Source organism: Escherichia sp. MAL-1 (assembly GCF_052948035.1).
Map to the genome: position 1 here is coordinate 2354020 of NZ_CM129609.1, position 54295 is coordinate 2408314.

General features: G+C 49.1%; 61 protein-coding genes and 5 pseudogenes (2 of these 66 running past the window's edge). 37 read left to right on the plus strand and 29 right to left on the minus strand.

All coding sequences use genetic code 11. The features are described 5' to 3' along the window. The 3 genes in view from uidA to uidC are tightly spaced (at most 38 nt apart) and all read left to right on the plus strand, a layout consistent with a single transcriptional unit that may run on beyond the window. Nucleotides 1–83, plus strand: partial view of a beta-glucuronidase gene (uidA, locus tag ACU8XX_RS11605; RefSeq protein WP_000945881.1) — the 3' end only. Its footprint begins 1729 nt before the window's first position; only the last 83 of its 1812 coding nucleotides appear in the window; the start codon falls outside the window, past its left edge; it ends in the stop codon at nt 81–83. After that, nucleotides 80–1453 (plus strand): glucuronide transporter, encoded by a 1374-nt coding sequence (uidB, locus tag ACU8XX_RS11610; RefSeq protein WP_112034076.1) that lies wholly within the window; start codon nt 80–82, stop codon nt 1451–1453. Before uidA ends, uidB begins: the two co-directional genes overlap by 4 nt. A 38-nt stretch (nt 1454–1491) precedes the next feature. Further along, nucleotides 1492–2757 carry a glucuronide uptake porin UidC gene (gene uidC / locus ACU8XX_RS11615; RefSeq protein ID WP_001227036.1) on the plus strand — a complete coding sequence of 422 codons (1266 nt, stop codon included), beginning with the start codon at nt 1492–1494 and terminating at the stop codon, nt 2755–2757. A 225-nt stretch (nt 2758–2982) separates the two neighbouring features. Here uidC and ACU8XX_RS11620 read toward each other — a convergent pair whose 3' ends face one another. After that, nucleotides 2983–4491, minus strand: a complete 1509-nt coding sequence (locus tag ACU8XX_RS11620) for a YdgA family protein (RefSeq protein WP_001043339.1) — start codon at nt 4489–4491, stop codon at nt 2983–2985. 100 nt (nt 4492–4591) lie between these two features. Then, nucleotides 4592–5767, minus strand: coding sequence for a mannose-6-phosphate isomerase (manA, locus tag ACU8XX_RS11625; RefSeq protein WP_001170664.1), 1176 nt, complete (start codon nt 5765–5767; stop codon nt 4592–4594). Between the two features lie 198 nt (nt 5768–5965). Here manA and fumB point away from each other — a divergent pair, with 198 nt between their 5' ends. Both fumB and fumC read left to right on the plus strand, forming a co-directional pair. Then, nucleotides 5966–7612, plus strand: a complete 1647-nt coding sequence (fumB, locus tag ACU8XX_RS11630) for a class I fumarate hydratase (protein WP_000066639.1) — start codon at nt 5966–5968, stop codon at nt 7610–7612. A gap of 142 nt (nt 7613–7754) precedes the next feature. Continuing rightward, a complete protein-coding gene (fumC, locus tag ACU8XX_RS11635) occupies nt 7755–9158 on the plus strand; it encodes a class II fumarate hydratase (RefSeq protein WP_001099085.1) in 1404 nt (467 codons plus the stop codon). Here fumC and tus read toward each other — a convergent pair. The 3 genes from tus to rstA all read right to left on the minus strand — a co-directional run bounded on the left by tus (nt 9155) and on the right by rstA (nt 12184). Next, entirely contained in the window at nt 9155–10084 is a 930-nt protein-coding gene (gene tus / locus ACU8XX_RS11640) for a DNA replication terminus site-binding protein (protein ID WP_001295399.1), read from the minus strand. The genes fumC and tus overlap by 4 nt on opposite strands. 75 nt (nt 10085–10159) lie before the next feature. Further along, nucleotides 10160–11461, minus strand: coding sequence for a two-component system sensor histidine kinase RstB (gene rstB, locus ACU8XX_RS11645; protein ID WP_112034077.1), 1302 nt, complete (start codon nt 11459–11461; stop codon nt 10160–10162). 3 nt (nt 11462–11464) lie between these two features. Further along, complete coding sequence (gene rstA, locus ACU8XX_RS11650; RefSeq protein ID WP_001092508.1) at nt 11465–12184, minus strand: two-component system response regulator RstA; 720 nt, start codon at nt 12182–12184, stop codon at nt 11465–11467. 128 nt (nt 12185–12312) lie between these two features. On the opposite strand from rstA, the gene ACU8XX_RS11655 reads away from it, so the two are divergent. Further along, nucleotides 12313–12648 carry a GlpM family protein gene (locus tag ACU8XX_RS11655; protein ID WP_000524868.1) on the plus strand — a complete coding sequence of 112 codons (336 nt, stop codon included), beginning with the start codon at nt 12313–12315 and terminating at the stop codon, nt 12646–12648. On the opposite strand, the gene folM is transcribed toward ACU8XX_RS11655, so the two are convergent. From folM to ydgH, 3 genes are all read right to left on the minus strand, one after another. Beyond that, complete coding sequence (gene folM, locus ACU8XX_RS11660) at nt 12645–13367, minus strand: dihydromonapterin reductase (RefSeq protein WP_000520804.1); 723 nt, start codon at nt 13365–13367, stop codon at nt 12645–12647. The genes ACU8XX_RS11655 and folM overlap by 4 nt on opposite strands. 36 nt (nt 13368–13403) lie before the next feature. Beyond that, complete coding sequence (locus ACU8XX_RS11665) at nt 13404–14786, minus strand: amino acid permease (RefSeq protein ID WP_016242155.1); 1383 nt, start codon at nt 14784–14786, stop codon at nt 13404–13406. A gap of 185 nt (nt 14787–14971) precedes the next feature. Continuing rightward, the gene (gene ydgH, locus ACU8XX_RS11670) at nt 14972–15916 is read right to left on the minus strand and encodes a DUF1471 family protein YdgH (RefSeq protein WP_000769322.1); all 945 of its coding nucleotides are present in this window, start codon (nt 15914–15916) and stop codon (nt 14972–14974) included. A 523-nt stretch (nt 15917–16439) separates the two neighbouring features. Here ydgH and pntA point away from each other — a divergent pair. After that, complete coding sequence (pntA, locus tag ACU8XX_RS11675) at nt 16440–17972, plus strand: Re/Si-specific NAD(P)(+) transhydrogenase subunit alpha (protein WP_001300486.1); 1533 nt, start codon at nt 16440–16442, stop codon at nt 17970–17972. A gap of 10 nt (nt 17973–17982) precedes the next feature. Then, the gene (gene pntB / locus ACU8XX_RS11680; RefSeq protein ID WP_000014036.1) at nt 17983–19371 is read left to right on the plus strand and encodes a Re/Si-specific NAD(P)(+) transhydrogenase subunit beta; all 1389 of its coding nucleotides are present in this window, start codon (nt 17983–17985) and stop codon (nt 19369–19371) included. Nucleotides 19372–19395: 24 nt separating this feature from the next. Here pntB and tqsA read toward each other — a convergent pair whose 3' ends face one another. Beyond that, nucleotides 19396–20430 (minus strand): AI-2 transporter TqsA, encoded by a 1035-nt coding sequence (gene tqsA / locus ACU8XX_RS11685; protein WP_001118241.1) that lies wholly within the window; start codon nt 20428–20430, stop codon nt 19396–19398. Between the two features lie 134 nt (nt 20431–20564). Here tqsA and ACU8XX_RS11690 point away from each other — a divergent pair, with 134 nt between their 5' ends. The 3 genes from ACU8XX_RS11690 (at nt 20565) to mdtI (ending at nt 21523) form a co-directional block, all read left to right on the plus strand. Continuing rightward, the gene (locus tag ACU8XX_RS11690; RefSeq protein ID WP_001303517.1) at nt 20565–20735 is read left to right on the plus strand and encodes a protein YdgV; all 171 of its coding nucleotides are present in this window, start codon (nt 20565–20567) and stop codon (nt 20733–20735) included. 106 nt (nt 20736–20841) lie between these two features. Beyond that, nucleotides 20842–21207: a multidrug/spermidine efflux SMR transporter subunit MdtJ gene (gene mdtJ, locus ACU8XX_RS11695; RefSeq protein ID WP_000276149.1), complete on the plus strand. Its 366-nt coding sequence runs from the start codon at nt 20842–20844 to the stop codon at nt 21205–21207. Then, complete coding sequence (gene mdtI / locus ACU8XX_RS11700) at nt 21194–21523, plus strand: multidrug/spermidine efflux SMR transporter subunit MdtI (RefSeq protein ID WP_000046661.1); 330 nt, start codon at nt 21194–21196, stop codon at nt 21521–21523. The genes mdtJ and mdtI overlap by 14 nt, the downstream gene beginning before the upstream one ends. Nucleotides 21524–21561: 38 nt before the next feature. On the opposite strand, the gene ACU8XX_RS11705 is transcribed toward mdtI, so the two are convergent. The 3 genes from ACU8XX_RS11705 to asr form a co-directional block, all read right to left on the minus strand. Next, the gene (locus tag ACU8XX_RS11705) at nt 21562–22383 is read right to left on the minus strand and encodes a trypsin-like serine peptidase (protein ID WP_001260865.1); all 822 of its coding nucleotides are present in this window, start codon (nt 22381–22383) and stop codon (nt 21562–21564) included. 99 nt (nt 22384–22482) lie between these two features. Next, the gene (locus ACU8XX_RS11710; RefSeq protein ID WP_000233090.1) at nt 22483–22566 is read right to left on the minus strand and encodes a small membrane protein YdgU; all 84 of its coding nucleotides are present in this window, start codon (nt 22564–22566) and stop codon (nt 22483–22485) included. Between the two features lie 92 nt (nt 22567–22658). Further along, entirely contained in the window at nt 22659–22967 is a 309-nt protein-coding gene (gene asr, locus ACU8XX_RS11715) for an acid resistance repetitive basic protein Asr (RefSeq protein WP_001340364.1), read from the minus strand. A gap of 270 nt (nt 22968–23237) precedes the next feature. Here asr and ACU8XX_RS11720 point away from each other — a divergent pair, with 270 nt between their 5' ends. Beyond that, nucleotides 23238–23342, plus strand: a complete 105-nt coding sequence (locus ACU8XX_RS11720) for a KPN_01571 family protein (protein WP_001351109.1) — start codon at nt 23238–23240, stop codon at nt 23340–23342. A 48-nt stretch (nt 23343–23390) separates the two neighbouring features. Here the strand turns inward: ACU8XX_RS11720 and ACU8XX_RS11725 are convergent, their stop codons facing one another. After that, on the minus strand, nt 23391–24644 hold the full coding sequence (locus ACU8XX_RS11725) for an MFS transporter (protein WP_240765506.1): 1254 nt from the start codon (nt 24642–24644) through the stop codon (nt 23391–23393). Nucleotides 24645–24750: 106 nt separating this feature from the next. Between ACU8XX_RS11725 and ACU8XX_RS11730 the strand changes: the two genes are divergently transcribed. The 3 genes from ACU8XX_RS11730 to bioD all read left to right on the plus strand — a co-directional run bounded on the left by ACU8XX_RS11730 (nt 24751) and on the right by bioD (nt 27819). Next, nucleotides 24751–25644, plus strand: coding sequence for a LysR family transcriptional regulator (locus ACU8XX_RS11730; protein ID WP_001019525.1), 894 nt, complete (start codon nt 24751–24753; stop codon nt 25642–25644). Between the two features lie 134 nt (nt 25645–25778). Then, complete coding sequence (gene mlc, locus ACU8XX_RS11735) at nt 25779–26999, plus strand: sugar metabolism global transcriptional regulator Mlc (protein WP_000225262.1); 1221 nt, start codon at nt 25779–25781, stop codon at nt 26997–26999. Nucleotides 27000–27123: 124 nt separating this feature from the next. Further along, nucleotides 27124–27819 (plus strand): dethiobiotin synthase, encoded by a 696-nt coding sequence (gene bioD, locus ACU8XX_RS11740; protein WP_000919231.1) that lies wholly within the window; start codon nt 27124–27126, stop codon nt 27817–27819. On the opposite strand, the gene clcB is transcribed toward bioD, so the two are convergent. The 7 genes from clcB to ACU8XX_RS11775 form a co-directional block, all read right to left on the minus strand. Beyond that, nucleotides 27772–29064 (minus strand): voltage-gated ClC-type chloride channel ClcB, encoded by a 1293-nt coding sequence (gene clcB, locus ACU8XX_RS11745; protein ID WP_001315626.1) that lies wholly within the window; start codon nt 29062–29064, stop codon nt 27772–27774. The two genes, bioD and clcB, sit on opposite strands and share 48 nt — an antisense overlap. 158 nt (nt 29065–29222) lie before the next feature. Then, on the minus strand, nt 29223–29837 hold the full coding sequence (gene dmsD, locus ACU8XX_RS11750) for a Tat proofreading chaperone DmsD (protein ID WP_000148710.1): 615 nt from the start codon (nt 29835–29837) through the stop codon (nt 29223–29225). A 42-nt stretch (nt 29838–29879) separates the two neighbouring features. Beyond that, complete coding sequence (gene ynfH, locus ACU8XX_RS11755) at nt 29880–30734, minus strand: selenate reductase membrane anchor subunit YnfH (protein WP_000526503.1); 855 nt, start codon at nt 30732–30734, stop codon at nt 29880–29882. A gap of 1 nt (nt 30735) precedes the next feature. Next, nucleotides 30736–31353 (minus strand): DMSO reductase like molybdoenzyme iron-sulfur subunit YnfG, encoded by a 618-nt coding sequence (gene ynfG / locus ACU8XX_RS11760; protein WP_000213028.1) that lies wholly within the window; start codon nt 31351–31353, stop codon nt 30736–30738. A gap of 10 nt (nt 31354–31363) precedes the next feature. After that, nucleotides 31364–33787, minus strand: a complete 2424-nt coding sequence (gene ynfF, locus ACU8XX_RS11765) for a selenate/tellurate reductase subunit YnfF (RefSeq protein ID WP_072217321.1) — start codon at nt 33785–33787, stop codon at nt 31364–31366. Between the two features lie 60 nt (nt 33788–33847). Beyond that, the gene (ynfE, locus tag ACU8XX_RS11770; RefSeq protein WP_016242148.1) at nt 33848–36274 is read right to left on the minus strand and encodes a selenate/tellurate reductase subunit YnfE; all 2427 of its coding nucleotides are present in this window, start codon (nt 36272–36274) and stop codon (nt 33848–33850) included. A 198-nt stretch (nt 36275–36472) separates the two neighbouring features. After that, nucleotides 36473–36778: a DUF1161 domain-containing protein gene (locus tag ACU8XX_RS11775; RefSeq protein ID WP_001300836.1), complete on the minus strand. Its 306-nt coding sequence runs from the start codon at nt 36776–36778 to the stop codon at nt 36473–36475. A gap of 107 nt (nt 36779–36885) precedes the next feature. Here ACU8XX_RS11775 and ACU8XX_RS11780 point away from each other — a divergent pair, with 107 nt between their 5' ends. Further along, nucleotides 36886–37596 carry a YnfC family lipoprotein gene (locus ACU8XX_RS11780; RefSeq protein ID WP_001321287.1) on the plus strand — a complete coding sequence of 237 codons (711 nt, stop codon included), beginning with the start codon at nt 36886–36888 and terminating at the stop codon, nt 37594–37596. Between the two features lie 2 nt (nt 37597–37598). Here ACU8XX_RS11780 and speG read toward each other — a convergent pair whose 3' ends face one another. Together speG and ACU8XX_RS11790 are read right to left on the minus strand one after the other, a co-directional pair. Then, complete coding sequence (speG, locus tag ACU8XX_RS11785) at nt 37599–38159, minus strand: spermidine N1-acetyltransferase (protein ID WP_001138581.1); 561 nt, start codon at nt 38157–38159, stop codon at nt 37599–37601. A 34-nt stretch (nt 38160–38193) separates the two neighbouring features. Beyond that, nucleotides 38194–38535, minus strand: coding sequence for a DUF1283 family protein (locus ACU8XX_RS11790; RefSeq protein WP_000705211.1), 342 nt, complete (start codon nt 38533–38535; stop codon nt 38194–38196). Between the two features lie 134 nt (nt 38536–38669). Between ACU8XX_RS11790 and ACU8XX_RS11795 the strand changes: the two genes are divergently transcribed. From ACU8XX_RS11795 to ACU8XX_RS11805, 3 genes and pseudogenes are all read left to right on the plus strand, one after another. Further along, a complete protein-coding gene (locus ACU8XX_RS11795; RefSeq protein ID WP_000598292.1) occupies nt 38670–38996 on the plus strand; it encodes a YnfA family protein in 327 nt (108 codons plus the stop codon). Between the two features lie 205 nt (nt 38997–39201). Then, entirely contained in the window at nt 39202–40416 is a 1215-nt protein-coding gene (rspA, locus tag ACU8XX_RS11800; RefSeq protein ID WP_001295394.1) for a starvation-sensing protein RspA, read from the plus strand. An 11-nt stretch (nt 40417–40427) separates the two neighbouring features. Then, a pseudogene (locus ACU8XX_RS11805) lies at nt 40428–40967 on the plus strand (alcohol dehydrogenase catalytic domain-containing protein); the annotation flags it as partial. On the opposite strand, the gene ACU8XX_RS11810 reads toward ACU8XX_RS11805, so the two are convergent. Beyond that, nucleotides 40938–41635 (minus strand): IS1-like element IS1A family transposase gene (locus ACU8XX_RS11810; protein WP_103215986.1). Its coding sequence is split into 2 segments (ribosomal slippage): nt 40938–41386 and nt 41386–41635, totalling 699 coding nucleotides; the frame shifts between segments, so codons are not numbered across the junction. The pseudogene ACU8XX_RS11805 and the gene ACU8XX_RS11810 sit on opposite strands and share 30 nt — an antisense overlap. 380 nt (nt 41636–42015) lie before the next feature. On the opposite strand from ACU8XX_RS11810, the pseudogene ACU8XX_RS11815 reads away from it, so the two are divergent. The 4 genes and pseudogenes from ACU8XX_RS11815 to ACU8XX_RS11830 all read left to right on the plus strand — a co-directional run bounded on the left by ACU8XX_RS11815 (nt 42016) and on the right by ACU8XX_RS11830 (nt 44413). After that, nucleotides 42016–42437, plus strand: a pseudogene (locus ACU8XX_RS11815) (hypothetical protein). Between the two features lie 634 nt (nt 42438–43071). Next, nucleotides 43072–43443, plus strand: coding sequence for a helix-turn-helix domain-containing protein (locus ACU8XX_RS11820; RefSeq protein ID WP_001406656.1), 372 nt, complete (start codon nt 43072–43074; stop codon nt 43441–43443). Nucleotides 43444–43480: 37 nt separating this feature from the next. Next, a pseudogene (locus ACU8XX_RS11825) lies at nt 43481–44143 on the plus strand (IS1202-like element ISEsa1 family transposase); the annotation flags it as partial. A gap of 120 nt (nt 44144–44263) precedes the next feature. Beyond that, on the plus strand, nt 44264–44413 hold the full coding sequence (locus tag ACU8XX_RS11830; RefSeq protein ID WP_011443592.1) for a protein YdfW: 150 nt from the start codon (nt 44264–44266) through the stop codon (nt 44411–44413). Nucleotides 44414–44849: 436 nt separating this feature from the next. Here ACU8XX_RS11830 and ACU8XX_RS11835 read toward each other — a convergent pair. Continuing rightward, a pseudogene (locus ACU8XX_RS11835) lies at nt 44850–45062 on the minus strand (FlxA-like family protein); the annotation flags it as partial. A gap of 63 nt (nt 45063–45125) precedes the next feature. On the opposite strand from ACU8XX_RS11835, the gene ACU8XX_RS11840 reads away from it, so the two are divergent. Beyond that, nucleotides 45126–46288, plus strand: a protein-coding gene (locus tag ACU8XX_RS11840; protein ID WP_085947771.1) for an IS3-like element IS3 family transposase whose coding sequence is annotated in 2 segments (ribosomal slippage) — nt 45126–45387 and nt 45387–46288 — 1164 coding nt in all. Because the reading frame shifts where the segments join, the coding sequence is not laid out codon by codon here. Between the two features lie 2 nt (nt 46289–46290). On the opposite strand, the pseudogene ACU8XX_RS11845 reads toward ACU8XX_RS11840, so the two are convergent. Together ACU8XX_RS11845 and ydfV are read right to left on the minus strand one after the other, a co-directional pair. Further along, nucleotides 46291–46443, minus strand: a pseudogene (locus ACU8XX_RS11845) (FlxA-like family protein); the annotation flags it as partial. 202 nt (nt 46444–46645) lie between these two features. Continuing rightward, entirely contained in the window at nt 46646–46951 is a 306-nt protein-coding gene (gene ydfV, locus ACU8XX_RS11850; RefSeq protein ID WP_001326990.1) for a protein YdfV, read from the minus strand. 24 nt (nt 46952–46975) lie between these two features. On the opposite strand from ydfV, the gene relB reads away from it, so the two are divergent. The 7 genes from relB (at nt 46976) to ACU8XX_RS11885 (ending at nt 50359) form a co-directional block, all read left to right on the plus strand. Next, nucleotides 46976–47215 carry a type II toxin-antitoxin system antitoxin RelB gene (gene relB / locus ACU8XX_RS11855; protein ID WP_000534858.1) on the plus strand — a complete coding sequence of 80 codons (240 nt, stop codon included), beginning with the start codon at nt 46976–46978 and terminating at the stop codon, nt 47213–47215. Next, entirely contained in the window at nt 47215–47502 is a 288-nt protein-coding gene (gene relE, locus ACU8XX_RS11860) for a type II toxin-antitoxin system mRNA interferase RelE (RefSeq protein ID WP_000323025.1), read from the plus strand. The genes relB and relE overlap by 1 nt, the downstream gene beginning before the upstream one ends. Before the next feature lie 71 nt (nt 47503–47573). Then, entirely contained in the window at nt 47574–47729 is a 156-nt protein-coding gene (gene hokD / locus ACU8XX_RS11865) for a type I toxin-antitoxin system toxin HokD (RefSeq protein WP_000813254.1), read from the plus strand. Nucleotides 47730–47945: 216 nt separating this feature from the next. Continuing rightward, nucleotides 47946–48197 (plus strand): protein Rem, encoded by a 252-nt coding sequence (rem, locus tag ACU8XX_RS11870; protein ID WP_000980994.1) that lies wholly within the window; start codon nt 47946–47948, stop codon nt 48195–48197. A gap of 66 nt (nt 48198–48263) precedes the next feature. After that, nucleotides 48264–48542 carry a hypothetical protein gene (locus tag ACU8XX_RS11875; protein WP_012304870.1) on the plus strand — a complete coding sequence of 93 codons (279 nt, stop codon included), beginning with the start codon at nt 48264–48266 and terminating at the stop codon, nt 48540–48542. A 1-nt stretch (nt 48543) separates the two neighbouring features. Further along, on the plus strand, nt 48544–49593 hold the full coding sequence (locus tag ACU8XX_RS11880) for a DUF968 domain-containing protein (RefSeq protein WP_001265198.1): 1050 nt from the start codon (nt 48544–48546) through the stop codon (nt 49591–49593). Between the two features lie 13 nt (nt 49594–49606). After that, nucleotides 49607–50359, plus strand: coding sequence for an antitermination protein Q (locus ACU8XX_RS11885; RefSeq protein ID WP_001047135.1), 753 nt, complete (start codon nt 49607–49609; stop codon nt 50357–50359). Between the two features lie 277 nt (nt 50360–50636). On the opposite strand, the gene ACU8XX_RS11890 is transcribed toward ACU8XX_RS11885, so the two are convergent. Further along, nucleotides 50637–50726, minus strand: a complete 90-nt coding sequence (locus tag ACU8XX_RS11890) for a hypothetical protein (RefSeq protein WP_120795389.1) — start codon at nt 50724–50726, stop codon at nt 50637–50639. A 54-nt stretch (nt 50727–50780) separates the two neighbouring features. Continuing rightward, nucleotides 50781–50993: a cold shock-like protein CspF gene (gene cspF, locus ACU8XX_RS11895; protein WP_000087756.1), complete on the minus strand. Its 213-nt coding sequence runs from the start codon at nt 50991–50993 to the stop codon at nt 50781–50783. A 300-nt stretch (nt 50994–51293) separates the two neighbouring features. Between cspF and cspB the strand changes: the two genes are divergently transcribed. Next, a complete protein-coding gene (gene cspB / locus ACU8XX_RS11900) occupies nt 51294–51509 on the plus strand; it encodes a cold shock-like protein CspB (protein WP_000066484.1) in 216 nt (71 codons plus the stop codon). Between the two features lie 363 nt (nt 51510–51872). Here the strand turns inward: cspB and ynfU are convergent, their stop codons facing one another. Then, entirely contained in the window at nt 51873–52043 is a 171-nt protein-coding gene (gene ynfU, locus ACU8XX_RS11905) for a YnfU family zinc-binding protein (protein WP_213044735.1), read from the minus strand. Between the two features lie 219 nt (nt 52044–52262). Here ynfU and essD point away from each other — a divergent pair, with 219 nt between their 5' ends. From essD to cspI, 5 genes are all read left to right on the plus strand, one after another. After that, entirely contained in the window at nt 52263–52478 is a 216-nt protein-coding gene (gene essD, locus ACU8XX_RS11910) for a phage lysis protein EssD (protein WP_000839590.1), read from the plus strand. A 4-nt stretch (nt 52479–52482) separates the two neighbouring features. After that, entirely contained in the window at nt 52483–52794 is a 312-nt protein-coding gene (locus ACU8XX_RS11915; protein WP_000189915.1) for a YdfR family protein, read from the plus strand. Beyond that, nucleotides 52791–53324, plus strand: coding sequence for a lysozyme (locus ACU8XX_RS11920; protein ID WP_001092971.1), 534 nt, complete (start codon nt 52791–52793; stop codon nt 53322–53324). The genes ACU8XX_RS11915 and ACU8XX_RS11920 overlap by 4 nt, the downstream gene beginning before the upstream one ends. Further along, entirely contained in the window at nt 53321–53818 is a 498-nt protein-coding gene (locus tag ACU8XX_RS11925) for a DUF2514 domain-containing protein (RefSeq protein WP_001071769.1), read from the plus strand. Before ACU8XX_RS11920 ends, ACU8XX_RS11925 begins: the two co-directional genes overlap by 4 nt. Before the next feature lie 363 nt (nt 53819–54181). Beyond that, on the plus strand, nt 54182–54295 hold the 5' portion of the coding sequence (cspI, locus tag ACU8XX_RS11930; protein WP_000066495.1) for a cold shock protein CspI. The gene runs 99 nt beyond the window's last position; only the first 114 of its 213 coding nucleotides appear in the window; the start codon lies at nt 54182–54184; its stop codon lies off the right edge, out of view.

The window sequence follows — 54295 nt, forward strand, 5'->3', positions numbered from 1 at the left end:
CGAAGTCGGCGGCTTTTCTGCTGCAAAAACGCTGGACTGGCATGAACTTCGGTGAAAAACCGCAGCAGGGAGGCAAACAATGAATCAACAACTCTCCTGGCGCACCATCGTCGGCTACAGCCTCGGTGACGTCGCCAATAACTTCGCCTTCGCAATGGGGGCGCTCTTCCTGTTGAGTTACTACACCGACGTCGCTGGCGTCGGTGCCGCTGCGGCGGGCACCATGCTGTTACTGGTGCGGGTATTCGATGCCTTCGCCGACGTCTTTGCCGGACGAGTGGTGGACAGTGTGAATACCCGCTGGGGAAAATTCCGCCCGTTTTTACTCTTCGGTACTGCGCCGTTAATGATCTTCAGCGTGCTGGTATTCTGGGTGCCGACCGACTGGAGCCATGGTAGCAAAGTGGTGTATGCATATTTGACCTACATGGGCCTCGGGCTTTGCTACAGCCTGGTGAATATTCCTTATGGTTCACTTGCTACCGCGATGACCCAACAACCACAATCCCGCGCCCGTCTGGGCGCGGCTCGTGGGATTGCCGCTTCATTGACCTTTGTCTGCCTGGCATTTCTGATAGGACCGAGCATTAAGAACTCCAGCCCGGAAGAGATGGTGTCGGTATACCATTTCTGGACAATTGTGCTGGCGATTGCCGGAATGGTGCTTTACTTCATCTGCTTCAAATCGACGCGTGAGAATGTGGTACGTATCGTTGCGCAGCCGTCATTGAATATCAGTCTGCAAACCCTGAAACGGAATCGCCCGCTGTTTATGTTGTGCATCGGTGCGCTGTGTGTGCTGATTTCGACCTTTGCGGTCAGCACCTCGTCGTTGTTCTACGTGCGCTATGTGTTAAATGATACCGGGCTGTTCACTGTGCTGGTACTGGTGCAAAACCTGGTTGGTACTGTGGCATCGGCACCGCTGGTGCCGGGGATGGTCGCGAGGATCGGTAAAAAGAATACCTTCCTGATTGGCGCTTTGCTGGGAACCTGCGGTTATCTGCTGTTCTTCTGGGTTTCCGTCTGGTCACTGCCGGTGGCGTTGGTTGCGTTGGCCATCGCTTCAATTGGTCAGGGCGTTACCATGACCGTGATGTGGGCGCTGGAAGCTGATACCGTAGAATACGGTGAATACCTGACCGGCGTGCGAATTGAAGGGCTCACCTATTCACTATTCTCATTTACCCGTAAATGCGGTCAGGCAATCGGAGGTTCAATTCCTGCCTTTATTTTGGGGTTAAGCGGATATATCGCCAATCAGGTGCAAACGCCGGAAGTTATTATGGGCATCCGCACATCAATTGCCTTAGTACCTTGCGGATTTATGCTACTGGCATTCGTTATTATCTGGTTTTATCCGCTCACGGATAAAAAATTCAAAGAAATCGTGGTTGAAATTGATAATCGTAAAAAAGTGCAGCAGCAATTAATCAGCGATATCACTAATTAATATTCAATAAAAATAATCAGAACATCAAAGGTGCAACTATGAGAAAAATAGTGGCCATGGCCGTTATTTGCCTGACGGCTGCCTCTGGCCTTACCTCTGCTTATGCGGCGCAACTGGCTGACGATGAAGCGGGACTACGCATCAGACTGAAAAACGAATTGCGCAGGGCGGATAAGCCCAGTGCTGGCGCGGGAAGAGATATTTACGCATGGGTACAGGGAGGATTGCTCGATTTCAATAGTGGTTATTATTCCAATATTATTGGCGTTGAAGGCGGGGCGTATTATGTTTATAAATTAGGTGCTCGTGCTGATATGAGTACCCGGTGGTATCTTGATGGTGATAAAAGTTTTGGCTTTGCCCTGGGGGCAGTAAAAATAAAACCCAGTGAAAATAGCCTGCTTAAATTAGGTCGCTTCGGGACGGATTATAGTTATGGTAGCTTACCTTATCGTATTCCGTTAATGGCTGGCAGTTCGCAACGTACATTACCGACAGTTTCTGAAGGAGCATTAGGTTATTGGGCTTTAACACCAAATATTGATCTGTGGGGAATGTGGCGTTCACGAGTATTTTTATGGACTGATTCAACAACCGGTATTCGTGATGAAGGGGTGTATAACAGCCAGACGGGAAAATACGATAAACATCGCGCACGTTCTTTTTTAGCCGCCAGTTGGCATGATGATACCAGTCGCTATTCTCTGGGGGGATCGGTACAGAAAGATGTTTCCAATCAGATACAAAGTATTCTCGAGAAAAGCATACCGCTCGACCCGAATTATACGTTGAAAGGGGAGTTGCTCGGCTTTTACGCGCAGCTCGAAGGTTTAAGTCGTAATACCAGCCAGCCCAATGAAACGGCGTTGGTTAGTGGACAATTGACCTGGAATGCGCCGTGGGGAAGCGTATTTGGCAGTGGTGGTTATTTGCGCCATGCAATGAATGGTGCCGTGGTGGATACCGACATTGGCTATCCCTTTTCATTAAGTCTTGATCGTAACCGTGAAGGAATGCAGTCCTGGCAATTGGGCGTCAACTATCGTTTAACGCCGCAATTTACACTGACATTTGCACCGATTGTGACTCGCGGCTATGAATCCAGTAAACGAGATGTGCGGATTGAAGGCGCGGGTATCTTAGGTGGTATGAACTATCGGGTCAGCGAAGGGCCGTTACAAGGGATGAATTTCTTTCTTGCTGCCGATAAAGGGCGGGAAAAGCGCGATGGCAGTGCGCTGGGCGATCGCCTGAATTACTGGGATGTGAAAATGAGTATTCAATATGACTTTATGCTGAAGTAAGAAATAACGCCGGAGAGAAAAACCTCCGGCGTTTCAGATTGTTGACAAAGTGCGCGTTTTTTATGCCGGATGCGGCGTAAACGCCTTATCCAGCCTACAAAAACTCATAAATTCAAAGTGTTGCAGGAAAAGGTAGGCCTGATAAGCGTAGCGCATCAGGCAATCTCTGGTTTGTTTTCAGATGAAAACGCCGGAGTGAAAATTCTCCGGCGTTTTGGCCGTGAATTACTGCTGCGGAATTGCCGGTACAGCCGGAACGTTAAGAGCTGGCATCGCAAACATGCCAACAAAATCTTCTAACGACATTTTCTGCCCATTTAACGTTATCTGACCGTTAGCATATTGCAGGCTGGTGGTGATGGTATTGTCCTGCAAGGTGGTCAGACGGAACATCTGCCCCATTGCTGATGCACCTTCAACTTGCTGTTTCGCCAGTTTTTTCGCTTGATCTTCCTGATAACCTTCCAGCTTCGCTACCTGAGTCATAAACTCAGTTGCCATATCCACCGGAATGGTCAGTTTCGCATCCAGAGATTTAACCGAACGATCTACTTCCTGCGCCAGCGTTTGCGGCGCTTCTTTAGTCGTTGCCGGATCTTTCAGGAACAGCGACAGATTCAGGGCACTTTCACCCTGACTGTTTTTCCAGCTTAGCGGCGCGATAGTAATCACCGGATCGCCTTTCAGCATCAGCGGCAGGGCGCTAAAGAAGGCTTCCGTCACTTTCTCCTGATAAAGTTCGGGGTTGTTGGCAATTTCTGGCTGTGCCAGCAGCGCCTGAGTTTGCGCGTTATATTGCTGGCTAAACTGATGCCAGGCTTCACCATCAATCTGGCCGACTTTTAAAGTCAGCTTGCCGCTGCCCAGATCCTGATTCTGTACCTTCAGGCTGTTTAGCGAGTAATCCAGTTGGCTATTGATCGTTTTACCGTCATTGACCAGATCCGATTTACCGCTGATCTCCATGCCTTCCAGCAGTGCCAGTTCTTTGCCTTCCACTGAAATGGTCATTTTTTCCAGTGACAGTTTTTGATTTCCTACACGCTCACCAAAACTTGCCAGCGTGCTGGAACCGTCGGTTTTCAGATTATTAAAGGTCAACTGCACTTTCTGGTTGTATTCGTTAACTGCGTCTATCCGACCACTTTGCGCCTCCCCGGAAAGGGAGATGGCTTTGCCGTCTCTGTCAGCATTTAACTGGAACTCGCCGCCGCTAAAGGCGACTTTTTCATCCTTTTGCTCGTAATTCAGTGGCTTGAGCGAAATATCGGAACTGGAATCACCGCTGTAACCAATGCGCGAGTTAATCTCAAAAGGCGTTTCACCTTTTGCCATATCAAACAGTGGTTTGCTTACTTCGTTATTAACCAGCGTGGTTTGAATTGATGCCATCGACGGGATCAGGTTCAGTTTTTTAAGCTGGGCAAGCGGGAAGGGACCATGATCAACCGATTCGTTGAAGATGACGCTCTGACCGCTTTTAATCCACGGATTTTCTTTCCCGGCAATGGGTTTCACCAACAGTTGCAACTGGCTGCTGAATACGCCGCGATGATAGTTTTGATAACTCACTTCCAGGTTGGATTCAGGAGCTGTCAGTTTGAGTTGCGCGTTCGCCTGCGCGACCATGTCTTCGAGATGGGTTTCAATCTTCTTGCCTGTATACCATGCGCCGCCTGTCCAGACTACGCCTAGCGCAACAATGACGCCTACCGCTACCAGCGATTTATTCATAATGATTATCCATAAAATGAAATCAGGCGGACTGGCCGCCTGAAGGTGTTATAAGCCTTTAATAAGCTTAGCAAGAGATGTTAATTTTTTCAGTAAGCTCTTACAGCTTGTTGTAAACACGCGCTAAACGGCCGTGGCCTTTGACAGTCACCGGTGATTCGTTGGCGGCAATAAACGCTGATTCACCCGGTTTAAGCTGTAACTGCTGAGAACCTTTCCACAACGTTGCATCGCCTTCGACGCAGAACAAAATGGCGGCACTCTGCTGGCTAATGGTGGTTTCTTTATCACTAAGGTCATGCAGCGAGAAGGCAAAATCATCCACTGGAATCGGGAAGTCCAGTTCTGCACCTTGTTTCACCGGCTGGGTCAACAACTGGTTAGCCGGTTTGGCTTCGAATTTCACATTGGCAACCAGTTCCGGAATATCAATGTATTTAGGCGTCAGACCCGCACGCAGCACGTTATCGGAGTTTGCCATCACTTCCAGCGCCACGCCTTGCAGGTAAGCGTGCGGTGTTTCAGCGAACAGGAACATCGCTTCGCCAGGGTTCAATTTCACCACATTCAGCAATAGCGGGGAGAACAGACCGCTGTCTTCCGGGTAAAATTCAGAAATTAAACGAATCGTTTGCCACGGTTCACCCTGCTGGCTATCGAGGGCCGATTTTAAAATCGCCAGCGCGCGGGATTTTTCTTCACCCTGCATATTCAACAGGCTGGCGAACAGTTCGCTTAAACGTTCGGCATCAGGCTGTTGTAAAAAGTGAGCAATCGCCGGATGTGCACCTGCGACCGGCTGGAGTAGGGAGACAATCTCGGAAAATTCACGAAACGCGTTCATCGCAAGGAAAGGCGTCAGCGCAAAAACCAGCTCCGGCTTGTGGTTAGGATCTTTATAGTTACGCTCGGCGGCATCCATCGGGATACCTGCGGCATTTTCTTTGGCAAAACCGATTTCAGAATTGTGTTTGTTTGGATGAACCTGAATGGAGAGTGGCTGTGCTGCGCATAATACTTTGAACAGGAAAGGCAGTTCGCCAAAGCGTTTGGCAACGGCCTCTCCGAGCAGAGTCGATTTATCACTCTCAATCACATCACGCAGTGAAACGATATCTCCGGCGGCATTCTGCACTCGTGAACTGCTTTTCGGATGTGCGCCCATCCACAGCTCGGCCATCGGCTGGCTGGACGGATTTTCCATACCATAAAGTTCAGTCAACGCCGTTTTGCTGCCCCAGGCATAGTTTTGCACTGAGTTAATGAGTTTTTGCATGATCAATCCCTGTTTTAATGTGGAAATTAATCCCACTATTAAAGCAAGAATCCTACGGGAAGTAACCTGGAGCCGCAAAAAGTCGTACTAGTCTCAGTTTTTGTTAAAAAAGTGTGTAGGATATTGTTACTCGCTTTTAACAGGGCAACGGAACACCCGCCCAGAGCATAACCAAACCAGGCAGTAAGTGAGAGAACAATGTCAAACAAACCCTTTCATTATCAGGCTCCTTTTCCACTCAAAAAAGATGATACTGAGTATTACCTGCTAACCAGCGAACACGTTAGCGTATCTGAATTTGAAGGGCAGGAGATTTTGAAAGTCGCACCCGAAGCGTTAACTCTGTTGGCGCGCCAGGCGTTTCATGATGCGTCGTTCATGCTGCGTCCGGCGCACCAACAACAGGTGGCCGACATTCTGCGTGACCCGGAGGCCAGCGAAAATGATAAATATGTGGCGCTGCAATTCCTGCGTAACTCCGACATCGCGGCGAAAGGCGTTCTGCCAACCTGTCAGGATACCGGCACCGCGATTATTGTTGGTAAAAAAGGGCAGCGTGTATGGACCGGTGGTGGTGATGAAGCGGCGCTGGCGCGCGGTGTCTATAACACTTATATCGAAGATAATCTGCGCTACTCGCAAAACGCGCCGCTGGATATGTATAAAGAAGTGAATACCGGCACCAATCTGCCAGCGCAGATCGATCTTTATGCCGTTGATGGCGACGAATACAAATTCCTCTGTATCGCCAAAGGTGGTGGTTCGGCAAACAAGACGTATCTCTATCAGGAAACCAAAGCGTTACTGACGCCGGGGAAACTGAAAAATTACCTGGTTGAGAAGATGCGCACGCTGGGTACGGCGGCCTGTCCTCCGTATCATATTGCGTTCGTTATTGGTGGAACTTCTGCAGAAACGAACCTTAAAACGGTGAAACTGGCTTCCGCGAAATACTATGATGAACTGCCAACGGAAGGGAATGAGCACGGTCAGGCGTTCCGCGATGTGGAACTGGAAAAAGAATTGCTGATCGAAGCGCAAAATCTTGGTCTGGGTGCGCAGTTTGGTGGTAAATACTTCGCTCACGACATCCGCGTGATTCGCCTGCCACGTCACGGCGCATCCTGCCCGGTCGGTATGGGCGTCTCCTGCTCTGCTGACCGTAATATCAAAGCGAAGATCAACCGTCAGGGGATCTGGATCGAAAAACTGGAACATAATCCAGGCAAATATATCCCGGAAGAGCTGCGCAAAGCGGGAGAAGGCGAAGCGGTGCGCGTTGACCTTAACCGTCCGATGAAAGAGATCCTCGCACAGTTGTCGCAGTATCCCGTTTCTACACGCTTATCGCTTAACGGCACGATTATCGTCGGTCGTGATATTGCTCACGCCAAACTGAAAGAGCGGATGGATAACGGTGAAGGGCTGCCGCAGTACATCAAAGATCATCCGATTTACTACGCGGGTCCGGCCAAAACGCCGGAAGGTTATGCCTCCGGTTCTCTTGGCCCAACGACCGCCGGACGGATGGATTCTTATGTCGATCAACTGCAAGCGCAGGGCGGAAGTATGATCATGCTGGCGAAAGGCAACCGCAGCCAGCAGGTGACGGATGCCTGTAAAAAACACGGCGGCTTCTACCTTGGCAGTATCGGTGGTCCGGCCGCTGTATTGGCGCAGGGAAGTATTAAGAGCCTGGAATGTGTTGAATATCCGGAACTGGGAATGGAAGCCATCTGGAAAATTGAAGTGGAAGATTTCCCGGCGTTTATCCTTGTGGATGATAAAGGAAATGACTTCTTCCAGCAGATACAACTCACACAATGCACCCGCTGTGTGAAATAAACAGAGCCGCCCTTCGGGGCGGTTTTTTTACATGGCACGAAAGACCAAACATTTGTTATCAAATGGTAAATAATAAGTGAGCTAAAAGTTGCTTAACGAAAGCAAAACAGAAAGAAAAAATTAATCAGGTGAGGAGCAGGTCATGAATACAGTACGCAGCGAAAAAGATTCGATGGGGGCGATTGATGTCCCGGCAGATAAGCTGTGGGGCGCACAAACTCAACGCTCGCTGGAGCATTTCCGCATTTCGACGGAGAAAATGCCCACCTCACTGATTCATGCGCTGGCGCTAACCAAGCGTGCAGCGGCAAAAGTTAATGAAGATTTAGGCTTGTTGTCTGAAGAGAAAGCGAGCGCCATTCGTCAGGCGGCGGATGAAGTACTGGCAGGACAGCATGACGACGAATTCCCGCTGGCTATCTGGCAGACCGGCTCCGGCACGCAAAGTAACATGAACATGAACGAAGTGCTGGCTAACCGGGCCAGTGAATTACTCGGCGGTGTGCGCGGGATGGAACGTAAAGTTCACCCTAACGACGACGTGAACAAAAGCCAAAGTTCCAACGATGTCTTTCCGACGGCGATGCACGTTGCGGCGCTGCTGGCGCTGCGCAAGCAACTCATTCCTCAGCTTAAAACCCTGACACAGACACTGAATGAGAAATCCCGTGCTTTTGCCGATATCGTCAAAATTGGTCGTACTCACTTGCAGGATGCCACGCCGTTAACGCTGGGGCAGGAGATTTCCGGCTGGGTAGCGATGCTCGAGCATAATCTCAAACATATCGAATACAGCCTGCCTCACGTAGCGGAACTGGCTCTTGGCGGTACAGCGGTGGGTACTGGACTAAATACCCATCCGGAGTATGCGCGTCGCGTAGCAGATGAACTGGCAGTCATTACCTGTGCACCGTTTGTTACCGCGCCGAACAAATTTGAAGCGCTGGCGACCTGTGATGCCCTGGTTCAGGCGCACGGCGCGTTGAAAGGGTTGGCTGCGTCACTGATGAAAATCGCCAATGATGTCCGCTGGCTGGCCTCTGGCCCGCGCTGCGGAATTGGTGAAATCTCAATCCCGGAAAATGAGCCGGGCAGCTCAATCATGCCGGGGAAAGTGAATCCAACACAGTGTGAGGCATTAACCATGCTCTGCTGTCAGGTGATGGGGAACGACGTGGCGATCAACATGGGGGGCGCTTCCGGTAACTTTGAACTGAACGTCTTCCGTCCAATGGTGATCCACAATTTCCTGCAATCGGTGCGCTTGCTGGCAGATGGCATGGAAAGTTTTAACAAACACTGCGCAGTGGGTATTGAACCGAATCGTGAGCGAATCAATCAATTACTCAATGAATCGCTGATGCTGGTGACTGCGCTTAACACCCACATTGGTTATGACAAAGCCGCGGAGATCGCCAAAAAAGCGCATAAAGAAGGGCTGACCTTAAAAGCTGCGGCCCTTGCGCTGGGGTATCTTAGCGAAGCCGAGTTTGACAGCTGGGTACGGCCAGAACAGATGGTCGGCAGTATGAAAGCCGGGCGTTAATCCGCAACATACAGGTGCAGCCGGGGAATGATCAAACGAAGCGGCTGCGCCTGTGGTTTATAACGGTGTTGCACATTGTCGGCATCGTAATTTAACAACTCCCCAACATCCGGCACGCCCGCGCCATTATCCCGATTAATCAGCGCAATAAGCGGTGTAGGGCAAGCGTGTTGTACTTGTTTTTGATCTCCTTTGTACCAGACGCGGGCAATCGGCTGCACCTTCACCGGACGTTTGATTTTTAACTTCGCGTTCTGTGGCAGGGCAGCGATATCCTGATACTCTCGCTCCAGTTTTCTTTGCCACTCCTCGCGCGTCCACGGTGCGACACTGCGTGGTGATTTCAGGCTTTTTTCCAGCTGTGCCAGGACTTCATCACGATGCAAATTTTTAATGATATGTTTATTAGCCCAGCCAAAACGTAAAGTGGCGGGGTCGTGCAGAACGGTGAGCGTGCGGTAAGCATTAAGGGTGATCAGCCCCGGCAAATGACGATGCACCCATTCAAAACGTGCCGCGGTGGGGAGTTCTGATTCAACCGTGACGATATGCTCGAACGTGGTCTTGAGTTTATTGATGTGCTGAATATGACTGACCAACGCTGCTTGCGAAAGGTTATCGACCTGGTAACACAACACGCCAGGCAGACGGACAGCGGCCTTGCTGCTGCGATTTTCGGACTGTTGTTGAATAAATAAATGGCGGAAATGACGCAACGCCAGCGACTGCGCGTCGTTGCCGAGATGTTGTTTTACCTCAATACGATTAAGCGGATTATGCTCATCCTCTTTTTTTACCTCCGGCAAAGAGAACACGCGGGCAACCAATAGCTTGTGTTGCTCAAGATGAGCGGCAAATGCAGCCAGCTCTTGTTCCATCTGGCGAAAAGTAGTGTTGAGTCGGTCTACGAGATCGTAACGCGCCATAATATTAACCACTTTAGTTACAACATCCTTAATTTATAGCACAGTGGTGGTGACTTGACCACCGTGCGCGTAGTGTCAAGCAGAGGTAAATTGCGGGATGTTATGCCATAACGGCCAGCTAAACGAGAAGCGGGCACCACCCAGTTCGCTGGTGCCACAATTAACCGTACCGCCCATTGCCAGTGCTATAGAGTGGACAATTGCCAGTCCCAGCCCGCAGCCGCCGGTTGAGCGACCCCGGCTGGGATCGAGGCGAACAAAAGGTTCAAAGATATGTTCGCGGTTTTCTGGGGCAATCCCTGAGCCATCATCCTCAACAATTAATGTCGCTTTATTCCCCGACAGTAGCAGGCTGGTTTCAACCGTTGAATGGCAGTAGCGCAGGGCGTTATTGAGCAAATTATCCAGCACGCGCTCCATTAAGCGCATATCCAACGCCGCATAATGGCCTTGCATGAGCGTTTTTATCCGTACCGTTTTATCGGGCGTTACTGCCTGAATATCTGCCAGATGCGTTGACAGCCACAACGGCAGGTCTGGTTTGCTAAGATGAAGCTCGTTTTGTGGGCGATCGAGTCGGGCATAAGTCAGCAGCTCTTCAATTAAAGCTTCAAGTTGACTGATATCACGATTCAACGCCTGGGATTCGGCGGCGCTCAGGTTATCGCTCATCTCCAGTCGATAACGCAGGCGCACTAACGGTGTTCGCAGTTCGTGAGCGATACCGTCAATAAGCTGTTTTTTGCTGGCAATTAAGGCGTTGATATTGTCCGCCATCTGGTTAAATGCGACGCCAAGTCGTTCAAAGCTCGAACCCTCATCAAAGTGGATACGTTCATTGAGATGCCCATCGCCAAATCGTTGCGCCGCTGCTTCCAGTTTTAACATATCCTGCCAGTGCGGACGCATCCAGATAAACACCGGAAAGGCGAGGGAAATAGCAATAAAAGCGATCAGGGCGATATCCAGCAATCGCATTTGATGGAGGTAATAAAGATAAGGAACAGGACCAACTGCCAGCACGTAGTGGCTGCGCGGGATACGCTGCAAAAACGTGTACTGATCGTCCAGGGCGACAATTTCGCCGCCACGCAGTCGGTGCATGGAAATATCATCAAGATGGTATTTACTCAGTGGCTCGACACGCAGATCGAAAGAGAGATTTAAATCCATCTCTTTCAGCGTCTTACCCCAGTCGTGTGGGGGGATCTCACGCAATTCGCTGCGCATCAGATACAGCGAACTGTTCATCAAATCATCCAGCGACTGTTTGCCCGCGCGTTCGGCGGTAAATTTGTACACCAGCCCAACCAGCAGAGACATCACAAGGAAGCAGACAAACAATAACAGGTAAAACTGGATAAACAATTTTTTCATCGCTTATTCCCATGCATGAGGCGCAAAAAGATAGCCTTTGTTACGCACGGTTTTAATGCGATAAGGTTCTGCGGCGTTATCGAGTAGTTTTTTTCTTAACCGCGAAATAGCCACGTCCACGCTACGATCCAGTCCGTCATAACTGACGCCGCGTAAATTTTTCAGCAATGCATCGCGGTCCATGATTTGCCCGGCATGGGTAGCTAATTCCCACAATAATTCGAAATCAGCTGTCGAGAGCGAGATTTCAGTGTTAGCCAGGGTGACTACGCGGTTGATGGGATCGATGGTCAACGTGCCGAAATGCAGGGCTTTGTAGGGAGTCAGAGACGTTTCCTGAAGACCTTTGGTCAGTGTGGCTTGCTCATTCTGACGCAAATGCAAACGTAAACGCGCTAGCAAAACAGCAGGGGGCGTCGTTTTGAGAATATAGTCGCAGGCACCCATTTCCAGTGCCAGGATGTGGTTCATATCGCTATCGAGAGAGGTTAGAAGAACAATCGGTCCAGACCACTTTGCGCGTAAATCACGACAAATGGTCATGCCGTCCTTGCCTGGTAGCATGATGTCGAGTAACACCAAATCCGGATTTTCTCGCAAAATGGTTTCTTCGGCCTGGTCGCCGCGCGGCTCTACGGTAACCTGCATATCATGTTTTGCCAGGTACGCGGCAATCAGTGAACCGACTTCCGCATCATCTTCCACAAATACGATAGTGTTCATAACATTCACGGTAGATATAAAAACGTCACAATACACCGCGCTGTTTTTACTTACTATCAATCGTTTCTAAACAAGTTTTCATCAGGTATTCTACTGATGACTTGTTATGGAAGTGTTAAGGTAAAAAGATGGGGCTGGTAATCAAAGCCGCGCTCGGTGCGCTGGTAGTGCTGTTGATTGGTGTTTTAGCAAAAACGAAAAATTATTATATCGCCGGGCTGATTCCACTTTTCCCGACCTTTGCGCTTATCGCGCATTATATTGTTGCCAGCGAACGCGGCATTGAAGCCTTACGCGCAACCATCATTTTTAGTATGTGGTCGATTATTCCCTATTTTGTTTACCTGGTGTCGCTGTGGTATTTCACCGGAATGATGCGCTTGCCCGCCGCTTTTGTTGGTTCTGTTGCGTGTTGGGGGATAAGCGCATGGGTGTTGATTATATGCTGGATAAAGCTGCATTAACGCAGATGACGACCGCCATCAAGTGGGAAACTGCGTCCGGTGACAAAGCAACTGGTAAGTAAGTAATCGACCAGGTCGATCACTTCTTTCTCGCCAGGCGCGGTTTTCATCAGTGATTTATTCAGCGCCTGTTGTCGATATTCGGCATCATCATGTTCATTAAACAGGATCAGCGATGGCGCAATAGAATTCACTTTCACTTCCGGTGCCAGCTTGCGGGCAAACGAGCGGGTCATATTATCCAGTGCCGCTTTGCTTGCAGCATACGCAATATGTTTGTCGCTACCGCGCTCCACCACATAATCGGTAAAGTGAATGATATCGCTGGCGGCGTGTCCGTGCCCACGCAGTAATCTTTCCAGCGCATGGTTGAGCAGGTATGGGGTATTAACGTGGATCTGCATCATGCAAGCCAGTACGTCGGCCAGTGGCGCACCCGGTTTTTCCGCCATCCACGCACTGGCGTTATGCAAAATAGCACGCAGACCATGGGTGCTTTTTAGTACTTCATCGGCAAACGCCATCACACCGTCGTTGGTCGAAAAATCAGCCTGAATACACTGCGCACCTGCATTAATCAGTCCATCAATGGCTGGATAGTGTGTCCGATAGCTGACAATCACCGGTTGCTTTTGATTAATGAAATGCCATGCGAGGGCGAGGCCGATGCGACGACCTCCGCCAGTAATTAATATTGGCAAGGGCTGGGTTTTACCCATCGTTATCTCCTTTGCTATCCAACGATGGGATGAACGTTATCCCACCAGCATCCAGGTCGCCGGAACTGAGGCAATTAACAGCATGCCAATCAGCACCATTTCCTGACGGTTCAGTACATTATCATGGGTATGCGTTTTGCGCGCGTACAGGAAAACCAGCAGCCCCGGTGCATACAGAACAACGGATAACAGCAAGTGCATTGGACCAGAGGCGTACAATAACCATAAGCCATAAATGCAGGCACCGACACCTACCGCTTTATGCAGTGGACGGGTTGCGATTTTCAGCAAGAACGCGCCGACCAGGAAATAGGGCACCAGAATCATTTCTGAGGCGATGGTCAGCAACGTGTTGTAATCGGAACCGGTCAGCCAGATGAGTACCAGACAAATTTGCACGCAGATGTTGGTCAACCACAGTGAGGCGGATGGCGCAGCTTGTGCGTTCTGGCGCGCAAAAATGCGCGGGAATGCTTTATGAGTGGCGGCCAGGAACGGTACTTCTGCTGCCATGATGGTCCAGCTTAAGTACGCGCCGCAAACGGAAACGATCAAACCGGCAGCGATGATGATTTCGCCCCATGGTCCCATCATTTCCACCATCAGACCGGCCATTGACGGGTTACGAATTTCAGCCAGTTCAGGACGTGCCACCACACCCAGCGAAAGCAGCGTTACCAGCAAGTAAACGCCCAGAGCGGAGAGAACCGCCAGCAGTGTCGCTTTGCCAACATCACGTTTATTATGCGCACGCGCAGAAACAACCACGGCACCTTCCACACCAATGAAAACCCACAGGGTGATCAGCATGGTGTTTTTCACCTGTTCCCAAACGGGTACGCCAAGTGCAAGTCCGGTGAAGTCGAGCTTGAAGGTATCCAGTTTGAACATCATCATCGCCAGCACAACAAACAGACCCAGCGGCAACAATTTTGCCAGTGTCGCCACCAGGTTAATGCTGGCAGCGGTTTGCACCCCGCGCAGGATCAAAAAGTGAACAATCCACAATAAAGCCGATGCACCGACTATCGATTGCCAGGTATTACCATCGCCAAACAGGCGCAATTCCGGCGTGTCCGTAAAAAAGCTTAACGCGGAAAAAACGATCACCAGATAGGAGACGTTGGCGATGACTGCGCACAGCCAGTATCCCCATGCGGAACAAAAGCCGATTAGCTCGCCAAACCCTTCGCGGGCATAGGTAAAGATACCGCCGTCAAGTTCGGGACGAATGCGCGTGAGGATCAGCATGGCAAAGGCCAGCAATAAAATGCCAGCGCCAGTAATACCCCAGCCGATGAGCAGTGCTGCCGGGCTGGCAACTGCCGCCATATTTTGCGGCAGACTGAAAACACCCGCGCCCAGCATTGAGCTTAATACCAGCGCGGTGAGTGCGCTCAGTCCCAGTTTCTTTTCCATCGATATCCAGTGATTAAAACGTGATAAGAAGAATAAATATTAGGGCAAAACGCATAAAAATGGAGTTTGCCACTGAAGCGCGGGATTTTACGAAGAGATGTGTCTGCATGCAATGGTCGCGGGGAAATTTGTGACTAAAAATGCGAAAGGCGGCATCAAGCCGCCTTATAGGAGTAACTGAATAGTTATTTATACAGATCTGCGCTGACGGTCAGGTTATTACCACGTTCCTGCCACTGGCGGGTGATGTGGTAATACTTAGCACCTTTCTTCGCGGCACGTTTCGCAACCTGATAGGAGACTTCAGTCATGTTGCCGTAGTTGCCAGAGAATTTGATGCTGTCGAACGGGACCATCATCGCTGCGGTCGCTTTGTTCAGTTCTTCGACTTTAGTGCCATCCGGGAGCGTGACGGTGTAACGCCCGCCTTTTGATGACTGGGTTTCAAAGAAGCGACCGACTTCAGAACTTGGTGATGCGGTAGTCGCAACACCCGGGATCTCAACTTTCTTCGCGGCTTCGCCACCGGCAGCCAGAGCTGCACGTCCTGCTTCGGAATCTGCCGGGATCACATCCGGGCTCTGGACGATACGTTTCTTAGCATCTTTTTTATAGATGAATGCAGTAATACGCTGGTTGCCGCCCTGGTTGGCATCGATTTGACGAACGATGTAGAAAGAGTAGGCACCTTTCGCTTTTGCCGCTTTGGTGATGGCATCATTGACTTCTGGCTGGCTACGATAGAAGCCCTGGACGGTGACCGTGTCAAACGGTTCAATCAGAACAGCCTGATCTTTCGGCAGTTCGACAACACCGTTAATTACGCGATTACTTGTTTCTTCTGCTTTTTCAGCATCGGCTTTATAGAGGTCAGCGACCACACGCCAGTTACCGCTGTTACCAAAATCAGAAGTGTCGACAACATAAAAAGAGGCGGCACCTTCTTTATCTGCGCGACGAGAAACGGCTTTCACCGCTTCGCCAATAGCATTAAAACGACCGGTAACCACTACACGGTCAAAAGGTTTAACCGCTGCCGCTTGCTCCGGTGTCAGTTCTGTTGCTGCGTTAACGGAGAATGCCGTAGCAGAAAGCAGTGCCGACGCCAGGAGGGTGTTCTTAAGCTTCATAAAAATAATCCTTCGCCTTGCGCAAACCAGGTACTGGTATTGTTATTAACGAGAAACGTGGCTGATTATTGCATTTAAACGGTGTAACTGTCTGCGTCATTTTTCATATCACATTCCTTAAGCCAATTTTAATCCTGCTCAAATGACCGTCTATGCTTAAAAAACAGCCGTATCAGCATCATTACTACTGAAGCAACTGAATTGTATAAGTTAATTTAATGTTAAGTAGTGATTCGTGCCGGGGCGATGTCTCGTTTTACCCGACCGTCGAAGACAATTATCAGTCTTTATCCGGCGTTCTAAGGTGTTTATCCCACTATCACGGCTGAATCGTTAATATTTTGCGAGTTCACGCCGAAATACTGATTTTTGGCGCTAGATCACAGGCATAATTTTCAGTACGTTATAGGGCGTTTGTTACTAATTTATTTTAACGGAGTAACATTTAGCTCGTACATGAGCAGCTTGTGTGGCTCCTGACACAGGCAAACCATCATCAATAAAACCGATGGAAGGGAATATCATGCGAATTGGCATACCAAGAGAACGGTTAACCAATGAAACCCGTGTTGCAGCAACGCCAAAAACAGTGGAACAGCTGCTGAAACTGGGTTTTACCGTCGCGGTAGAGAGCGGCGCGGGTCAACTGGCAAGTTTTGACGATAAAGCGTTTGTGCAAGCGGGCGCTGAAATTGTAGAAGGGAATAGCGTCTGGCAGTCAGAGATCATTCTGAAGGTCAATGCGCCGTTAGATGATGAAATTGCGTTACTGAATCCTGGGACAACGCTGGTGAGTTTTATCTGGCCTGCGCAGAATCCGGAATTAATGCAAAAACTTGCGGAACGTAACGTGACCGTGATGGCGATGGACTCTGTGCCGCGTATCTCACGCGCACAATCGCTGGACGCACTAAGCTCGATGGCGAACATCGCCGGTTATCGCGCCATTGTTGAAGCGGCACATGAATTTGGGCGCTTCTTTACCGGGCAAATTACTGCGGCCGGGAAAGTGCCACCGGCAAAAGTGATGGTGATTGGTGCGGGTGTTGCAGGTCTGGCCGCCATTGGCGCAGCAAACAGTCTCGGCGCGATTGTGCGTGCATTCGACACCCGCCCGGAAGTGAAAGAACAAGTTCAAAGTATGGGCGCGGAATTCCTCGAGCTGGATTTTAAAGAGGAAGCTGGCAGCGGCGATGGCTATGCCAAAGTGATGTCGGACGCGTTCATCAAAGCGGAAATGGAACTCTTTGCCGCCCAGGCAAAAGAGGTCGATATCATTGTCACCACCGCGCTTATTCCAGGCAAACCAGCGCCGAAGCTAATTACCCGTGAAATGGTTGACTCCATGAAGGCGGGCAGTGTGATTGTCGACCTGGCAGCCCAAAACGGCGGCAACTGTGAATACACCGTGCCGGGTGAAATCTTCACTACGGAAAATGGTGTCAAAGTGATTGGTTATACCGATCTTCCGGGCCGTCTGCCGACGCAATCCTCACAGCTTTACGGCACAAACCTCGTTAATCTGCTGAAACTGTTGTGCAAAGAGAAAGACGGCAATATCACTGTTGATTTTGATGATGTGGTGATTCGCGGCGTGACCGTGATCCGTGCGGGCGAAATTACCTGGCCGGCACCGCCGATTCAGGTATCAGCTCAGCCGCAGGCGGCACAAAAAGCGGCACCGGAAGTGAAAACTGAGGAAAAATGTACCTGCTCACCGTGGCGTAAATACGCGTTGATGGCGCTGGCAATCATTCTTTTTGGCTGGATGGCAAGCGTTGCGCCGAAAGAATTCCTTGGGCACTTCACCGTTTTCGCGCTGGCCTGCGTTGTCGGTTATTACGTGGTGTGGAATGTATCGCACGCGCTGCATACACCGTTGATGTCGGTCACCAACGCGATTTCAGGGATTATTGTTGTCGGAGCACTGTTGCAGATTGGCCAGGGCGGCTGGGTTAGCTTCCTTAGTTTTATCGCGGTGCTTATAGCCAGCATTAATATTTTCGGTGGCTTCACCGTGACTCAGCGCATGCTGAAAATGTTCCGCAAAAATTAAGGGGTAACATATGTCTGGAGGATTAGTTACAGCTGCATACATTGTTGCCGCGATCCTGTTTATCTTCAGTCTGGCCGGTCTTTCGAAACATGAAACGTCTCGCCAGGGTAACAACTTCGGTATCGCCGGGATGGCGATTGCGTTAATCGCAACCATTTTTGGACCGGATACGGGTAATGTTGGCTGGATCTTGCTGGCGATGGTCATTGGTGGGGCAATTGGTATCCGTCTGGCGAAGAAAGTTGAAATGACCGAAATGCCAGAACTGGTGGCGATCCTGCATAGCTTCGTGGGTCTGGCGGCAGTGCTGGTTGGCTTTAACAGCTATCTGCATCATGACGCGGGAATGGCACCGATTCTGGTCAATATTCACCTGACGGAAGTGTTCCTCGGTATCTTCATCGGGGCGGTAACGTTCACGGGTTCGGTGGTGGCGTTCGGCAAACTGTGTGGCAAGATTTCGTCTAAACCATTGATGCTGCCAAACCGTCACAAAATGAACCTGGCGGCTCTGGTCGTTTCCTTCCTGCTGCTGATTGTATTTGTTCGCACGGACAGCGTCGGCCTGCAAGTGCTGGCATTGCTGATAATGACCGCAATTGCGCTGGTATTCGGCTGGCATTTAGTCGCCTCCATCGGTGGTGCAGATATGCCAGTGGTGGTGTCGATGCTGAACTCGTACTCCGGCTGGGCGGCTGCGGCTGCGGGCTTTATGCTCAGCAACGACCTGCTGATTGTGACCGGTGCGCTGGTCGGTTCTTCGGGGGCTATCCTTTCTTACATTATGTGTAAGGCGATGAACCGTTCCTTTATCAGCGTTATTGCGGGTGGTTTCGGCACCGACGGCTCTTCTACTGGCGATGATCAGGAAGTGGGTGAGCACCGCGAAATCACCGCAGAAGAGACAGCGGAACTGCTGAAAAACTCCCATTCAGTGATCATTACTCCGGGGTACGGCATGGCAGTCGCGCAGGCGCAATATCCTGTCGCTGAAATTACTGAGAAATTGCGCGCTCGTGGTATTAATGTGCGTTTCGGTATCCACCCGGTCGCGGGGCGTTTGCCTGGACATATGAACGTATTGCTGGCTGAAGCAAAAGTACCGTATGACATCGTGCTGGAAATGGACGAGATCAATGATGACTTTGCTGATACCGATACCGTACTGGTGATTGGTGCTAACGATACGGTTAACCCGGCGGCGCAGGATGATCCGAAGAGTCCGATTGCTGGTATGCCTGTGCTGGAAGTGTGGAAAGCGCAGAACGTGATTGTCTTTAAACGTTCGATGAACACTGGCTATGCTGGTGTGCAAAACCCGCTGTTCTTCAAGGAAAACACCCACATGCTGTTTGGTGACGCCAAAGCCAGCGTGGATGCAATCCTGAAAGCTCTGTAACCCTGACGGCCTCTGCTGAGGCCGTCACTCTTTATTGAGATCGCTTAACAGAACGGCGATGCTTTGACCTCCCGCTGTTTGTTCAAGCGCAATTTTGACAATAATTGTCAACGGCACGGAAAGCAGCATACCCACCGGTCCTAACAACCATCCCCAAAAAATCAACGACAAAAATACCACCAATGTGGAAAGCCCCAGCCCACGCCCCATGATACGCGGCTCCAGAATATTGCCGAAGACCAGATTAATCAGCAGATATCCCGCCAGCACCAGCAACGCTTCGTAGAAGCCATTAAACACCAGTACCTGAGCGATAGGGGGGATTGCCGCGAGGACTGAACCAATATTCGGGATGTAATTAAGCGCAAAGGCCAGCAATCCCCAGACAAAAGCGAAGCGAACATCGAGTGCGGCGAGCATCGCCCAGGCGACCAGGCCGGTGATGATGCTGATGGCTGTTTTCAGCACCAGATAATGAGAAACACTGTCAATCGCACGTTGAATCGCCGCCATCCCTTCAACCGGACGCGCCATCATTTGCTGAAATTTTCCGGGCAATTGTGGCACTTCGAGCAGCATAAACAGCACCGTCAGCAGCAATAAAAATATTGATGACATGGCATTAGATAACTGCGTCAATAAGTTGGTGAGCAACGTCATCGCCGCGTTCGGATCAATATAATGCGCCAGCTGGTCAACTGAGACGTCAATCCCTACGCGTTGCAACAACGGTTCAAGCGCTTGCAGCGGCGTCATAATAGAGTTGCGATATTGCGGTAACGTCCGCGTCAACTCGTTGAGCGCGGAACCCAGATAAGCTAATAGCAACACCATCGCCATCACGATGATGGTCATCAAAATCGACACCGCCAGTACACGCGGCACACGCCAGCGGACCATGTGTTGCACCAGCGGGTTAAGAATAACAGCAATAAATAATGCGAGAATAAACGGCACGATGATCTCGGCGGCAAAACGGATACCACAGAGAATAATGACCAGCATTCCCAACATAATGACGATTTTTAGGCCATTGAGCGTGATGATCGGCTTTGCCATGCTTGTCCCCGTTTTTTCTTCCTTTGCTAATAATAATGTCTTTTTCGCTCCGTCATCATAACGAAAATCAAACCGCTCAGGTAAAGAAGTGAAAATATTTTGAGTTAATTCTTAAGCTATGATACAAATCAGGCGTGTTCAACTACCGAGGACAATTATCATCCGCGATGACGAGAAGCAACACTGCGGATAATTGTAATATTATGGACAATTTGTTCAGGACGTTATTTTCTACATTTACCCATCTTCGTACCTCATCCACTATCTTGCTCGTAGGTGAGCAGCACTGGCGCAACGCGCTTTAGTCCTTTCTTCTGCCAAAGCTTGCGCTATGCGCGGGGCTTGACCACTTTACTTTGGTTTCGCTGAATTAAGCGAAAATTAAAATAATTCTCTTGCAGGAGAAGGACAATGTATATTTATTGGATTTTATTAGGTCTGGCTATTGCTACAGAAATTACCGGTACGCTGTCAATGAAATGGGCGAGCGTCAGTGAGGGAAATGGCGGCTTTATTTTAATGCTGGTGATGATTTCTCTGTCGTATATATTTCTCTCTTTCGCCGTTAAAAAAATCGCCTTAGGCGTAGCTTATGCGCTGTGGGAAGGTATCGGTATTTTATTTATTACCTTGTTTAGCGTTTTGTTATTCGACGAAAGTTTATCGCTGATGAAAATTGCCGGGTTAACCACCCTGGTCGCCGGGATTGTGTTGATAAAATCAGGTACCCGTAAAGCGCGTAAACCTGAACTGGAGGTGAACCATGGCGCAGTTTGAATGGGTTCACGCCGCCTGGCTGGCATTGGCAATCGTGCTGGAAATCGTTGCTAACGTCTTTTTGAAATTTTCTGACGGCTTTCGTCGCAAAATATTTGGCTTGCTCTCCCTGGCGGCGGTGCTGGCTGCCTTTAGTGCGCTTTCTCAAGCCGTTAAAGGGATCGACTTGTCTGTCGCTTATGCATTGTGGGGCGGGTTTGGTATTGCCGCCACGTTAGCCGCAGGTTGGATCTTGTTTGGTCAACGGTTAAATCGTAAAGGCTGGATTGGCCTGGTCTTGCTGTTGGCTGGAATGATCATGGTGAAACTTGCCTGATGAAGACGCTGCCCGCGCTGTCGGGCAGCGTTTGAACATTATTTTTGCGACAGTTGATCCAGCTTGTCGCGAAAACCGGTAACAGAAATGGCCCGGTTATCGGCGCGCCAGCGATCTTTCGCGGCAGGAGCCGAACTTTGCACCCCAATTAATTGCCAGCCGTCATCGGTATGCAACATCAGAGGCGAACCGCTGTCACCCGGCAAGGTATCGCACTGATGTGACATCACCGACGTTTGCGCCCAGCCAGTCACTTCACAGTTTTGATGACTGTACAACGTATCGAGATGATCTTCAGGGTAGCCTGCCTGAGTCACTTTACGACCTGCCGCTTTTAATGCGGCGGTAAGCGCGGCTTTATCTCCCTCAAATAACGGCAACGGCGTAATGCCAGAAGGGGGATTACGTAGCACAATCAATCCGAAGTCCCACGGCGCGGCTGCGGGAGGTACAATCCAACCATCCCCATCTGCTTTTAACCGCTTTCCCAGTGTCGGATCAACGCGGCCTTCTATGTCGTGGATCTCATAGCGCCAAAGACCTTTATTTGACACAAAACGCAGCGCCACTGCTTTATCGGCTTTACCCTTTGGAGGTGTCAATAAACAGTGTCCTGCCGTTAATGCCAGATTGGGTGCAATCAGCGTCGCCGTACATAAATTGCCGCTGGCCGTTTCCAGTTGCCCAACCGCATCCCACGGTGATTGGGTCGTGTCATTCACTGGCACACGATCATCATGACCAAAAAACAGGGTGCTGACCTCATCGTTTGCCGATCTGGCAACGTCTGGTTTATCTGCAAACACAAAAGCAGACGTCAAACTAATTGCACCCAACACTACAGCAATGGTTGTACGCATATCACACTCTGGTGGGTAATTATGATTATTAAAAGCAAACCCTCATAAATACTATAGACGGGACGGGATGAAAGTGGGAGTAAAATCAGATAACTACAATCAGGAAAGATAAAAACGGGCGGCAATCAGTGCGCATAAAATAAGGATGATCAGAATGAACTCAAAGCGATAACGGCCCACCATACTACCCTCCGCTAAAGGCGGTGCTAAACGTTACCCGCTTAGCACCGTAATTTTCAGGCGCGAGGGGGCGCGCCAGCATTACTGTTGAAAACTTACGCTGCGGGTTGTGCAGCAGGTTTTGCCGGTTGCTGATGGCTGTGTTTCTTGGCGTGTTTCTTCGCTGCCTGCGCTTTTTGTTCAGGGGCTTTCTGTTCAGCTTTCGTATTTTTATGATGCTTTTTAGCCGCCTGCGCTTTCTGGGCAGGTGCTGCTTTATGCTGTTTTTTATGATGTGTAGTTTTCGCCGGCGCTGCTTTGGTGGTCGTCGCAGTCGGAGCAGGTGTGGTCGTAGTCTCTGCAGCAAAGGCGGCAGAAGACAGACCCATAGCAGCGGCAACAACCAGAGCTAATACTTTTTTCATTGTCATACCCTCAATTTGTTTTTTCATTTAACCCCACTGTGGGGCCGTTGAAATAACTATATCCCTGGGAATGGCAGACTTCCGTGAGTGGTTGGTTTCAGCGTGTAACGATATGTACAAACGCTGAATAAATTACAGCGTTGATAATAACGTATTGTGACTTAAGGGAAATTTAGCTACCAATAATAGTAGTCTTGATCGGGTTAACTATTTTACTACTTACAAAGCAGTAGAATAACTGCGCATCAGTAATAAATGACACACAGCAAAATGAATCCGTTTATTTGGGTACTTATAATCCTGATGACGCTAGACGCGCTGCGGGAATTGGCTGGCGCTTCGTCTATTTTAGGATGGCTATTAACGTTGGTTTGAGCTGGCAATAAGTCCGGACGGGTATTTACCGCAGTCCGGACTTATTTTTCAGGCGTGCAGACGACGATGCAAACGCGTCCCGACCAGCAGAGCAATGACCAGCATCAGAGCAATAAATGCGCCGACGCCGTTCCAGCCATAGTTATGCCAGAAAACACCACCCAGCGTCCCGGCAATACTCGACCCCAGATAGTAACTGAACAGATACAGCGAGGAGGCCTGGCCTTTAGCGCGTTTTGCGCGGGGGCCGATCCAGCTGCTGGCTACTGAGTGGGCTGCGAAGAATCCTGCTGAGAAGAGTAACATTCCGGCAAAGATCAGCCACAGCGAGCTGAATAAGGTCATCAGTAAACCAAACAGCATAACCCCCGTCGAAAACAACATCACTGGACCACGCCCATAGCGGGTGGTCATGGTTCCGGCTTTGGGTGAGCTCCATGTACCGGTCAAATAAGCCAGCGATAATAAGCCAACCACGGCCTGACTGACATGCCAGGGGGAGAGCATCAACCGATAGCCGATGTAATTAAACAGCGTGACGAACGACCCCATCAGCAAAAAGCCTTCTGCGAACAATAACGGTAATCCCCGGTCACGCCAGTGCAGACGAAAGTTGATAAACAACGTCTTAGGGCGCAGCGAAGTCGGGCGAAAATGGCGTGATTCAGGGAGGATTTTCCAGAACATCAACGCCGAGGCCAGCGCGAAACAACCGATTGCCGCCAGAGCAATTCGCCAGTTGAAAAAGTCCGTGAAGACACCGCTAATTAAGCGTCCGCTCATGCCGCCAATTGAGTTGCCGCTGATATACAACCCCATTGAAAAGGCCACGAAACTGGGATGGATTTCCTCGCTAAGATAAGTCATGCCAACAGCTGCCACGCCACTTAACGAAAGCCCAATCAAGGCGCGTATAATCAAAATGCCGTGCCAGCTGGTCATCATTGTCGAAAGTAACGTACAAATGGAGGCCAACAGTAGCGCCGTGACCATCACTGGTTTGCGACCAATGGCATCGGATAGCGGGCCAGTAAACAGCAAACCAATAGCCAACATCGCCGTGGAAATGGACAGTGAAATACTACTGTTCGCGGGGGTTAAGCCAAACTCCTGCGAAAGCACCGGAAGGATAGGCTGCACACAATAGAGAAGTGCAAATGTTGCCAGTCCGGCAGAGAACAGCGCCAGGGTGACGCGCATAAATTGCGGCGTACCGCGTTTAATAAATTGATTTGGCTGAGAAATGCTTTGCTTGTCAGTGTCGCTTGCCGGAGCGCCATCAACAGTTGTAGTACGGCTCACTTGAAATCCTTGCTAAATATGCCTGTAGATCAGGCTTATACATAGGGTAGGAAAATCGAATTGTTCTGTCTAATATATTAATAATCTCAAATAAGATGTTTTAAATATGAATATTGAACTTCGTCATCTGCGTTACTTTGTTGCTGTTGCGGAAGAGCTACATTTCGGGCGCGCCGCTGCCCGCCTGAATATTTCGCAACCGCCGCTAAGTCAGCAGATTCAGGCGCTGGAGCAACAAATTGGTGCCCGACTGCTGGCACGAACCAATCGCAGTGTATTGCTGACGGCAGCAGGAAAACAGTTTCTTGCAGATAGTCGGCAAATCCTGTCTATGGTGGATGACGCTGCCGCTCGCGCTGAAAGGCTGCATCAGGGTGAAGCGGGGGAGTTGCGCATTGGTTTTACTTCGTCGGCTCCTTTTATTCGGGCGGTGTCCGATACGTTATCGCTGTTTCGCCGTGATTATCCTGATGTCCATTTACAAACCCGCGAAATGAACACTCGCGAGCAAATCGCTCCGCTCATTGAAGGAACGCTGGATATGGGATTGCTGCGTAACACAGCGTTACCGGAGTCGCTTGAACACGCAGTCATCGTCCATGAACCGCTTATGGCGATGATCCCGCACGATCATCCCCTGGCAAATAACCCGAATGTAACGCTGGCTGAACTGGCGAAAGAACCCTTTGTCTTTTTTGATCCGCACGTCGGGACAGGGCTGTATGACGATATTCTCGGGCTGATGCGACGTTACCATTTGACGCCCGTCATCACTCAGGAGGTGGGCGAGGCAATGACCATCATCGGTCTGGTTTCCGCCGGTCTGGGTGTTTCAATTTTGCCTGCGTCATTTAAACGTGTTCAGCTCAACGAAATGCGCTGGGTGCCGATTGCTGAAGAGGATGCGGTTTCTGAAATGTGGTTGGTCTGGCCGAAACATCATGAACAAAGTCCGGCTGCGCGTAACTTTCGTATTCATCTGCTGAATGCTCTCAGGTGAGGGAAATTTCAGCGAAAAAGCCCGAAAAATGTGCTGTTAATCACATGCCTAAGTAAAAATTTGACGACACGTATTGAAGTGCTTCACCATAGCCTACAGATTATTTCGGAGCGCGAAAATATAGGGAGTATGCGGTGGTTGCTGAAAACCAGCCTGGGCACATTGATCAAATAAAGCAGACCAACGCGGGCGCGGTTTATCGCCTGATTGATCAGCTTGGTCCAGTCTCGCGTATCGATCTTTCCCGTCTGGCGCAACTGGCTCCTGCCAGTATCACTAAAATTGTCCGTGAGATGCTCGAAGCACACCTGGTGCAAGAGCTGGAAATCAAAGAAGCGGGGAACCGTGGCCGTCCGGCGGTGGGGCTGGTGGTTGAAACTGAAGCCTGGCACTATCTTTCTCTGCGCATTAGTCGCGGGGAGATTTTCCTTGCTCTGCGCGATCTGAGCAGCAAACTGGTGGTGGAAGAGTCGCAGGAACTGGCGTTAAAAGATGACTTGCCATTGCTGGATCGTATTATTTCCCATATCGATCAGTTTTTTATCCGCCACCAGAAAAAACTTGAGCGTCTAACTTCGATTGCCATAACCTTGCCGGGAATTATTGATACGGAAAATGGTATTGTACATCGCATGCCGTTCTACGAGGATGTAAAAGAGATGCCGCTCGGCGAGGCGCTGGAGCAGCATACCGGCGTTCCGGTTTATATTCAGCATGATATCAGCGCATGGACGATGGCAGAGGCCTTGTTTGGTGCCTCACGCGGGGCGCGCGATGTGATTCAGGTGGTTATCGATCACAACGTGGGGGCGGGCGTCATTACCGATGGTCATCTGCTACACGCAGGCAGCAGTAGTCTCGTGGAAATAGGCCACACACAGGTCGACCCGTATGGGAAACGCTGTTATTGCGGGAATCACGGCTGCCTCGAAACCATCGCCAGCGTGGACAGTATTCTTGAGCTGGCACAGCTGCGTCTTAATCAATCCATGAGCTCGATGTTACATGGACAACCGTTAACCGTGGACTCATTGTGTCAGGCGGCATTGCGCGGCGATCTACTGGCAAAAGACATCATTACCGGGGTGGGCGCGCATGTCGGGCGCATTCTTGCCATCATGGTGAATTTATTTAACCCACAAAAAATACTGATTGGCTCACCGTTAAGTAAAGCGGCAGATATCCTCTTCCCGGTCATCTCAGACAGCATCCGTCAGCAGGCCCTTCCTGCGTATAGTCAGCACATCAGCGTTGAGAGTACTCAGTTTTCTAACCAGGGCACGATGGCAGGCGCTGCACTGGTAAAAGACGCGATGTATAACGGTTCTTTGTTGATTCGTCTGTTGCAGGGTTAACATTTTTTAACTGTTCTACCAAAATTTGCGCTATCTCAATTTGGGCCAGGAAAGCATAACTTAGACTTTCAAGGTTAATTATTTTCCTGGTTTATATTTGTGAAGCATAACGGTGGAGTTAGTGATGCTGAAGCGTTTCTTTATTACCGGTACAGACACTTCTGTAGGGAAAACGGTGGTTTCCCGCGCATTGCTACAAGCGTTAGCCTCCCAGGGAAAAACGGTTGCGGGATATAAACCCGTAGCGAAGGGGAGCAAAGAGACACCCGAAGGGCTGCGTAATAAAGATGCCCTGGTGTTGCAGAGTGTTTCAACCATCGAACTGCCTTATGAAGCAGTTAATCCTATCGCGTTAAGCGAAGAAGAAAGTAGCGTGGCGCACAGTTGCCCAATCAATTACACCCTCATTTCAAACGGCCTGGCAAACCTGACCGAAAAAGTCGATCATGTCGTGGTAGAAGGGACTGGCGGCTGGCGCAGTCTGATGAATGATTTGCGTCCACTCTCTGAATGGGTAGTGCAGGAACAACTGCCGGTGTTGATGGTTGTCGGTATTCAGGAAGGTTGCATTAACCATGCACTGCTAACAGCTCAGGCGATCGCCAACGACGGGCTGCCGCTCATTGGCTGGGTGGCTAACCGAATCAACCCAGGACTGGCGCATTATGCGGAAATCATTGATGTGCTGGGTAAAAAACTTCCGGCACCGCTCATTGGTGAACTGCCTTATCTGCCGCGCGCCGAACAGCGTGAACTGGGGCAATACATCCGCTTAGCTATGCTGCGCAGTGTGCTGGCGGTAGATAGAGTCACGGTGTAACGTCCGCGAAATTACCGACGCAATTACGCAGGCAATCAATAAACCGGGGAGTAGCTGATACTCCCCGGTCATTTCACATATCATCAACGTCGACATAATCGGCGCGTGCGTGGTCGCCGCCAACAGTGTCGCCATCCCGGTCAATCCGAGTAAAAGTGTAATTTCTTCGCCATCAGGGAACCATAATCCCAGGCTACGACCATACAACATGCCAATGGCAAGACCGATAAATAGCGTCGGTGTAAAGACCCCACCGGGTGCGCCGGAACCGCTACTCGCCAGCACGGCACACAGTTTACAAAGGAAGATCCCGGCAATGATCATTAACAGTGGTGGGGCGGTTAAAAAGGATTGTACGGTGCTATAGCCGTTGCCCCACACTGCAGGTGTGAACAGGGAAAGCAGACCCACGATCAACCCGCCTAGTGCCAGTTGCCAGGGCGGCGCAAGTTTGAGACTCACAAATCCACGATGACAGGCGTTCATTAACGTTAACAACAGTGGTCCGCACAGACCTGCCAGCACACCTGTACTGATAATCAGCGCATAGTCACGAGCCTGAACCGTCACTGAGAGTTGTACGTTGTAGAGTAACGCGTCGCTATGATTAATCAGATTGCTAACCAGCAATGCCACGACGGCGGAAATAATCACCGGGCCGAGAGAGGCCAACATCATAGTGCCAAACAGCACTTCGGCTATAAATAAACTGCCAGCAAGCGGGGCACGATAGGCCGCAGCCATTCCCGCCGCGGCCCCACAGGCGATCCATAATTTCCACTCCTGGCGTGGCGTAAAACGTTGGGCAAAACAGGAGGCGGCAAGGGCAGCTAAAAGAATCATCGCACCTTCACGACCAATTGCACTGCCGCTGGTTACTACCAGCAGAGAGGCAAGCGATTTAACCAGGCTTGCTGCGTAATCGAACTGTCCATCGGTTTGCAACGCTTCCATGTAATCGGTCGGCGCATGAGGGCGTTGTTGGGTAAATTTCTGCCAGCCCATCAGCAACAAACCCGCCGCCAGTCCGCCGAGCGCCGGAGTTAGCAACCGTCGCCAGGGGGAAAGGTTTGTCGCTGCATTGACCAGACTGCCGGAGTCATTATTGAGGAACAACCACTCCAGTAGCAGCATCGCATGACGAAACCCGGCAACGGCAAAGGCCGCGAGAATACCGACGACTGTTGCGATAAGCAGACGGCGGAACATAGTGCGCAGATCCGGATAGATGTGTAGATGATGCATGAGCAGAAATGGGCAATGAAACACGGGCGACTATTTTGCGGCAAAAGAGGCCAGCCGCAAAAGCAGTGCGTGCTTTAAGAGATAAAAAAACGTGACACTGTAACCTATTATTGCCGGATTGCGCGTAATCGTCACCATCCGGCAATATTACGGTGATCCTATCGAAACAGCGGTTTAACCGCGACAGGAATTAACAGTTGTGATTGCCATTGCGCCAGCGTTAAGCGAGCCAGTTCACCCAGTGCACGGTAGAAAGGGTGTTCTGCTTTTTCGATAAAAACATCAAGAAAACGTGTTGACCACGGAAAAAGGTGCCATGCCAGCAATTCTTCGCATTCTGTCTGGCGACCATTCTCCGCCAACCACGCAGCCATCAACAGCAGTGAACCAAAATGATCTTCCGGTTCGTTTTGCTTCATTTCAAACTGAATGCCTTTCTCGCGCATCCACTGACGAAGTGCCAATGTTGAATCGCCAAACAGCACAGATTCGCGATCCAGCCAGACCGACCCCCACGGCGGAGACGGCAGTGCCCACGGGCCGACAAACAAACGCTGCCAGGCCTGGGCGTGAGTCTCTTCACACTGTGTCTGAAAAGCCGTCACCAGCGGCGCTAATGACGCTTCTGGTAGAGGCCACTGAGTTTCCCAGCCGTCACTGGTGAGTACCGCAACCAGAGGTGCGGCTTCCGCACTCTCTGGAGCGTAATAAAACAGCGCGCCCAACACGCGCGCCGCGACAGAAAAATTATCTTGCTGTGAAAAATGGGTCATTCCTAACATCCTGAAATGTGCGGGTTGCCCCGCACCAATTTGTTAACCTGCAATAGCCATTCCTACTGTCATGTGCAGGCCATAAAAGAGCACACGCCCGATCATCTCACCGCCAAGTATGAGGATTAGCCCCAGAATAAGTCCGGCAACGTGAGGTTCACGGCGACGAATGAGCGGGCAAAGCCAGCATCCAAGACCTGCGCATAACAATACCACACGCCAGACCTGTAAGGAGGCGTAATCTGGTACCAGTGCGCTGGCTTGTTGCACGGATGAGTGAATAGACGCCAGAGACAAACCTTGCAGCACAATCACCCCGGCACAAGCGATCAGCGCCAGAACGCTAATGATGGCAAATGGTGTGGTATTAAATGTAACGCGAGCTGCCCGCAGAATTGCGGCAGCAAGTATTGGACCGCTCAACAATACCGTCAGGAAGAAAGCCAGCGTAGTGTAACCGTTATGCCAGGTTGGCACGGTGTCGATTTGATACACGCAGGTCATCATCCAGACGAAAATGACGCCGAGCGCCATGCTGAAAAGTAACCAGAGTTTCCCCAACGCTTGCGGCATTTTACCGATGACTGCCACCAGCCACCATAATCCGCCAACGGCAAAAAATATGGAACCGGCAGCAATCTCGTTACTCAGACCAGAAGCTCCGATTCGATTCAGCGAGTTAAACGCCCGCAGTGGCGATCCCAGGTGCATGACAGAGGCAATAAACCCGACGCCCATCAACAGCCAGAGGAAAAACATGCCACGGACAATACGCTGACGGTCTGCGTCATTTTTGGCGGCGAACCAGCCAATTCCGCTAACAATCAGCGCGCCTACTACGCATTGACCCAATACGGTAAAGATAACCAGTGGCCACTCATGCCATCCATTTCCCATTTTACACTTCCTCCGGATTAGCCAGATAACCAGTGGTATCGCCGGTCGGGCGGCTGTTGGCGTTAGGTTTGATAACGATATTGGGTTTTGTGAAATGCGCGCGCGGCAGTGGCGCGACGGCAGCAAGAGTGCCGTGCTTCTGGCGCAGCTCTTCAATTGGACCGAACTCAAGTGCACGCAGCGGGCAGGATTCGACACATATGGGTTGTTTCCCCTCGGCGACGCGCGAATAACAACCATCGCACTTCGTCATGTGCCCTTTTTCAGCATTGTACTGTGGCGCGCCGTACGGACAAGCCATGTGGCAGTAGCGGCAGCCGATACAAACATCTTCATCAACCACCACAAAGCCATCTTCACGCTTATGCATTGCGCCGCTGGGGCAGACTTTTGTACATGCGGGGTCATCGCAATGGTTACAGGAGATGGAGAGATAATAAGCGAACACGTTCTGGTGCCAGACGCCATTATCTTCCTGCCAGTCGCCGCCAGCGTATTCATAAATACGGCGGAAACTGACTTCCGGGCCAAGATCTTTAAAATCTTTGCACGCCAGTTCGCAGGTTTTACAGCCAGTACAGCGGCTGGAATCGATAAAAAATCCATATTGTGTGGTCATGGGCTACTCCTTAAACCTTTTCGATCTGGACAAGATTGCTGTGCGACGGGTTTCCCTTTGCCAGCGGTGAAGGGCGGTGAGAGGTCAGAATATTGATACTGCCGCCGTGATCGACCCGGTCACCAAACATATCCGCTTTAAGCCACGCACCTTGCCCGATGGCGGTAACGCCAGGCAGAATACGCGGAGTCACTTTTGCGGCAATCAGCATTTCTCCATTATTGTTAAATACCCGCACGGTATCGCCATGACGGATACCGCGTGCCTGAGCATCAATGGGGTTGATCCACACCTCTTGTGGGCAGGCCTGCTGTAACACATCAATATTGCCGTAGCTGGAGTGGGTACGCGCTTTGTAATGGAAGCCCGTTAACTGCAGTGGATAGGTTTTCCGCAGGGGATCGTCCCAGCCATCAAAACCTGGGGTATACGCAGGAAGGGGATGAATAATTTCATCTTTTTTCAATTCCCAGGTATCTGCAATCTTCGCCAGTCGTTCAGAATAAATTTCGATTTTCCCCGAAGGTGTTTTCAACGGGTTTGCCTGTGGATCTTCACGGAATGCGCGGAAAGCGACGTAGTGTTCTTCCGGGCATTTTTTCTTAAAGATCCCGGTCGTTTTCATCTCCTCGTAGTCGGGCATCTCAGGGTTACGTTCCTTCGTTTTCGCATGGAGATATTTGATCCATTCATGCTGACTGCGACCTTCAGTAAAGGTTTGATAAACGTCTGGTCCTAAGCGTTTGGCGACTTCACTCAGCATCCAGTAGATGGGTTTGCGTTCAAATTTTGCTGAGGTTGCGGGTTGGGCGAGGATCACATAGCCCATATTCCCTGCAGATTCATGAGAGATAAGGTCTTCTTGCTCTGTTGGCATCAGGTCGGGCAACAGGATATCGCAATACTTAGCCGAGGCCGTCATGAAGTGGTCAATGCCAACAATCATCTCGCACTTGCTGTCATCCTGAAGCACCTCATGGGTGTGATTGATGTCGCCATGTTGATTGATCAATGTGTTACTGGCGTAGCACCATAAAAACTTGATGGGGACATCCAGTTTTTCTTTTCCACGAACACCATCACGGGTCGCGGTCATTTCCGTACCATGGTCGATGGCATCTGTCCATGTAAAGACGGAAATCTGCGTTTTAACAGGATTCTCGAGCATCGGGAACCATTCTACCCCCAGATCCCAGCTACCTTCGCGTACGCCTGAGTTGCCGCCGTTTATGCCGACGTTGCCGGTGAGAACGGAAAGCATGGCAATAGCGCGGGATGTTTGCTCGCCGTTGGAATGTCGTTGTGGCCCCCAACCCTGACAAATATAAGCAGGTTTTGCTGAACCGATCTCTCGTGCCAACTGGATAATTTTTTCTGCCGGGATGCTGGTGATTTTTGCTGCCCATTCCGGCGTTTTAGCTATGCCGTCAGGCCCTTCGCCCAGAATATAGGCTTTATAATGCGCGTTACGTGGTGCGTTGGCGGGCAGCGTTTTTTCATCGTAACCAACACAATATTTGTCGAGAAATGGCTGATCGACCATGTTTTCAGTAATCAGTACCCAGGCAATCGCACAGGCCAGTGCGCCATCGGTGCCAGGGCGAATGGGCAGCCATTCATCTTCACGCCCGGCAGCAGTGTCGTTATAACGTGGATCGATGACGATCATGCGTGCGTTTGAACGTTCGCGGGCTTGCTCGACGTAGTAAGTGACACCACCGCCGCTCATCCGCGTTTCTGCCGGGTTATTTCCGAACATAACGACCAGTTTCGTATTGGCGATATCATCCGGGCTGTTGCCATCATTGGCACCGAACATATAACTCATTGCGGCACTGATCTGTGCGGTACTGTAGCTGCCATAGCGACTGAGAAAACCACCGCAAGAGTTCATCAGACGGTACGGGACGTTTGAGTTGGTGATGTTTCCGCCATCTACACCTGTTCCGTACAGGACATGTACAGCCTCATTGCCGTAATCTTTTAGGATCCGCCGAAGATTATCACTGATGGTATCCAGGGCTTCGTCCCAACTTATCCGTTCAAATTTACCTTCACCGCGCTTGCCGACGCGCTTCATGGGATATTTCAACCTATCAGGATGATTCATCCGTCGGCGGATAGAGCGCCCGCGTAAACACGCGCGAACCTGATGATTACCGTAGACGTCGTCACCTGTCGTATCAGACTCCACCCAGTACACGGTGTCATCTTTCACATGCAAACGTAACAGACAGCGGCTCCCGCAGTTAACGGTGCAGGAACTCCAGACCGCTTTCTCTTCTACCGGAACCTCTGCCGCCCGAACTATTTGGGAAAATGGCAGAGTGAAAGCACTGCTTGCCAGCGCGAGACTGCCAAGTGCGGAGGTTTTCATCAGACTTCTACGGCTGATTTCAGCCTTCATGAGCGCCTCTGTGGTATGGATTTTCATCATTACTCACTTATTGCTTTTCAAACAAAATGTCATGCCAGAATTTATGGTTGTAGTGGGTTATATTTTTTCGATCTCGACCAGATTAGTGTGCTGCGGGTTTCCCTTCGCCAGTGGTGAAGGGCGCAGAGTGGTTAGCGTATTCACACAGCCGCCATGGTCGATTTTATCGCCAGACATATTGGCCTCGTGCCAGGCTCCCTGGCCCATAGCGCTAACTCCAGGGAGAATACGTGGTGTCACTTTGGCTGGTAGCCGAACTTCGCCACGATGGTTAAACACCCGCACCATATCGCCGTTGGCAATCCCACGTTTCTGCGCATCTATAGGGTTGATCCACACCTCCTGACGGCAGGCTGCTTTCAGGACATCAATGTTGCCGTAGGTCGAGTGAGTACGGGATTTGTAATGGAAACCAAACAGTTGCAGTGGGAAGGTTCTACGTTCAGGGGAGTCCCAGCCTTCAAAGGTAGAGGCATAAACTGGCAGTGGGCTTATCACTTCATCTTTTTCCAGTTCCCAGGTACGGGCAATTTCCGCCAGCTTGCTGGAATAAATTTCAATCTTACCGGAAGGTGTTTTAAGTGGATTTGCCTCGGGGTCGTCACGAAATGCTTTGTAGGCGACAAAATGACCATTGGGATCTTTACGCTTATAGATACCCATTTTTTTCAGTTCGTCGTAAGACGGTAACGCCGGATCTTTGGCAAGCATTTTGGCGTACAGATGTTGTAACCATTGTTCCTGCGTGCGACCTTCAGTGAACTTTTGATAGACGTCAGGTCCAAGACGTTTCGCGACTTCACTCAGGATCCAGTAAATCGGTTTGCGTTCGAATTTTTCGCTGGTGACAGGCTGGAGGAAAATGAGATATCCCATGTTACCGGCGTAGTCGTTAGGAATAATATCTTCCTGCTCAACGGTCATCAGGTCTGGCAGCAGAATGTCGGCATATTTTGCCGATGAGGTCATAAAGTTTTCGATGACCACAATCATTTCGCATTTCGATTCGTCCTGCAGAATTTCATGCGTTTTGTTGATGTCAGAATGCTGATTAACGAGGGTATTTCCCGCGTAGTTCCAGATGAACTTAATGGGCACATCCAGTTTATCTTTGCCCCGGACGCCGTCGCGGATTGCCGTCATTTTGGGGCCATGATCGATAGCATCTGTCCAGCTGAAGCAGGAAATTGACGTTTTGACCGGATTATCCAGCACCGGCAGGCGCTCTATGGTAATGGTATAGGTCGATTCACGCGCGCCACTATTTCCGCCGCTGATGCCGACATTGCCCGTCAGAATAGGCAACATAGCAATAGCGCGTGCGGTCAGCTCGCCGTTTGCCTGGCGTTGTGGCCCCCAGCCCTGGCAGGTATAAGCGGGTTTTGCTGTGCCAATTTCACGCGCCAGTTTGATGATACGGTCCACCGGGATACCGGTAATTTGCGAAGCCCACTGCGGCGTTTTCGCTGTTTTATCGTCACCTTCACCAAGAATATAGGCTTTATAGTGACCATTTTTGGGTGCATCTGCGGGTAAGGTTTTTTCGTCATAGCCGACGCAGTATTTATCGAGAAAAGGTTGATCAACGAGATTTTCGTTAATCAATACCCAGGCAATACCCGCAACCAGCGCGGCATCGGTGCCCGGGCGAATAGGAAGCCATTCATCTTCACGACCAGCAGCCGTATCGGTATATCGCGGATCGATAACAATCATTTTGGCGTTCGATTTCTCGCGCGCTTTTTCAAGAAGATAAGTGATGCCACCGCCGCTCATGCGGGTTTCTGCCGGGTTGTTACCAAACATCACGACCAGCTTGCTGTTTTCAATATCCGTGGTGCTGTTGCCATCATTACTGCCGTAGGTGTAGGGCATGGCACAGGAAATTTGCGCAGTGCTGTAGGAGCCATACTGGTTGAGTGAACCGCCGTAGCAGTTCATCAGGCGTTTGACCGCCGAGGCTGATGGCGAAGAGCGGGTCATATTGCCGCCAACAATCCCCGAAGAGTACTGAATATATACAGCCTCATTGCCATATTGTTCGACGGTTTTTTTTAGACTACTGGCGATAGTATCCAGGGCTTCATCCCAGCTAATCCGTTCGAATTTGCCTTCACCGCGTTTACCCACGCGTTTCATTGGGTAATTCAAGCGATCGGGATGATTAATACGCCGGCGGATGGAGCGACCGCGCAAACAGGCGCGTACTTGATGATTGCCATACTCGTCGTTGCCGGTGTTGTCAGTTTCCACCCAGATCACTTCATTATCTTTAACATGTAGACGAAGTGCACAGCGGCTACCACAGTTGACGGAACAGGCACCCCAGACCACTTTCTCGCTGGCCTGTTGTACCGCTGCCGCTGCACTGCGTAGGGTGAACGGTAAAGAAAAACCGCCTGCAGCCAGCGCCAGAGAACCTATCGCGGTAGATTTAACGAGTGTTCTGCGGCTGATGCCCACCATTCGTTCATTTTTGGACATAACTCACTCCCTGTTCTTTATCGTTATATAAATGTTTATATATTGAATATTTAGCGCGCTAACAATAGAGGGAGTCTACCCATTTTGGGTTAAGAATTATTAATCCACATCAATAGAAGGGTATGAGTAATATGGTGGGATTATGTTGTATGTTCAAATCGCCGGATGTGTCATATCCGGCGTTCAGTCGATAATGTGTTACTGCGGTTCGGCAGGCGCGCCATCCTGGCTAGACTGCGCGGGAGCAGAGACGTTACCGCTGGTGGTGCGGGTATAGAGAATTTTATGCGTATCATTAGCGCAATGGCCGACGACCTGGGAATCAGGCTGATCAACCTGGTCATTGGGTACAATACTTAACGTGAAGCTGCTTTCGGGTACGCCATTATTGATAATGCGCTGTGATATATCGCTCTGTATGCGCTCACAGGATCCCGGCGCGGCGAGTACCGCGGGTGAGGCGAGGGCGAGCAGAAGCGCGGCACAGCAGGTTGAGAGTTTCATCATAAGCTCCTTACGCGAAGATAACTTCTTTAAGCATAGCATTTAACGTGTAAAGTACTGTATTTGCTACTATGATTGAGAATCATCTCTACTCTCTGGTGACTGTTGTGAAATACAAATTACTACCATGCTTACTCGCGATATTCCTCACAGGATGTGACCGCACAGAGGTAACACTTTCATTTACCCCTGAGATGGCCAGTTTCTCTAATGAATTCGATTTTGATCCGCTGCGTGGTCCGGTAAAAGATTTCACTCAGACATTAATGGATGAGCAAGGTGAAGTGACGAAACGTGTTTCTGGGACTTTGTCGGAAGAAGGCTGTTTTGATTCACTCGAATTACTGGATCTGGAAAATAATACCGTGGTCGCTCTGGTACTGGACGCCAATTATTACCGTGATGCCGAGACGCTGGAGAAGAGAGTACGTTTACAGGGAAAATGCCAGCTAGCAGAATTACCTTCTGCCGGGGTGAGTTGGGAAACCGATGATAATGGCTTCGTGATTAAAGCCAGCAGCAAACAAATGCAGATGGAATATCGCTATGATGATCAGGGTTATCCGCTGGGTAAAACCACGAAAAGTAACGACAAAACATTATCTGTCAGCGCCACGCCATCAACGGATCCGATCAAAAAATTAGATTACACAGCGGTTACTTTACTGAATAATCAACGGGTTGGTAATGTAAAACAGAGCTGTGAATATGACAGTCACGCTAATCCGGTGGACTGTCAGCTAATCATTGTTGATGAAGGAGTAAAACCCGCCGTCGAACGGGTTTACACCATCAAAAATACGATCGATTATTATTAATGCTATTGTGCGGTCGGCTTCAGGAGAGTCTGACCCGGTGTTTTGTGCTCTGCCAGATACTGATGCTGGAATATACACATGCGAATGGCATTACGATATTGACCATTAATAAAGAACTCGTGCATCAATTCACCTTCAACCGAAAAGCCAAGCTTGCGGTAAATGTGAATCGCTTTTTCATTCTCTTTATCAACGATCAGATACAGCTTATAGAGATTGAGAACGGTAAAGCCATAGTCCATTGCTAATTTGGCGGCACGGGTTGCCAGACCTTTCCCCTGATACTCCGGGGAGATAATTATCTGAAATTCTGCGCGGCGATGAACATGGTTAATTTCCACCAGCTCCACCAGACCGGCTTTTTCGCCGTCACATTCCACCACAAAGCGCCGTTCGCTCTGATCGTGAATATGCTTATCATACAGATCAGAGAGTTCAACAAAGGCTTCGTAGGGTTCCTCAAACCAGTAACGCATCACACTGGCGTTATTGTCGAGTTGATGTACATAGCGTAAATCTTCACGCTCCAGCGGGCGTAGCTTAACACTGTGGGCGCTTGGCATAACGTGTCCTTACATTCCTTAAATCAATAACAGGTTAGGGGGTAATAACGCGGCCAGTTCGACGGTCCAGGCAGCGCAAAGTATTGGGCTCCCAGTAGGCATTGATGTTGGCGCTTTGCTCACATTTATCGCGGTTATCAAAAGCGGCGTCGGCTTTATCCCACTCTTTTTCAGTGCGTTTATTCACTTTCTGGCGCAGATTGCGCGTGTCATTCCATTGCTCTTTTTCCATAGCGGCGTGCTGGCGGCTTTGTGCACTGTCGCCAGACTCAATCACCAGTTTGTTAGTTTCGGCATGAACAGTTGTGCTCAATGCCAGTGCGCAAGGCAGCAGAATAGCGAGCAGGCCGATTCGTTTGCTGAGAGTGATTTTCATAATTCATTCCCTGTATGAATGATTAAAGGTGATTCTACACCATCCACTGCGGACGCAAAACGTACCAGGAGGGTGTTTATATTGATGATATTATGTCGCCCTATAACTATACATGATGTCAATAAGAGACAAAGATGATTAAAACAACGTTACTATTTTTTGCTACTGCGCTGTGTGAAATTATTGGATGCTTTCTGCCCTGGTTGTGGTTAAAACGAAACGCCAGTATCTGGCTGTTGCTTCCGGCGGGGATTTCACTGGCGCTGTTTGTCTGGTTGTTAACGTTGCATCCAGCGGCGAGTGGGCGTGTTTACGCGGCTTATGGTGGCGTTTATGTCTGCACGGCGTTGATGTGGCTGCGCGTTGTGGATGGCGTGAAACTGACTCTTTATGACTGGACGGGTGCGTTGATTGCGCTTTGCGGCATGTTGATCATTGTTGCGGGCTGGGGGCGCACGTAGGAACATAAATCCATTTTATCAATAAGATAAGAGGAAGTGTCAGCTGACAAAAGGTATTCTATTTCATCTTTTGTCAACCATTCACAGCGCAAATATACGCCTTTTTTTGTGATCACTCCGGCTTTTTTCAATCTTCATACTTGTATGGTAGTAGCTCAGATGCGTAGATTTCATGCATCACGACAAGCGATGCAAGGAATCGAACATGAAGATCGTAAAGGCTGAAGTTTTTGTTACCTGTCCGGGGCGTAATTTCGTCACATTAAAAATCACCACTGAGGACGGTATTACGGGCCTTGGGGATGCCACCCTCAATGGACGTGAGCTTTCCGTGGCCTCTTATTTGCAGGATCACCTTTGTCCGCAGCTTATTGGTCGCGATGCGCACCGTATCGAAGATATCTGGCAGTTTTTCTATAAAGGTGCTTACTGGCGTCGCGGTCCGGTTACGATGTCGGCCATTTCAGCGGTTGATATGGCGCTGTGGGATATTAAAGCCAAAGCTGCCAACATGCCGCTTTACCAGTTACTCGGCGGCGCGTCTCGTGAAGGGGTGATGGTTTATTGCCATACCACCGGTCACAGTATTGATGAAGCTCTGGATGATTATGCCCGTCATCAGGAGCTGGGATTCAAAGCCATCCGCGTGCAGTGCGGAATCCCTGGTATGAAAACCACCTACGGCATGTCGAAAGGTAAAGGTCTGGCTTATGAACCCGCAACCAAAGGACAGTGGCCGGAAGAGCAGCTGTGGTCGACGGAGAAATACCTCGATTTCATGCCGAAATTGTTTGACGCGGTACGTAACAAGTTTGGTTTTAATGAACATTTGCTGCATGACATGCACCATCGCTTAACGCCTATTGAAGCGGCGCGCTTTGGTAAAAGCATTGAAGATTATCGCATGTTCTGGATGGAAGACCCGACGCCTGCGGAAAACCAGGAATGCTTCCGTCTCATTCGCCAACATACCGTCACACCCATCGCAGTGGGTGAAGTCTTCAACAGCATCTGGGACTGCAAACAACTGATTGAAGAGCAACTCATCGATTATATCCGCACCACGCTGACCCATGCAGGCGGAATTACCGGTATGCGCCGGATTGCCGATTTTGCTTCGCTGTATCAGGTACGTACTGGCTCACACGGTCCTTCCGATTTGTCACCAGTCTGCATGGCTGCGGCGCTGCACTTTGATCTGTGGGTCCCCAATTTCGGTGTCCAGGAATACATGGGTTATTCCGAACAAATGCTCGAAGTCTTCCCGCACAACTGGACTTTCGATAACGGCTATATGCATCCGGGAGACAAACCGGGTCTTGGTATCGAATTCGATGAAAAGCTGGCGGCGAAATATCCCTATGAACCTGCTTATCTACCAGTCGCACGTCTGGAAGATGGCACGCTGTGGAACTGGTAAGGAGTAAGATAATGAAAAGCATATTAATTGAAAAACCGAATCAACTGGCGATTGTCGAACGTGAAATACCCACCCCGTCAGCGGGTGAAGTACGAGTAAAAGTGAAACTTGCCGGAATTTGTGGTTCAGATAGCCATATTTATCGTGGGCATAATCCTTTTGCGAAATATCCGCGCGTCATTGGTCATGAATTCTTTGGCGTCATTGATGCAGTGGGTGAAGGCGTGGAAAGCGCCAGAGTCGGTGAACGTGTTGCTGTCGATCCGGTGGTCAGCTGTGGGCATTGCTATCCGTGCTCTATAGGTAAACCGAACGTTTGTACGACACTGGCTGTATTAGGTGTGCACGCTGACGGTGGTTTCAGTGAATATGCCGTGGTTCCGGCAAAAAATGCGTGGAAAATTCCTGAAGCAGTGGCCGATCAATATGCGGTAATGATCGAACCTTTTACCATTGCGGCTAACGTAACCGGACATGGTCAACCGACTGAAAATGATACCGTTCTGGGTAATGACTCCAACTTATTGATAGTGTTTTATGTTCAGATAATGCCCGATGACTTTGTCATGCAGCTCCACCGATTTTGAGAACGACAGCGACTTCCGTCCCAGCCGTGCCAGGTGCTGCCTCAGATTCAGGTTATGCCGCTCAATTCGCTGCGTATATCGCTTGCTGATTACGTGCAGCTTTCCCTTCAGGCGGGATTCATACAGCGGCCAGCCATCCGTCATCCATATCACCACGTCAAAGGGTGACAGCAGGCTCATAAGACGCCCCAGCGTCGCCATAGTGCGTTCACCGAATACGTGCGCAACAACCGTCTTCCGGAGCCTGTCATACGCGTAAAACAGCCAGCGCTGGCGCGATTTAGCCCCGACATAGCCCCACTGTTCGTCCATTTCCGCGCAGACGATGACGTCACTGCCCGGCTGTATGCGCGAGGTTACCGACTGCGGCCTGAGTTTTTTAAGTGACGTAAAATCGTGTTGAGGCCAACGCCCATAATGCGGGCTGTTGCCCGGCATCCAACGCCATTCATGGCCATATCAATGATTTTCTGGTGCGTACCGGGTTGAGAAGCGGTGTAAGTGAACTGCAGTTGCCATGTTTTACGGCAGTGAGAGCAGAGATAGCGCTGATGTCCGGCGGTGCTTTTGCCGTTACGCACCACCCCGTCAGTAGCTGAACAGGAGGGACAGCTGATAGAAACAGAAGCCACTGGAGCACCTCAAAAACACCATCATACACTAAATCAGTAAGTTGGCAGCATCACCTGAAACGGGAATAGCTGGTGGAGATTTTGAGGATGTATTCGAAGTGGACGATGACGCAACACCTGATGAAATTCATGACGGAGCATAAGAAATTTTCTTTAACTACTGCAATTACTCATACCACGAAATAAAAGACGATGAGGAAGAACAAAGTGGCTGATTTTTGTTCAGCTAAATATAACATCAGTTTTGAAGAGCGGGATGAACTATTAATGGACTATGGTGAGTTACGCGGTGGAAGTGCTGCTGATGTCGAATCCTAGCGTGATGACTATGAAGCGGGAAAAACTCCGGTCGAAGCATATTGTGATGAGTGGGGCGATGAATGAGCGAGATTAATTATCAGGAAGGGCATGAAACGGCGGGGCAAGCAAAACCAGTGACATGGCGATATCGCTACGTGAAAAAAGGCGTTACGGACTTTCAGGGGAAGTAGTGGTCTGGTGACTGGAAATATGTACCGAAAAAAGAGGATTGTAACGACAGGCCGAACTATCAAATTCAGGCCTTATTCACTGCCTCACCAGTCCCGGTTACATCAGAAGAATTGGTTAAAGCTGTGCACTTTTATGAACAACTAAAACGCGAAAATCCACCAACATCCGGCAACTAGATTAATGGGTTAACTATGTCGGTTAAACGACCAGCCAACTGAAAAAGCGGAAACCTGATTACAGGTTGCCAGATAAGGCAATGAGCTACCTGGCGCGGAACGGACTGATAAGTATGGGGAATGTTTTACGATGAACCTTTAGACTAAAGAGTTTGTAACGCTATGTAAGTGATTTTTTCTGGTTTAGATATTTATATGTCCGGCCAAATTGAGGTGTGTTTAAATGTAATTGCACATTGATTGTAGGAGGAATAATGAAAAACGCATTGCAGTTTTTGTTTGTTGCGTTCTGGTTGTTCGCATCATGTATGCCCATCATCTTCACAGCAAGGTATATGGAAAAAGTTGATGTTTTGATATTAATATTTGGATATATAAATGCCCTTTTTTTAGGGGTGTTCATGGCGGTCATGTGCATTGAATACTGGCGGTAAATACAGCGAACTCCATTGGTTTAGTTGGATATTTACTGTGCTGGACAAAAACGGTTTGCGGGGAAATCTTAGTTAAGTAGAATGACTGCGGGTGCTTGAGGCTATCTGCCTCGGGCACGAACACCAACGGCAGGTAGAGAAAAGCCCCAGTTAACATTACGCGTCCTGCAAGACGCTTAACATTAATCTGAGGCCAATTTCATGCCAGACACATGTAGGTTAGCCTCTTACGTGCCGAAAGGCAAGGAGAAGCAGGCTATTGTTAACACCAAGCTGTAATGTCCCCTTTGAACCATTCTAAAATGTCCCCAGACAATTCTCTGGGGGATTTTTCATGACCAAAGAAACTGTTACGATGAGTCATAAGGAACTCCACCGACTTCAGATTATTCAGGAGTCAATTAATCGACATATTACTCAGGAACAAGCTGCGGCACGCATTGGCATTTCTATTCGGCAGGTTAAACGTCTGGTGCAACGGTATAGAAATGAAGGGCCTTCTGGTCTGGTTTCCCACCGACGTGGAAAGCGTCCTAATAATTCCTTTTCTACTGAATTCAGAGCAACAGTAATTTCACTCCTCAAAGGCCGTTACGCTGATTTTGGACCTACGTTTGCGTGCGAAAAATTGCGCGAGATACACGGTTTATCTTTATCCGTTGAAACTCTCAGAAAGTGGATGATAGAAGAGGGGGGTATGGCGTGAACGCCGTCGTAAAATTGCCCGTATATATCAACGCCGCATGCGACGACCATCTTACGGTGAACTGATCCAGATTGATGGCTCACCTCATGACTGGTTTGAAAATCGAGGCCCCAGATGTACACTGATCGTTTTCATTGATGATGCCACCAGTGCGTTGATGGCGTTGCGTTTTGTGCCTGCTGAAACAACCCGGGCTTACATGGAAACCCTCCGGGGTTACCTTAATGATCATGGCGTACCGCTCGCTCTCTACTCTGATAGACACAGTATATTCAGGGTAAATAACCCAGAGCGGGAAGGTGAGCTGACCCAGTTCACTCGTGCGATAAAGACACTGGGCATCGAGCCAATCCATGCCAACAGCCCGCAGGCAAAAGGGCGGGTAGAGCGCGCCAATCAGACACTACAGGACAGGCTGGTCAAAGAAATGCGGCTTCAGAATATCAGTGATATTGAAACAGCAAATGCATGGTTGCCGACCTTTATTGAAGCCTATAACAACCGGTTCGCTACGTCGCCTCGTACTACTGATAATGCTCATCTTGATGTGCACCATTCTGAAGAGGAACTGGGTTATATCTTCAGCCTACAGGCGAAGCGCGTTCTGTCTAAAAATCTCACTTTCCAGTACAAAAGCAGTGCGTTTCAGGTACGCAGTGAGGGCCGGGGATATCGACTTAGGCATTCGGTTGTTACTGTATGCGAGAACTTTGACGGTGAAATTAACGTTCTGTATGACGGGAAAGCGCTGGGCTGGGAAAAGTATGTTGATGGCCCGGAGCCTATACCACTGGATGATGAAAAGAGTGTCCATGAACGAGTGGATAATGCCCGTATTGATTTACGCTCAAAATACTATGTTAAACCTAAAGCTGACCATCCCTGGCTTACGCGCCGAACGCAAAGTCATCAGCAAGTTAAGCCCCCGAAGTTACCTAAAAAGAAGCCTGATCCCGATAAAAAAGATTGAAACCAAGATCGATTCGGTTGAGTGCATATCCATTCATAGGGTAGATTCTTAAGTCGCGTTTCTGGTGTTCATTTTCGGGTGGTTTGTTACTTGTTTTACCGGGGATATGCCAGAAACGCGCTGAGTCAGTCTGGGCGGTGCGCGTAATGAGGCGTTATGGTAAATAGCCTATGCTAATGTCCGCTAAGAGCAAGAAGCGGAAGTTGGCAGTTTTGTGGACTGTCCCCACAAAAGTGACTACAGAAATAGTTGCAATTCATAATTGATCATGGGTTGTCAGTTAAACTCGTGGCGATTTAAATAGACTAATTGGGAGTGCGTCCATTACTTATATCTTGTAATGTTAACTATCAGAAATGATACAAAGATAATATGTCTTTAAAGAAAAGGCTGATGGCGAAAAGTGGCCCGATGAGGGCCACAATACGGCTGTCACTTAGACGTAAATATCAATGGTGCCAGCGGTATTTGTATCGTCTTTTTTCTCTTCTTTTTTATCAGGCTGAACTGTCGCGTCTTTATTCTTTTTCTCTGCCTGCTGCCTTAACAACTGCTCCAGTTGAGCCCTGAGGCTTTCAATTTGCTTCTGTACCAATGCAGCCATTTCTTTTTTCTGCTGTGTCGTCATCCCCTCTTCCGATGAGATTTGATCTTACACAGCAATAGTGGACACGCGGCTAAGTGAGTAAACTCTCAGTCAGAGGTGACTCACATGACAAAAACAGTATCAACCAGTAAAAAACCCCGTAAACAGCATTCGCCTGAATTTCGCAGTGAAGCCCTGAAGCTTGCTGAACGCATCGGTGTTACTGCCGCAGCCCGTGAACTCAGCCTGTATGAATCACAACTCTACAACTGGCGCAGTAAACAGCAAAATCAGCAGACGTCTTCTGAACGTGAACTGGAGATGTCTACCGAGATTGCACGTCTCAAACGCCAGCTGGCAGAACGGGATGAAGAGCTGGCTATCCTCCAAAAGGCCGCGACATACTTCGCGAAGCGCCTGAAATGAAGTATGTCTTTATTGAAAAACATCAGGCTGAGTTCAGCATCAAAGCAATGTGCCGCGTGCTCCGGGTGGCCCGCAGCGGCTGGTATACGTGGTGTCAGCGGCGGACAAGGATAAGCACGCGTCAGCAGTTCCGCCAACACTGCGACAGCGTTGTCCTCGCGGCTTTTACCCGGTCAAAACAGCGTTACGGTGCCCCACGCCTGACGGATGAACTGCGTGCTCAGGGTTACCCCTTTAACGTAAAAACCGTGGCGGCAAGCCTGCGCCGTCAGGGACTGAGGGCAAAGGCCTCCCGGAAGTTCAGCCCGGTCAGCTACCGCGCACACGGCCTGCCTGTGTCAGAAAATCTGTTGGAGCAGGATTTTTACGCCAGTGGCCCGAACCAGAAGTGGGCAGGAGACATCACGTACTTACGTACAGATGAAGGCTGGCTGTATCTGGCAGTGGTCATTGACCTGTGGTCACGTGCCGTTATTGGCTGGTCAATGTCGCCACGCATGACGGCGCAACTGGCCTGCGATGCCCTGCAGATGGCGCTGTGGCGGCGTAAGAGGCCCCGGAACGTTATCGTTCACACGGACCGTGGAGGCCAGTACTGTTCAGCAGATTATCAGGCGCAACTGAAGCGGCATAATCTGCGTGGAAGTATGAGCGCAAAAGGTTGCTGCTACGATAATGCCTGCGTGGAAAGCTTCTTTCATTCGCTGAAAGTGGAATGTATCCATGGAGAACACTTTATCAGCCGGGAAATAATGCGGGCAACGGTGTTTAATTATATCGAATGTGATTACAATCGGTGGCGGCGGCACAGTTGGTGTGGCGGCCTCAGTCCGGAACAATTTGAAAACAAGAACCTCGCTTAGGCCTGTGTCCATATTACGTGGGTAGGATCAATTTTCCCAAGCTTTTCAGTCAGCACCTGAATTTGTCTTGTGATTTTGGCTATTTCTGATGTTCCTTCCGGGGCGGAGTTGTTTGAAATAACGGTTGAGGTATTTCCCTGAATTGTGACAGACATAGATTTCTCCTTTTAAAAAAGCACTATCGGCATGCACAAAAAAATCTTTAATCGTATTTCTTGTGTCATTAATTGTTTGATGTTCAGATTGTTTTCCTCGCGGGCTGGCGCGCCTCAGAAAGTAAAGCTTGTTGACAGGGGTAAACGTTCGGCAATAATTTTCTGCCGCATGCGGGTGTTGCATAAAACGTGCTACGTTCCTTTATCGACAGGTCAGGTCACCGCTCACCCGCCGACGAGAAAGCAACACTGACATGCTAAAGCAAAAAATAGATGAATAAGTTGAGTTGTGCATATGTAGCCTGACCGTCACAAAGTATATGGTGTCTGTACCAGTAAGATGATGGCCGGACTCTTTAAAAACGAGCTGACCTGCACAATACAGGATGGACTTAGCAATGGCTGCTCCTGGCACAAAGCGGACAGTGATCACCGTTCTTACGACTACTTTCTGACTTCCTTCGTGACTTGCCCTAAGCATGTTGTAGTGCGATACTTGTAATGACATTTGTAATTACAAGAGGTGTAAGACATGGGTAGCATTAACCTGCGTATTGACGATGAACTTAAAGCGCGTTCTTACGCCGCGCTTGAAAAAATGGGTGTAACTCCTTCTGAAGCGCTTCGTCTCATGCTCGAGTATATCGCTGACAATGAACGCTTGCCGTTCAAACAGACACTCCTGAGTGATGAAGATGCTGAACTTGTGGAGATAGTGAAAGAACGGCTTCGTAATCCTAAGCCAGTACGTGTGACGCTGGATGAACTCTGATGGCGTATTTTCTGGATTTTGACGAGCGGGCACTAAAGGAATGGCGAAAGCTGGGCTCGACGGTACGTGAACAGTTGAAAAAGAAGCTGGTTGAAGTACTTGAGTCACCCCGGATTGAAGCAAACAAGCTCCGTGGTATGCCTGATTGTTACAAGATTAAGCTCCGGTCTTCAGGCTATCGCCTTGTATACCAGGTTATAGACGAGAAAGTTGTCGTTTTCGTGATTTCTGTTGGGAAAAGAGAACGCTCGGAAGTATATAGCGAGGCGGTCAAACGCATTCTCTGAACCAAAGCATGACATCTCTGTTTCGCACCGAAGGTGACACTTCTGCTTTGCGTTGACAGGAGAAGCAGGCTATGAAGCAGCAAAAGGCGATGTTAATCGCCCTGATCGTCATCTGTTTAACCGTCATAGTGACGGCACTGGTAACGAGGAAAGACCTCTGCGAGGTACGAATCCGAACCGGCCAGACGGAGGTCGCTGTCTTCACAGCTTACGAACCTGAGGAGTAAGAGACCCGGCGGGGGAGAAATCCCTCGCCACCTCTGATGTGGCAGGCATCCTCAACGCACCCGCACTTAACCCGCTTCGGCGGGTTTTTGTTTTTATTTTCAACGCGTTTGAAGTTCTGGACGGTGCCGGAATAGAATCAAAAATACTTAAGTAGCGCGCAGGGATAAGAGGGATGGTCCCTTAAAGGGGAGAGCTAATTATCCGGAAGGATTCTGATGATGAACATCGAAGAACTGCGTAAAATTTTTTGTGAAGATGGCCTCTATGCTGTGTGCGTTGAAAATGGAAATCTTGTTAGTCATTACCGCATTATGTGTTTGCGAAAGAATGGGGCTGCGTTAATTAATTTTGTGGATGCTCGGGTCACGGACGGATTTATCTTGCGCGAAGGTGAGTTTGTCACTTCATTACAGGCATTGAAAGAGATCGGAATAAAAGCTGGCTTTTCTGCTTTTTCAGGAGAATAAACTCATCTACAATCTTGCGCGGGGCTGAACTCCCGCTGAGTAACACCGTGCCACCGGAGAAAACCGATGGCACGCAACGCAAAATATTACAATTCTGATAATTCGCCCGTTCTTGCCTGCACGCACGGGCGGTATTCTCACGCATTCAAGTCTGAATGGTTCCAGCACCCTCCATGCACTGCAGAACAGGCCGAATGGCTGATTCATTCTTACCGCAGGCGCGGGTTCGAGGTTAAGAAAGCTCTCAGTCTCGACTATCGGCACTGGATAATCTCTGTCAGGCTGCCTTATTCCGAACGCCCACCACGTGCGTCCCGCACTTTCCAGCAACGGATCTGGAGGTAACGTGCGGGTATTACTTAGACCTGTTCTGGTGCCTGAGCTTGGGCTGGTGGTCCTTAAGCCGGGCCGTGAATCCATACAGATATTTCATAATCCTCGAGTGCTGGTGGAACCGGAACCAAAAAGCATGCGTAATCTGCCATCCGGAGTCGTTCCTGCCGTTCGCCAGCCGCTGGCGGAAGACAAAACATTGCTGCCGTTTTTTAGTAACGAACGGGTGATTCGTGCTGCTGGCGGCGTTGGCGCATTGTCCGACTGGCTATTACGTCATGTTACATCCTGCCAGTGGCCTAATGGCGATTACCATCACACTGAAACAGTCATTCACCGTTATGGTACCGGCGCAATGGTGTTGTGCTGGCACTGCGACAACCAACTGCGTGACCAGACATCGGAATCACTGGAGCTGCTTGCTCAACAAAATCTGACAGCATGGGTGATTGACGTCATCCGTCACGCAATAAGCGGTACGCAGGAGCGGGAATTATCTTTGGCTGAATTATCCTGGTGGGCGGTCTGCAATCAGGTGGTGGATGCACTACCTGAGGCTGTATCGCGTCGTTCGCTGGGATTACCAGCGGAAAAAATCTGCTCGGTGTACCGCGAAAGCGACATCGTACCGGGAGAGCAGACCGCCACCAGCATATTGAAACAACGCACAAAAAATCTTGCACCGTTGCCTTACGCCCACCAGCAACAAAAATCACCACAGGAAAAGACGGTGGTAAGCATCACCGTTGATCCAGAGTCTCCGGAATCTTTCATGAAGCTGCCTAAACGTCGCCGCTGGGTTAAGGAGAAATACACACGTTGGGTTAAGACACAGCCGTGTGCTTGCTGCGGTATGCCAGCCGACGATCCGCATCATCTGATTGGTCACGGGCAGGGCGGAATGGGAACAAAAGCACATGATCTCTTTGTGTTGCCTTTGTGCAGAAAGCATCACAACGAGCTGCATACGGATACAGTGGCATTTGAAGATAAGTATGGCTCCCAACTGGAGCTGATATTTCGTTTTATCGATCGCGCGCTGGCAATTGGCGTACTGGCGTAAGTGGAGAACGAGCATGAACCTTGAAGCCTTACCAAAATATTACTCCCCAAAATCTCCAAAATTGAGCGATGACGCTCCAGCGACAGGCACCGGTTGTTTAACAATTACGGATGTAATGGCAGCGCAGGGGATGGTGCAGTCGAAAGCACCACTTGGGTTGGCCTTATTTCTGGCAAAAGTTGGTGTTCAGGACCCTCAGTTTGCGATTGAAGGCCTGCTAAATTACGCGATGGCACTGGATAACCCGACATTGAACAAATTGAGTGAAGAAATCCGGTTACAGATTATTCCTTACCTCGTGAGTTTTGCCTTTGCTGATTACTCCAGGTCTGCGGCAAGTAAGGCTCGCTGTGAGCATTGTTCAGGTACGGGATTTTATAATGTATTGCGCGAAGTGGTGAAACACTACAGACGCGGGGAATCTGTAATCAAGGAAGAATGGGTGAAGGAACTATGTCAGCATTGCCATGGTAAGGGCGAAGCCAGCACAGCGTGCAGAGGGTGTAAGGGTAAAGGGATTGTTCTGGATGAAAAAAGAACCCGGTTTCATGGCGTACCGGTATATAAGATTTGTGGGCGTTGTAATGGAAACCGGTTTAGTCGTTTACCGACCACGCTGGCACGACGTCATGTCCAGAAGCTGGTACCAGACCTGACCGATTATCAGTGGTATAAGGGGTATGCGGACGTCATTGGTAAACTGGTAACAAAGTGCTGGCAGGAAGAAGCATACGCGGAAGCGCAATTGAGGAAGGTGACGAGATAAATGATTTTTGCTGAAGATGGCGACATGATGTTTGCATTTTTCAAAAAATATGGATAAAATTTTTTCAACGATGGGCTTTGTATACCCGACGTTAAGAAAAAGTAGAAAACCCGCTGATGAGCGGGTTTTGTGCTTTAAATGGGGCAATGGTAATGTTGAATCTCATCCCGGGACTCATGTCTGTTAACTTATTATTTAGCTGGTGACTTGGTTATTTGCCTGATGTTTAAAATGTTTTCTTCCAGTACAATGTCCCTAAACACAATGAGTCTGCTTATTATATTATTAGCAGAGCTATTACGGCCAAAGTACAGCATAAGCTTTTAAAGCCAATCAACCAGTCATCAAGACAGACGGGGTTATTCATAAAAACTCTCCATGTGTGATCCGATGGGGCCTGAAATTAAAGCTTTAATATAGCTCATGAAAGGTAAACATTGGCAGCTGAAGGGCCACGCAGACCATTTATCCGGCAAAATTCCACGCGTAATCCGGTGGTAATTTCTTCTGCATCGCGGAGATTGAGCGCTGAGACATGAAGCTGGACATCGATACGACCATCGGATGGGGTGATAAGACCCTTGCCGCTTTTGCCGTCAAAGGTTTTGACAATTCCTGTCATTTTACGGGACAAAAAAATTCCTTAATACTGATAACTTGGCGCACTATACACACGTTCCTGAAGAAAGCTATAGTTTTTTGATGGGGTTGAAGATGGCTGGATGTCTAAAATAAACATTGCTTCATATGTTCAACTATGCGTTAATGATTGCGTCGGTTTGAAGAACAGACGATATACGAAGTAGTTTACTAAAGCAGTTCTCATTTCAGGTGTTATTCACTTATTCCTTCTTTGAGTCTCTCCAATTAAGTACGAAGTCGTTTCTGTTATGCAAACCATTTATGCCGAAAGGCTCAAGTTAAGGAATGTAGAATGTCAAATAAAATGACTGGTTTAGTAAAATGGTTTAACGCTGATAAAGGTTTCGGCTTTATTTCTCCTGTTGATGGTAGTAAAGATGTGTTTGTGCATTTTTCTGCGATTCAGAATGATAATTATCGAACCTTATTTGAAGGTCAAAAGGTTACCTTCTCTATAGAGAGTGGTGCTAAAGGTCCTGCAGCAGCAAATGTCATCATTACTGATTAAAATTCATCGCTCGTCTGTATACGATAACGAAGAAGGCTGATGCCTGAGTAGAGATACGGACAGAGTAGTGAATATTGGATCTCTTTAATAAAAAGTAAGGAGGTCCAATACATGAAACAATGGCTAGCATATTTGGCAAAATCTTAATCAGGAAAAGTATGCTAACCATTGTGGTGAAGTGCAGGTTTGCTGCATGAATAGTTTTACAGCAGAAGCTAACTGCTGGCATGGCAAAACAAAGTGCGTAAGTGGATGACTCCCACAAAAAGCACCACAATCTCAAACCCGCTCAGGCGGGTTTTTTATTATCTGCTTTAAATATATTATTAAAATATAAAAAATACTTGTTACTAATAAAATCAATCAGGCTACAGCTTTAAGATTTGTCTGGAATACTTTGTTGCAATGAGGGTAGATCAAAAGGGCACCTTTTTGTACTCTTGAAAAACTGTGTTCTGACTCTTGGGTGCAGTTTGGGCAGGAACATTTAACGAGATAATTACGGCGTGATTTTGAGTTTTTACGTTCTGACATAGGCTTTTCCTGTATAAATGGCCGTATACAGTACACTAAATATGAAAACATTTCTCGTATTATTATTTTATATATGACTTTCTTTCAAAATAATTACCCACATTTTTAATGTGTATGTTTTTTTAGCGCCGTTGAGAACAACGTGTGCTGTCAAAACTACCCCGTAGACTCCGATCTTTTCAAACATATTGCACCATCCGTGTACATCGGGGTGAGGATATGAAATCAATGGATAAGTTAACAACAGGTGTTGCCTATGGCACATCGGCGGGTAATGCTGGTTTCTGGGCATTGCAGTTACTCGATAAAGTAACTCCGTCACAGTGGGCTGCAATCGGTGTGCTGGGTAGCCTGGTTTTTGGCCTGCTGACGTATCTGACAAATCTTTATTTCAAGATTAAAGAAGACAGGCGTAAGGCTGCGAGAGGAGAGTAATCCAATGACTCAAGACTATGAACTGGTTGTGAAAGGAGTCCGTAATTTTGAGAATAAAGTTACGGTAACTGTAGCCTTACAGGACAAAGAACGCTTTGACGGTGAAATTTTTGACCTGGATGTCGCCATGGACCGTGTTGAAGGAGCTGCGCTGGAGTTTTATGAGGCAGCAGCCAGAAGGAGCGTCCGGCAAGTCTTCCTGGAAGTAGCAGAAAAATTGTCAGAAAAAGTTGAGTCTTATCTGCAGCATCAGTACTCCTTTAAGATTGAAAATCCTGCCAATAAGCACGAGCGTCCTCATCATAAATATATATGAACACAAAAATCAGATACGGCCTGTCGGCTGCCGTTCTGGCGCTGATTGGTGCTGGCGCATCTGCTCCTCAGATACTTGACCAGTTTCTGGACGAAAAAGAAGGTAACCACACAATGGCATACCGCGATGGTTCTGGCATATGGACCATCTGTCGGGGTGCCACAGTGGTGGATGGAAAAACCGTTTTTCCCAATATGAAACTGTCGAAGGAAAAATGCGACCAGGTCAACGCCATTGAGCGTGATAAGGCGCTGGCATGGGTGGAGCGCAATATTAAAGTACCACTGACCGAACCACAAAAAGCGGGTATCGCGTCATTTTGTCCCTATAACATTGGCCCCGGTAAGTGTTTCCCGTCGACGTTTTATAAGCGGCTGAATGCTGGTGATCGTAAAGGTGCATGCGAAGCGATTCGCTGGTGGATTAAGGATGGCGGACGCGATTGCCGCATTCGTTCAAATAACTGTTACGGTCAGGTTATTCGTCGTGACCAGGAGAGCGCATTAACCTGCTGGGGGATAGAACAGTGAATCAGATATTCATGGTGATTTTTCTCGTGTTGTCAGGATTTATCGTCGGAAATGTCTGGAGCGACAGAGGATGGCAAAAAAAATGGGCGGAACGTGATGCTGCCGCATTATCACAAGAGGTAAATGCTCAATTTGCTGCTCGAATAATTGAACAGGGGCGAACTATAGCCCGTGATGAGGCTGTTAAAGATGCACAACAGAAATCTGCTGAAATTTCTGCCAGGGCTGCTTATCTGTCTGATAGTGTTAACCAGTTGCGTGCCGAAGCAAAAAAATATGCCATACGCCTTGACGCAGCGAAGCATACCGCAGATCTTGCCGCTGCCGTCAGAGGCAAAACAACCAAAACCGCCGAAGGAATGCTCACCAACATGCTCGGAGATATTGCAGCAGAAGCTCAGCTTTATGCTGAAATTGCTGACGAACGCTACATCGCAGGAGTGACTTGTCAACAGATCTATGAATCTTTAAGAGATAAAAAGCATCAAATGTAGGGTAATATTAAATCGGAACATTTACATCGCGGAATGTAAAATTTAAATAAAAAGGACTCTTCCATGAGCCAAAATTCCTGAAATCTTAAGGGTAAGATAAAAGGTCTTAATCAGAATGACACGTTATTATTAATAAATAAAGCTATTCTTTCATTGCTGTGTTTTTCTTTACAAAAGTAATCCTTGCTATGGGTGGTTAATCATGCGTTAATGGTGTTCTGGTTTGTTACAAATTTATCTGAAGCAGTCATTGTTATAATTTTATTATTTGTACCTCTTGAGATTTCCTTGTTGGTTTTTCTCTCTGATATTTTTTTTCGGACCATTCTGCCCAAGGGCTAATTTCTTCAAAAGGTAATAATTATGTCTAACAAAATGACTGGTTTAGTGAAATGGTTTAACCCTGAAAAAGGTTTTGGTTTCATCACGCCGAAAGATGGCAGCAAAGATGTGTTTGTCCATTTCTCAGCAATTCAG

What these genes read in the sequence shown, in the direction of transcription:
- hokD (WP_000813254.1), top strand. Translation starts at nt 47,574, where the DNA reads ATGAAGCAGCAAAAGGCGATGTTAATCGCCCTGATCGTCATCTGTTTA.
- essD (WP_000839590.1), top strand. Translation starts at nt 52,263, where the DNA reads ATGAAATCAATGGATAAGTTAACAACAGGTGTTGCCTATGGCACATCG.
- rstB (WP_112034077.1), bottom strand. Translation starts at nt 11,461, where the DNA reads ATGAAAAAATTGTTTATCCAGTTTTACCTGTTATTGTTTGTCTGCTTC.
- rem (WP_000980994.1), top strand. Translation starts at nt 47,946, where the DNA reads ATGATGAACATCGAAGAACTGCGTAAAATTTTTTGTGAAGATGGCCTC.
- cspB (WP_000066484.1), top strand. Translation starts at nt 51,294, where the DNA reads ATGTCAAATAAAATGACTGGTTTAGTAAAATGGTTTAACGCTGATAAA.
- ACU8XX_RS11620 (WP_001043339.1), bottom strand. Translation starts at nt 4,491, where the DNA reads ATGAATAAATCGCTGGTAGCGGTAGGCGTCATTGTTGCGCTAGGCGTA.
- relE (WP_000323025.1), top strand. Translation starts at nt 47,215, where the DNA reads ATGGCGTATTTTCTGGATTTTGACGAGCGGGCACTAAAGGAATGGCGA.
- ynfH (WP_000526503.1), bottom strand. Translation starts at nt 30,734, where the DNA reads ATGGGAAATGGATGGCATGAGTGGCCACTGGTTATCTTTACCGTATTG.
- clcB (WP_001315626.1), bottom strand. Translation starts at nt 29,064, where the DNA reads ATGCATCATCTACACATCTATCCGGATCTGCGCACTATGTTCCGCCGT.
- tus (WP_001295399.1), bottom strand. Translation starts at nt 10,084, where the DNA reads ATGGCGCGTTACGATCTCGTAGACCGACTCAACACTACTTTTCGCCAG.
- ACU8XX_RS11720 (WP_001351109.1), top strand. Translation starts at nt 23,238, where the DNA reads ATGAATCCGTTTATTTGGGTACTTATAATCCTGATGACGCTAGACGCG.
- ynfF (WP_072217321.1), bottom strand. Translation starts at nt 33,787, where the DNA reads ATGAAAATCCATACCACAGAGGCGCTCATGAAGGCTGAAATCAGCCGT.
- ydgH (WP_000769322.1), bottom strand. Translation starts at nt 15,916, where the DNA reads ATGAAGCTTAAGAACACCCTCCTGGCGTCGGCACTGCTTTCTGCTACG.
- ACU8XX_RS11820 (WP_001406656.1), top strand. Translation starts at nt 43,072, where the DNA reads ATGACCAAAGAAACTGTTACGATGAGTCATAAGGAACTCCACCGACTT.
- manA (WP_001170664.1), bottom strand. Translation starts at nt 5,767, where the DNA reads ATGCAAAAACTCATTAACTCAGTGCAAAACTATGCCTGGGGCAGCAAA.
- fumB (WP_000066639.1), top strand. Translation starts at nt 5,966, where the DNA reads ATGTCAAACAAACCCTTTCATTATCAGGCTCCTTTTCCACTCAAAAAA.
- tqsA (WP_001118241.1), bottom strand. Translation starts at nt 20,430, where the DNA reads ATGGCAAAGCCGATCATCACGCTCAATGGCCTAAAAATCGTCATTATG.
- ACU8XX_RS11795 (WP_000598292.1), top strand. Translation starts at nt 38,670, where the DNA reads ATGATTAAAACAACGTTACTATTTTTTGCTACTGCGCTGTGTGAAATT.
- uidB (WP_112034076.1), top strand. Translation starts at nt 80, where the DNA reads ATGAATCAACAACTCTCCTGGCGCACCATCGTCGGCTACAGCCTCGGT.
- uidC (WP_001227036.1), top strand. Translation starts at nt 1,492, where the DNA reads ATGAGAAAAATAGTGGCCATGGCCGTTATTTGCCTGACGGCTGCCTCT.
- ACU8XX_RS11915 (WP_000189915.1), top strand. Translation starts at nt 52,483, where the DNA reads ATGACTCAAGACTATGAACTGGTTGTGAAAGGAGTCCGTAATTTTGAG.
- ynfU (WP_213044735.1), bottom strand. Translation starts at nt 52,043, where the DNA reads ATGTCAGAACGTAAAAACTCAAAATCACGCCGTAATTATCTCGTTAAA.
- ACU8XX_RS11775 (WP_001300836.1), bottom strand. Translation starts at nt 36,778, where the DNA reads ATGAAACTCTCAACCTGCTGTGCCGCGCTTCTGCTCGCCCTCGCCTCA.
- ACU8XX_RS11885 (WP_001047135.1), top strand. Translation starts at nt 49,607, where the DNA reads ATGAACCTTGAAGCCTTACCAAAATATTACTCCCCAAAATCTCCAAAA.
- ynfE (WP_016242148.1), bottom strand. Translation starts at nt 36,274, where the DNA reads ATGTCCAAAAATGAACGAATGGTGGGCATCAGCCGCAGAACACTCGTT.
- ACU8XX_RS11730 (WP_001019525.1), top strand. Translation starts at nt 24,751, where the DNA reads ATGAATATTGAACTTCGTCATCTGCGTTACTTTGTTGCTGTTGCGGAA.
- pntA (WP_001300486.1), top strand. Translation starts at nt 16,440, where the DNA reads ATGCGAATTGGCATACCAAGAGAACGGTTAACCAATGAAACCCGTGTT.
- dmsD (WP_000148710.1), bottom strand. Translation starts at nt 29,837, where the DNA reads ATGACCCATTTTTCACAGCAAGATAATTTTTCTGTCGCGGCGCGCGTG.
- ACU8XX_RS11710 (WP_000233090.1), bottom strand. Translation starts at nt 22,566, where the DNA reads ATGGTGGGCCGTTATCGCTTTGAGTTCATTCTGATCATCCTTATTTTA.
- ACU8XX_RS11890 (WP_120795389.1), bottom strand. Translation starts at nt 50,726, where the DNA reads ATGAATAACCCCGTCTGTCTTGATGACTGGTTGATTGGCTTTAAAAGC.
- ACU8XX_RS11790 (WP_000705211.1), bottom strand. Translation starts at nt 38,535, where the DNA reads ATGAAAATCACTCTCAGCAAACGAATCGGCCTGCTCGCTATTCTGCTG.
- ACU8XX_RS11705 (WP_001260865.1), bottom strand. Translation starts at nt 22,383, where the DNA reads ATGCGTACAACCATTGCTGTAGTGTTGGGTGCAATTAGTTTGACGTCT.
- ACU8XX_RS11655 (WP_000524868.1), top strand. Translation starts at nt 12,313, where the DNA reads ATGGGGCTGGTAATCAAAGCCGCGCTCGGTGCGCTGGTAGTGCTGTTG.
- ydfV (WP_001326990.1), bottom strand. Translation starts at nt 46,951, where the DNA reads ATGTCATTACAAGTATCGCACTACAACATGCTTAGGGCAAGTCACGAA.
- rstA (WP_001092508.1), bottom strand. Translation starts at nt 12,184, where the DNA reads ATGAACACTATCGTATTTGTGGAAGATGATGCGGAAGTCGGTTCACTG.
- fumC (WP_001099085.1), top strand. Translation starts at nt 7,755, where the DNA reads ATGAATACAGTACGCAGCGAAAAAGATTCGATGGGGGCGATTGATGTC.
- mdtJ (WP_000276149.1), top strand. Translation starts at nt 20,842, where the DNA reads ATGTATATTTATTGGATTTTATTAGGTCTGGCTATTGCTACAGAAATT.
- ACU8XX_RS11875 (WP_012304870.1), top strand. Translation starts at nt 48,264, where the DNA reads ATGGCACGCAACGCAAAATATTACAATTCTGATAATTCGCCCGTTCTT.
- bioD (WP_000919231.1), top strand. Translation starts at nt 27,124, where the DNA reads ATGCTGAAGCGTTTCTTTATTACCGGTACAGACACTTCTGTAGGGAAA.
- ACU8XX_RS11920 (WP_001092971.1), top strand. Translation starts at nt 52,791, where the DNA reads ATGAACACAAAAATCAGATACGGCCTGTCGGCTGCCGTTCTGGCGCTG.
- mdtI (WP_000046661.1), top strand. Translation starts at nt 21,194, where the DNA reads ATGGCGCAGTTTGAATGGGTTCACGCCGCCTGGCTGGCATTGGCAATC.
- folM (WP_000520804.1), bottom strand. Translation starts at nt 13,367, where the DNA reads ATGGGTAAAACCCAGCCCTTGCCAATATTAATTACTGGCGGAGGTCGT.
- asr (WP_001340364.1), bottom strand. Translation starts at nt 22,967, where the DNA reads ATGAAAAAAGTATTAGCTCTGGTTGTTGCCGCTGCTATGGGTCTGTCT.
- pntB (WP_000014036.1), top strand. Translation starts at nt 17,983, where the DNA reads ATGTCTGGAGGATTAGTTACAGCTGCATACATTGTTGCCGCGATCCTG.
- ynfG (WP_000213028.1), bottom strand. Translation starts at nt 31,353, where the DNA reads ATGACCACACAATATGGATTTTTTATCGATTCCAGCCGCTGTACTGGC.
- relB (WP_000534858.1), top strand. Translation starts at nt 46,976, where the DNA reads ATGGGTAGCATTAACCTGCGTATTGACGATGAACTTAAAGCGCGTTCT.
- ACU8XX_RS11665 (WP_016242155.1), bottom strand. Translation starts at nt 14,786, where the DNA reads ATGGAAAAGAAACTGGGACTGAGCGCACTCACCGCGCTGGTATTAAGC.
- speG (WP_001138581.1), bottom strand. Translation starts at nt 38,159, where the DNA reads ATGCCAAGCGCCCACAGTGTTAAGCTACGCCCGCTGGAGCGTGAAGAT.
- rspA (WP_001295394.1), top strand. Translation starts at nt 39,202, where the DNA reads ATGAAGATCGTAAAGGCTGAAGTTTTTGTTACCTGTCCGGGGCGTAAT.